General features: G+C 59.7%; 54 protein-coding genes and 1 pseudogene (2 of these 55 running past the window's edge). 32 read left to right on the forward strand and 23 right to left on the reverse strand.

Translation table 11 applies throughout. The features are described 5' to 3' along the window. Together GR183_RS06365 and GR183_RS06370 are read right to left on the reverse strand one after the other, a co-directional pair. Nucleotides 1-181 carry the beginning of a TRAP transporter large permease gene (locus GR183_RS06365; RefSeq protein ID WP_160774735.1) on the reverse strand. The gene continues 1,103 nt to the left of window position 1, outside the view, so the window shows 181 of its 1,284 coding nt (coding positions 1-181); it begins with the start codon at nt 179-181; its stop codon lies off the left edge, out of view. Next, nucleotides 181-714, reverse strand: a complete 534-nt coding sequence (locus tag GR183_RS06370; RefSeq protein ID WP_160774736.1) for a TRAP transporter small permease — start codon at nt 712-714, stop codon at nt 181-183. Before GR183_RS06370 ends, GR183_RS06365 begins: the two co-directional genes overlap by 1 nt. A gap of 126 nt (nt 715-840) precedes the next feature. Here GR183_RS06370 and GR183_RS06375 point away from each other — a divergent pair, with 126 nt between their 5' ends. After that, on the forward strand, nt 841-1,710 hold the full coding sequence (locus tag GR183_RS06375; RefSeq protein ID WP_160774737.1) for a MurR/RpiR family transcriptional regulator: 870 nt from the start codon (nt 841-843) through the stop codon (nt 1,708-1,710). A 185-nt stretch (nt 1,711-1,895) separates the two neighbouring features. On the opposite strand, the gene GR183_RS06380 is transcribed toward GR183_RS06375, so the two are convergent. From GR183_RS06380 to GR183_RS06420, 9 genes and pseudogenes are all read right to left on the reverse strand, one after another. Then, on the reverse strand, nt 1,896-3,497 hold the full coding sequence (locus GR183_RS06380; protein WP_160774738.1) for a sensor histidine kinase: 1,602 nt from the start codon (nt 3,495-3,497) through the stop codon (nt 1,896-1,898). A gap of 21 nt (nt 3,498-3,518) precedes the next feature. Then, nucleotides 3,519-4,235 (reverse strand): response regulator transcription factor, encoded by a 717-nt coding sequence (locus GR183_RS06385; RefSeq protein WP_160774874.1) that lies wholly within the window; start codon nt 4,233-4,235, stop codon nt 3,519-3,521. A 120-nt stretch (nt 4,236-4,355) separates the two neighbouring features. Continuing rightward, on the reverse strand, nt 4,356-6,587 hold the full coding sequence (locus GR183_RS06390; protein ID WP_160774739.1) for a VIT and vWA domain-containing protein: 2,232 nt from the start codon (nt 6,585-6,587) through the stop codon (nt 4,356-4,358). 5 nt (nt 6,588-6,592) lie between these two features. Next, complete coding sequence (xrtT, locus tag GR183_RS06395) at nt 6,593-8,035, reverse strand: exosortase T (protein WP_208999764.1); 1,443 nt, start codon at nt 8,033-8,035, stop codon at nt 6,593-6,595. Between the two features lie 433 nt (nt 8,036-8,468). Continuing rightward, nucleotides 8,469-8,849, reverse strand: a complete 381-nt coding sequence (locus tag GR183_RS06400) for a hypothetical protein (RefSeq protein ID WP_160774741.1) — start codon at nt 8,847-8,849, stop codon at nt 8,469-8,471. A 237-nt stretch (nt 8,850-9,086) separates the two neighbouring features. Beyond that, nucleotides 9,087-9,482, reverse strand: a complete 396-nt coding sequence (locus GR183_RS06405; protein WP_160774742.1) for a (R)-mandelonitrile lyase — start codon at nt 9,480-9,482, stop codon at nt 9,087-9,089. Further along, nucleotides 9,479-9,703, reverse strand: a complete 225-nt coding sequence (locus tag GR183_RS06410) for an NAD(P)-binding domain-containing protein (protein WP_160774743.1) — start codon at nt 9,701-9,703, stop codon at nt 9,479-9,481. Before GR183_RS06410 ends, GR183_RS06405 begins: the two co-directional genes overlap by 4 nt. Nucleotides 9,704-9,814: 111 nt before the next feature. After that, a pseudogene (locus GR183_RS06415) lies at nt 9,815-9,933 on the reverse strand (transposase); the annotation flags it as partial. A gap of 419 nt (nt 9,934-10,352) precedes the next feature. Next, complete coding sequence (locus GR183_RS06420; protein WP_160774744.1) at nt 10,353-14,048, reverse strand: vitamin B12-dependent ribonucleotide reductase; 3,696 nt, start codon at nt 14,046-14,048, stop codon at nt 10,353-10,355. 725 nt (nt 14,049-14,773) lie between these two features. On the opposite strand from GR183_RS06420, the gene GR183_RS06425 reads away from it, so the two are divergent. Both GR183_RS06425 and GR183_RS06430 read left to right on the forward strand, forming a co-directional pair. Then, complete coding sequence (locus GR183_RS06425) at nt 14,774-15,418, forward strand: response regulator (protein WP_202395858.1); 645 nt, start codon at nt 14,774-14,776, stop codon at nt 15,416-15,418. A gap of 141 nt (nt 15,419-15,559) precedes the next feature. Beyond that, nucleotides 15,560-15,946, forward strand: coding sequence for an NADH:ubiquinone oxidoreductase subunit NDUFA12 (locus GR183_RS06430; RefSeq protein ID WP_160774745.1), 387 nt, complete (start codon nt 15,560-15,562; stop codon nt 15,944-15,946). Between the two features lie 97 nt (nt 15,947-16,043). On the opposite strand, the gene GR183_RS06435 is transcribed toward GR183_RS06430, so the two are convergent. After that, the gene (locus GR183_RS06435; protein WP_160774746.1) at nt 16,044-16,700 is read right to left on the reverse strand and encodes an alpha/beta hydrolase; all 657 of its coding nucleotides are present in this window, start codon (nt 16,698-16,700) and stop codon (nt 16,044-16,046) included. 319 nt (nt 16,701-17,019) lie between these two features. On the opposite strand from GR183_RS06435, the gene GR183_RS06440 reads away from it, so the two are divergent. The 8 genes from GR183_RS06440 (at nt 17,020) to GR183_RS06475 (ending at nt 24,486) form a co-directional block, all read left to right on the forward strand. Then, nucleotides 17,020-18,201 carry a cysteine desulfurase family protein gene (locus tag GR183_RS06440; protein WP_160774876.1) on the forward strand — a complete coding sequence of 394 codons (1,182 nt, stop codon included), beginning with the start codon at nt 17,020-17,022 and terminating at the stop codon, nt 18,199-18,201. Between the two features lie 106 nt (nt 18,202-18,307). Then, nucleotides 18,308-19,780, forward strand: coding sequence for a Fe-S cluster assembly protein SufB (sufB, locus tag GR183_RS06445; protein ID WP_160774747.1), 1,473 nt, complete (start codon nt 18,308-18,310; stop codon nt 19,778-19,780). Nucleotides 19,781-19,828: 48 nt separating this feature from the next. Continuing rightward, entirely contained in the window at nt 19,829-20,584 is a 756-nt protein-coding gene (gene sufC, locus GR183_RS06450; RefSeq protein ID WP_160774748.1) for a Fe-S cluster assembly ATPase SufC, read from the forward strand. Between the two features lie 16 nt (nt 20,585-20,600). Then, nucleotides 20,601-21,911 (forward strand): Fe-S cluster assembly protein SufD, encoded by a 1,311-nt coding sequence (sufD, locus tag GR183_RS06455; protein ID WP_160774749.1) that lies wholly within the window; start codon nt 20,601-20,603, stop codon nt 21,909-21,911. Between the two features lie 2 nt (nt 21,912-21,913). Beyond that, nucleotides 21,914-23,170: a cysteine desulfurase gene (locus GR183_RS06460; protein WP_160774750.1), complete on the forward strand. Its 1,257-nt coding sequence runs from the start codon at nt 21,914-21,916 to the stop codon at nt 23,168-23,170. Nucleotides 23,171-23,178: 8 nt separating this feature from the next. Then, a complete protein-coding gene (locus tag GR183_RS06465; protein WP_202395860.1) occupies nt 23,179-23,574 on the forward strand; it encodes an SUF system Fe-S cluster assembly protein in 396 nt (131 codons plus the stop codon). Between the two features lie 82 nt (nt 23,575-23,656). Further along, nucleotides 23,657-24,007, forward strand: coding sequence for a Fe-S cluster assembly scaffold SufA (gene sufA, locus GR183_RS06470; RefSeq protein WP_202395861.1), 351 nt, complete (start codon nt 23,657-23,659; stop codon nt 24,005-24,007). 179 nt (nt 24,008-24,186) lie between these two features. Continuing rightward, nucleotides 24,187-24,486 carry a TfoX/Sxy family protein gene (locus GR183_RS06475; protein WP_202395862.1) on the forward strand — a complete coding sequence of 100 codons (300 nt, stop codon included), beginning with the start codon at nt 24,187-24,189 and terminating at the stop codon, nt 24,484-24,486. Nucleotides 24,487-24,606: 120 nt separating this feature from the next. On the opposite strand, the gene GR183_RS06480 is transcribed toward GR183_RS06475, so the two are convergent. From GR183_RS06480 to GR183_RS06495, 4 genes are all read right to left on the reverse strand, one after another. Beyond that, the gene (locus tag GR183_RS06480) at nt 24,607-25,635 is read right to left on the reverse strand and encodes a hypothetical protein (protein WP_160774753.1); all 1,029 of its coding nucleotides are present in this window, start codon (nt 25,633-25,635) and stop codon (nt 24,607-24,609) included. A 602-nt stretch (nt 25,636-26,237) separates the two neighbouring features. Beyond that, nucleotides 26,238-27,335, reverse strand: coding sequence for a diguanylate cyclase (locus GR183_RS06485; protein WP_208999765.1), 1,098 nt, complete (start codon nt 27,333-27,335; stop codon nt 26,238-26,240). Between the two features lie 123 nt (nt 27,336-27,458). Continuing rightward, nucleotides 27,459-28,871, reverse strand: coding sequence for a DEAD/DEAH box helicase (locus tag GR183_RS06490; protein ID WP_160774754.1), 1,413 nt, complete (start codon nt 28,869-28,871; stop codon nt 27,459-27,461). A 181-nt stretch (nt 28,872-29,052) separates the two neighbouring features. After that, on the reverse strand, nt 29,053-29,349 hold the full coding sequence (locus tag GR183_RS06495; protein WP_160774755.1) for a hypothetical protein: 297 nt from the start codon (nt 29,347-29,349) through the stop codon (nt 29,053-29,055). On the opposite strand from GR183_RS06495, the gene GR183_RS06500 reads away from it, so the two are divergent. Continuing rightward, entirely contained in the window at nt 29,350-29,535 is a 186-nt protein-coding gene (locus tag GR183_RS06500) for a hypothetical protein (RefSeq protein WP_160774756.1), read from the forward strand. Between the two features lie 122 nt (nt 29,536-29,657). Here GR183_RS06500 and GR183_RS06505 read toward each other — a convergent pair whose 3' ends face one another. Next, on the reverse strand, nt 29,658-30,419 hold the full coding sequence (locus GR183_RS06505) for a sulfotransferase family 2 domain-containing protein (RefSeq protein ID WP_160774757.1): 762 nt from the start codon (nt 30,417-30,419) through the stop codon (nt 29,658-29,660). A gap of 259 nt (nt 30,420-30,678) precedes the next feature. Further along, nucleotides 30,679-32,745: a DNA topoisomerase IV subunit B gene (gene parE / locus GR183_RS06510; RefSeq protein ID WP_202395863.1), complete on the reverse strand. Its 2,067-nt coding sequence runs from the start codon at nt 32,743-32,745 to the stop codon at nt 30,679-30,681. A gap of 876 nt (nt 32,746-33,621) precedes the next feature. Between parE and GR183_RS06515 the strand changes: the two genes are divergently transcribed. After that, entirely contained in the window at nt 33,622-34,425 is an 804-nt protein-coding gene (locus GR183_RS06515) for a tetratricopeptide repeat protein (RefSeq protein ID WP_202395864.1), read from the forward strand. Nucleotides 34,426-34,478: 53 nt separating this feature from the next. Here the strand turns inward: GR183_RS06515 and GR183_RS06520 are convergent, their stop codons facing one another. From GR183_RS06520 to erpA, 4 genes are all read right to left on the reverse strand, one after another. Beyond that, on the reverse strand, nt 34,479-34,760 hold the full coding sequence (locus tag GR183_RS06520) for a hypothetical protein (protein WP_160774759.1): 282 nt from the start codon (nt 34,758-34,760) through the stop codon (nt 34,479-34,481). A gap of 67 nt (nt 34,761-34,827) precedes the next feature. Continuing rightward, nucleotides 34,828-35,976 carry an alanine racemase gene (locus tag GR183_RS06525; protein ID WP_160774760.1) on the reverse strand — a complete coding sequence of 383 codons (1,149 nt, stop codon included), beginning with the start codon at nt 35,974-35,976 and terminating at the stop codon, nt 34,828-34,830. Nucleotides 35,977-36,008: 32 nt separating this feature from the next. Further along, complete coding sequence (xth, locus tag GR183_RS06530) at nt 36,009-36,797, reverse strand: exodeoxyribonuclease III (RefSeq protein ID WP_160774761.1); 789 nt, start codon at nt 36,795-36,797, stop codon at nt 36,009-36,011. 46 nt (nt 36,798-36,843) lie between these two features. Then, nucleotides 36,844-37,188, reverse strand: a complete 345-nt coding sequence (erpA, locus tag GR183_RS06535; RefSeq protein ID WP_160774762.1) for an iron-sulfur cluster insertion protein ErpA — start codon at nt 37,186-37,188, stop codon at nt 36,844-36,846. 181 nt (nt 37,189-37,369) lie between these two features. On the opposite strand from erpA, the gene GR183_RS06540 reads away from it, so the two are divergent. The 14 genes from GR183_RS06540 to GR183_RS06605 all read left to right on the forward strand — a co-directional run bounded on the left by GR183_RS06540 (nt 37,370) and on the right by GR183_RS06605 (nt 52,744). Continuing rightward, entirely contained in the window at nt 37,370-38,587 is a 1,218-nt protein-coding gene (locus GR183_RS06540; RefSeq protein ID WP_160774763.1) for a deoxyguanosinetriphosphate triphosphohydrolase, read from the forward strand. Nucleotides 38,588-38,665: 78 nt separating this feature from the next. Next, nucleotides 38,666-40,432 (forward strand): arginine--tRNA ligase, encoded by a 1,767-nt coding sequence (gene argS, locus GR183_RS06545; protein ID WP_160774764.1) that lies wholly within the window; start codon nt 38,666-38,668, stop codon nt 40,430-40,432. 104 nt (nt 40,433-40,536) lie between these two features. Beyond that, nucleotides 40,537-42,669, forward strand: coding sequence for an SPOR domain-containing protein (locus GR183_RS06550; RefSeq protein WP_160774765.1), 2,133 nt, complete (start codon nt 40,537-40,539; stop codon nt 42,667-42,669). Nucleotides 42,670-42,734: 65 nt separating this feature from the next. After that, nucleotides 42,735-43,745 carry a beta-N-acetylhexosaminidase gene (nagZ, locus tag GR183_RS06555; RefSeq protein ID WP_160774766.1) on the forward strand — a complete coding sequence of 337 codons (1,011 nt, stop codon included), beginning with the start codon at nt 42,735-42,737 and terminating at the stop codon, nt 43,743-43,745. Between the two features lie 43 nt (nt 43,746-43,788). Then, entirely contained in the window at nt 43,789-44,673 is an 885-nt protein-coding gene (locus tag GR183_RS06560; RefSeq protein ID WP_160774767.1) for a segregation and condensation protein A, read from the forward strand. A gap of 25 nt (nt 44,674-44,698) precedes the next feature. Next, nucleotides 44,699-45,385 (forward strand): SMC-Scp complex subunit ScpB, encoded by a 687-nt coding sequence (gene scpB / locus GR183_RS06565; RefSeq protein ID WP_202395895.1) that lies wholly within the window; start codon nt 44,699-44,701, stop codon nt 45,383-45,385. Further along, on the forward strand, nt 45,382-46,503 hold the full coding sequence (locus tag GR183_RS06570; protein WP_160774768.1) for an ABC transporter ATP-binding protein: 1,122 nt from the start codon (nt 45,382-45,384) through the stop codon (nt 46,501-46,503). The genes scpB and GR183_RS06570 overlap by 4 nt, the downstream gene beginning before the upstream one ends. A gap of 233 nt (nt 46,504-46,736) precedes the next feature. Further along, nucleotides 46,737-46,973: a twin-arginine translocase TatA/TatE family subunit gene (locus GR183_RS06575; protein WP_160774769.1), complete on the forward strand. Its 237-nt coding sequence runs from the start codon at nt 46,737-46,739 to the stop codon at nt 46,971-46,973. 39 nt (nt 46,974-47,012) lie between these two features. Next, complete coding sequence (gene tatB / locus GR183_RS06580; RefSeq protein WP_160774770.1) at nt 47,013-47,483, forward strand: Sec-independent protein translocase protein TatB; 471 nt, start codon at nt 47,013-47,015, stop codon at nt 47,481-47,483. Further along, entirely contained in the window at nt 47,480-48,271 is a 792-nt protein-coding gene (gene tatC / locus GR183_RS06585; RefSeq protein ID WP_160774771.1) for a twin-arginine translocase subunit TatC, read from the forward strand. The genes tatB and tatC overlap by 4 nt, the downstream gene beginning before the upstream one ends. Before the next feature lie 82 nt (nt 48,272-48,353). Beyond that, on the forward strand, nt 48,354-49,628 hold the full coding sequence (serS, locus tag GR183_RS06590; protein ID WP_160774772.1) for a serine--tRNA ligase: 1,275 nt from the start codon (nt 48,354-48,356) through the stop codon (nt 49,626-49,628). A 6-nt stretch (nt 49,629-49,634) separates the two neighbouring features. Beyond that, nucleotides 49,635-50,393, forward strand: coding sequence for a 5'/3'-nucleotidase SurE (gene surE, locus GR183_RS06595; RefSeq protein ID WP_160774773.1), 759 nt, complete (start codon nt 49,635-49,637; stop codon nt 50,391-50,393). A 38-nt stretch (nt 50,394-50,431) separates the two neighbouring features. Continuing rightward, nucleotides 50,432-51,118: a protein-L-isoaspartate(D-aspartate) O-methyltransferase gene (locus GR183_RS06600; protein ID WP_376765751.1), complete on the forward strand. Its 687-nt coding sequence runs from the start codon at nt 50,432-50,434 to the stop codon at nt 51,116-51,118. Between the two features lie 282 nt (nt 51,119-51,400). Continuing rightward, the gene (locus GR183_RS06605) at nt 51,401-52,744 is read left to right on the forward strand and encodes a peptidoglycan DD-metalloendopeptidase family protein (protein ID WP_160774774.1); all 1,344 of its coding nucleotides are present in this window, start codon (nt 51,401-51,403) and stop codon (nt 52,742-52,744) included. Nucleotides 52,745-52,775: 31 nt separating this feature from the next. On the opposite strand, the gene GR183_RS06610 is transcribed toward GR183_RS06605, so the two are convergent. Next, nucleotides 52,776-53,663: an ATP-binding protein gene (locus tag GR183_RS06610; protein WP_160774775.1), complete on the reverse strand. Its 888-nt coding sequence runs from the start codon at nt 53,661-53,663 to the stop codon at nt 52,776-52,778. Nucleotides 53,664-53,902: 239 nt separating this feature from the next. Between GR183_RS06610 and yajC the strand changes: the two genes are divergently transcribed. From yajC to GR183_RS06635, 5 genes are all read left to right on the forward strand, one after another. Next, complete coding sequence (gene yajC, locus GR183_RS06615; protein ID WP_160774776.1) at nt 53,903-54,238, forward strand: preprotein translocase subunit YajC; 336 nt, start codon at nt 53,903-53,905, stop codon at nt 54,236-54,238. A gap of 66 nt (nt 54,239-54,304) precedes the next feature. Continuing rightward, nucleotides 54,305-55,915 carry a protein translocase subunit SecD gene (secD, locus tag GR183_RS21925; RefSeq protein WP_160774777.1) on the forward strand — a complete coding sequence of 537 codons (1,611 nt, stop codon included), beginning with the start codon at nt 54,305-54,307 and terminating at the stop codon, nt 55,913-55,915. Between the two features lie 10 nt (nt 55,916-55,925). Beyond that, nucleotides 55,926-56,882, forward strand: a complete 957-nt coding sequence (gene secF / locus GR183_RS21930) for a protein translocase subunit SecF (protein WP_202395867.1) — start codon at nt 55,926-55,928, stop codon at nt 56,880-56,882. Nucleotides 56,883-56,904: 22 nt separating this feature from the next. Then, nucleotides 56,905-57,303 carry an Mth938-like domain-containing protein gene (locus tag GR183_RS06630; RefSeq protein ID WP_160774778.1) on the forward strand — a complete coding sequence of 133 codons (399 nt, stop codon included), beginning with the start codon at nt 56,905-56,907 and terminating at the stop codon, nt 57,301-57,303. Nucleotides 57,304-57,330: 27 nt separating this feature from the next. Then, nucleotides 57,331-57,671 carry the 5' end (the start) of a phytoene/squalene synthase family protein gene (locus tag GR183_RS06635; protein ID WP_160774779.1) on the forward strand. Its footprint extends 526 nt past the window's final position, so 341 of the gene's 867 nt are visible here — the first part of the coding sequence; the start codon lies at nt 57,331-57,333; its stop codon lies beyond the right edge, outside the window.

Genomic DNA, 57,671 nt, shown 5'->3' on the forward strand with positions numbered 1-57,671 from the left:
AAGGCATGGCGAGGAAGGGGAACAGGTCGAGCCCGGCGAATACGCGATCGGGTGCCATCTGCATGAAGCGCGGGCCCATGTCGAAAATGCCGACCATTCCCGCTACACCGATTGCAATGCCGACCGGCATGCCAAGAGCCAGGAACCCGAAGAAAGCGAGCGGAACCAGCCAGACGCCCATTATTCGGACCCTCCCTGAGCCACACGAGCGGCAACCGCTTCGGGCGCACGTGCCGCGAAAAAGTCATGAAGGCCCATAAGTGCGAGCTGGATGCAGGCGACAAGGGCTGCAAGCGGCACGCCTGAGAATGCGTAGCCCTTGGGCATGGCGTAGATCATCGTGACGCGGCCGAAGCCTTTTTCGGCGAAGCCGAGCCCGTACCAGAAGAGTGCGCCGAAAAATGCGAAACCTATTACGTCGAAAGCGACCGCAAGCCACCGGCGAAGAGGAGCCGGCAGACGCTCGAAAAGGAACTCGACACCGATATGTTCGCGGTAGGCAATGCCTGAAGAGACCGCGAGAAGCGCCATCCAGATCATCAGGTAGCGCGCGAGTTCCTCAGTGAAGGTTAGTGGCAGAGGGATGATATAGCGCACCAGTACGCCTAGCCAGACATCGATCACCAGCAGCAGCAGGAGAAGGACACAGACGCGTTCGACGAGCCAGTTTACCCGCAGGCTCCAACGCTTGGCAGAGAGGGCGACATCGCTCATTCATCATCCCCGAGATACGGCGACAAGTTCGCGCCTTGACCTCGACGATGAAACAGGTTTTTCATTAAGTCAACTGAGATAAAAAAAACGTTTCGGGTCGCGAGCGATGCACGATAGGAGACGGCCATGGAAACGAAGGCGAACCATCGCCAGGCGGAATCGCCCACGCAGCGTATCCACCGCGCCTATGGCGATCTGCCGGAAGGCGAGCGCAAGGCCGCCGACCTTGTCCTCGACATGCCGGGAGAGCTTGCGATCTGGTCGGCATCCGAACTTGCGGATAGGGCCAAGGTGTCCAATGCGACGGTTTCGCGTCTTTTTCGCCGGCTCGGTTACAGTTCCTACGAAGAGGCGAGGCGGGCGGCGAGGTCCTTGAGAGCTGTCGGCTCGCCACTCTATCTTGCCGAAAGTGCGAAGGGGGCAGTGCAGGAACGAGACTTCCTCGCCCGCCATATTTCAGTCGAGACGAAGATCGTCGAGGCAACCCTTGCGATGGTGAATCCCCTGACGCTGGACGCGGTATCCGAGCTTCTCGCCAAGCGTCGCCGGCTCAGGGTCGCGGGTTTTCGTAACAGCTATTTCGCGGCGGAATACGCAAGGACCATGCTTGCCCAGTTCCGACCTGGGATAGAGCTTTTGAATGCCCCGGGCCAAACGCTTGCCGAGGGTATCGCAGGCGTCGGATCCGGCGATGTCGTGCTGGTGATCGGGCTCCGGCGGCGCCCATCGGGATTTACCGAGTTCGTCCGGGCGGTTGCGGAGACCGGAGCCGATGTCGTGCTGATTGCAGATCGCTCGATCCGCGAAGCTCCGGCTGAGGCGCACTATAACCTGAGCTGCATCGTGGAGACGCCTCAGGCAGTCGATTCCTATGCCGGCGTCCTGGCGCTCCTGCGCCTCCTTGCGCTCTCGGTGCTCGCTAAGCTCGACGCTCAGGGGCGACGGCACCTCGAGCGTATCGAGACATTCCACGAAAAGCTGTCCGAGCTTGAGTGAGATCTTTTCATCGAAGCGTGTAGTCGTCGGGACGAAAACCGTTGGCGGGCATTCGCTGTCCTTCTTTCGCAGGGGCTCTGGCGCTAATGCATGTTCGTCGCCATCCCTGAGGCAGATATTGCATGGACCTGCATGCTCGCCAACGGCCTCTGGAATGTTCTTGATAAGTTTGAAGTTGTAAATCGTCACCGCTGCCGCTGGCGGTTTCTGAACGTCAATACGAAACAGGCCCCCGCGAAATTTCGATGCGCGTACCGGATTGTCGCATCGTGGGATTTCAACAGCGCCCGAATGATGCCGAGACCCATGCCGGTTCCGCCGTGTTCCCGCCGGGTGGTGAAGAACAGATCGAAAATCTGATCCTGATTACCCGGCGAAATTCCCTCGCCATCATCGACGATGGCAACGGTCAGCGCGTCATCCGATCCAGAGACCTCGAACGAAACCCTTGTGGCTCCATGTTGTGCGGCGTTGTCGACGAGATTCTCGATAACGATCTTTGCGTTTTCCGCGGAAAGAGGAAGAGTGCAATCGGACGTCCAGGTAAGGTCGATTGTCTCGAAGCGAGGTTGAAGGTCTCTCAGGACCGCGGAAAGTTGGCTCGCTCCGCCAATATCGACGCTGTCGGCGCGGGCGAGCGCCCTTAATCGATCGAGAAGAAGCGAAGCGCGCTCGGTGTCTTGGAGAATGTTTTCCAGGAAAGCGGATCGTTCGGCAAGGCTGAGATCGTCGCCGCCATCCAGCAGCAATTCCGCGGCGCCTTGAATGGACGTCAGTGGCGATTTGAGTTCGTGCGTGACGTGATTTGCAAAGGTGTTGATGTAATCATTGCGCTCAAACAACTTCCGGGACATGTCCAGCATACTGGTCGATAGCGCATGAACTTCCCGGCTGCCATGAGTGGTGAGCGGCTTGATGGCATCACGGTCGCCATCGCCGATCTTGAGCGATCGCTCCGTGAGCGCGCGGATTGGCCTTGAGATGGCGCGTGCGAAGATAAACCCGACCAGCAGTGTGGAGGCAAATACGAATGCTAGAAAACCCAGCACCGTCTGGCGTTTGAGATACATCTCTTTCAGGATGTTGCTGGGTGTCCGGGAGGCATAGACCACGCCTGCGACTTTACGGTCTATGATAATGGGAAGCGCGAGGAAGACCCTGACGGAGCTACCTCGGCTGATCGAGTAGATCGGCTGGGGATTCCGGATGACGCGCTCGCGCAAGACGCTCTTGTATCGCCCGCCAAGAGCGGCTTTGACCTCTTCGATATGGGAGAAGGACAAGCCAATGTCATTGCGCCCCGCGATAACGGTGCCGTTGAAATCCAGGATCCGAAAGCCGGCCAATGTCAGCTTTTGAGTGTCTTGAAGGACCGGATCGATCCAGTCCCCCAAGGCCTTGTAGACCGGATCGACGGTCATGGATGTTTCCCTGGCGTCCGGCCGTTCCGGAAGAACGGGAGTGTGGTTCAGATCCAGTTCCGGTTGCTGAGGCGACCAGGGATTGTCGTTCAGGTTTTCGTTGCCGGTGCGCCTTGACGAGGATTTTGGAGCTTCGGCCCATCTTTGAAATCCGTTGTCACCCAGTTCCAGGAGATGCTTTGAGGTAATGGCCGCGATTGCTGCCGATTGAGAGATCAGCTCGGCCTCCGTCGCCTGGATCAACTGGTTCTCATAGACCCGGAAAAACACGATGCCGGCCAGAGGCACGAGCAACATGATGGCGAGCACCAGCGCTACGATCATGCCCAGGGGCGGGCGCCATTTTTCGCCAAAGGTGCGAACCATCCGACGGGGTGCCTCTCGGCTCTATTGATCCGTGCGGGAACGGCAGGCTCCAAGACGGAAGCCGACGCCGTGAACGGTCTCGATTGCTTCAAAGCAGCCTGCGGTCCCCAGCTTGCCCCGGACATTGCGGATATGGCTGTCTATGGTCCGGTCGGAAACATGGACGTTGTTCTTGTATGCGCCTTGCAGGATTTGCCCACGGGTAAACACCATCTTCGGACGAGTGAGGAAGATCGCCAGAATATCGAACTCGATGGCCGTGAGAGAAACGCGCAATCCATCCACCATCACAATGCGGCCGGTCCTTTCAAGTTCGAGGCTGCCATGTCGCAAAACGGGTTCTTCGGACGGATCGTTTGAAGGGGGGCGGGTGCCGTACCGCTTGAGTATGACGCCGACCCGCGCAATCAATTCTCGCGGACTGAATGGTTTGGTGACGTAGTCGTCGGCGCCGAGTTCAAGGCCGATGATGCGGTCGACTTCATCGTCGCGCGCGGAGAGAAACAGGATCGGCACTTCGGATGTCTTGCGTATCTGGCGGCAAACATCAAGGCCGTCCATCTCGGGCAAACCAACGTCGAGCACGATCAGTGCGGGATTGCATTCACCGACTTTGCGGATTGCCTCCTGGCCGTCCGTTGCGGTTTCGAATGGATAAAACGCCTTTTTCAATGCAAAGCAAATCACGTCGCGGATATGCGGATCATCGTCGACGACAAGGATGGTCTTGTTCTGCAAATGGAGTGGCCCCGAATTAAGTTCGTTCTTTTGGTTTGATAGCAAATTTTCCGGCAACCCTGCATCAATCGTGCAACCAAGGCTGCCGGAGGTACTTTTTCATCAATACCGGAACGGATTCTAGTCTTCCAACCACCAGCCGTCGCGTGTGAGACTTCGCGGTAAAGACGTATCAAGCTTCCCTGTGTTGCGACGCTGCGAAGCTGCAAGTTTCGGCCGGGAGATGAGATTACGCATTGCACGATGCAGGCGGCGGCGGAAACGGGCGGCGACAGCCAATAATATCAGCATTACGCCCAGAATACCTTCAGGCTCGGGAGCGGAACTGCCACTGAGGTTCAGGGATGGATATGCGTTTCTGGAAACGCCCGATACCTGCGGCAAGGGAACGCTCGCTGCTTTAACGGATGCCGGTTCGCTATTCACGATATTTTCGGAGACTGCGACAAAGGAGGTGAACCGAGATTGCAGCGAATATGTTAGCGCCAGTTGCGTGATTTCCTGCTTGATACGGTCGTCTTTGCTGCCTCCAATCGTATACTGACGGTTCTTGTCGAAGATCATCTCGCGCGCCCAGTTCAATGGCAGCGGATTGGCGACTTGTCCGGCTTCCTTGCCTTCGCTCTTCAGGTCTACCGCAAGCGGCAATTGGGCTTTGCGACCGTTGATGAGGCCATTGATATAGATCTTGTGCTTACCTCCTTTGGAGTATCGGCCTAGAACGCGCACGGCTCTACCTTCAAACAGATCCGGAATTGCCGAAGGTGTCTGGTCTTTGACCGCTAGGTTGGCCCAGTCGATCGAAATGTCGGTAAGCAAGGGGGTTTCAAGGTTCGCGGCAAAGCTTTCCGCAGCCTCGTGAGTGCTTTCTCCGATCTCTACGTAACGAGCGTATCCGCGACCTTCCCGGGCCATGGCGTCCAGCAGAAACCTGTTCACGCTGTTGCCGATACCAAAGGCATAAATCCGTGCGTGGCCGATCCGGCGCGAAATGGTGGCAATCACGTCGCGCTCGTCACCGATATACCCATCCGTCAGAAAGACGACGATCCTTGTCGTGTTTGCGGGCTGGATAGTGTCGAATGCCGCATTGATGGCTCGATTTATTTCGGTGCCGCCTTTCGCACTCAATCCGGACACGTAGTCAAGAGCCGCCCGCTTGTTGGCTTCAGTTGCCAGGACGGCATCCCCGGCGAATTGGGAAGTGTTGTTCGAAAACCGTAATATCCGGAAGTAGTCGTCTGGGCGCAGTTCCTTGAGGGCCGTGCGCATGAAGGTCTTGGTGGTTTCCACGGGCTTTCCGGACATGGAGCCGGAGGTGTCCAGCACGAACACGAGCTCGCGGCGGGCGATCATCTCATCGGCCGGCAGCGACGGGGGCTCGATCAACAAGGAATAATAACCCCCGCGTCCGGCTGCGAAATGGGACGACAGACCTGCGGAAATATGGTGCTCCGCCGAAAGTTCGTACCTTAGAACCAGATCCCGATTGTCGATGGCACGGCCTGCCTTGAAGCGTGCGGATTTACTGGCATCATTGCCAGAAATCGCGAGATCATGCGTGTCGCTCCATAACCGGGAAATGGGGACGGGAGCGTTCAGGGACAAATTGAGCCCAACGCGGTGAGCGTCGATGCCAGCCGGCGCGTCCTGGCCGATAACCTCCGGATAGGCCGGCAGTTTGTCGATTTTCCAGCCGTCGGCTACCGAGGCATGGACCGGATTGTTAGCCTCCGGTGCGAATTCATCTCCGGGCGCTGGGTGTTTTGTTGCCGCCGATGAAGTTGGGGCATGAACGGCAGCCTTCTCGTAGCGCGGGCCAACGACTATCGGCACGACCAGTTCGTAGGCGCCGTCGATTTTTGGTACGGTTTGTACGTATTCGATCGTGATCTTGACCGGCCGCCCCGGCATCAGGTGGGCCACTTTCTGGGTAAACATATTGGGCCGATGCTGTGTCAGCAGTGACGCGGCTTTTCCTTCGGCCTTTGCTTTCCTGAAAGTCGCTTCGGCTTTCTCCTTCAGCTGAATTTGCGCCACGATTGTCGTCCCATCGAACTCCATGCGCATGGCATGTACGGCGGCTTTTTGGTTCAGGGGGAACAAATACGTCCCGTGAAGCGGCTGCGATGTCGGGTTCAGGAAGCTCTGCGTCAGTGCGACATGCGCAGCGTCTCCTTCGATGTCGATGTCATAGTCGGCCTCTAGAAGGGGAAGCTGGATTTTCTCGCCGTCAATTTCGGCAACGACGGTCCCGGAAAGTCCGGCCGGGTCGGGTGTGGCAGCCTCCGACAAGTCAGGGAAGGACAGCAAAACGATATTCGCAAAGATGAGGCCTAAAATGAATTTCATGACATTCATCCTTCTTCGGAGCGATTTTTTGTAAGGTCGAGGGCCGCGATAACGGCGCTTTCGAAGGCGGTTTGTTGGTGAGCCTCAATATTCCAGGGCGTAATGCGCTGGATGCTTGTCCAGGTGGTGTGAGGTTTTTGCATCCACAGCCAGATCGCCTGGGCGATGTTGTGGGTCGTATTGCCATCGCTGGAGGTGAAGGTGACCGCGACCCGCCAGGCCTTTCCTGCTTCTGAAGTCGCGCGGTAGAGCGCTGTGGGCAATGGTGAGAACCGTGTGCCAAGGAACTCGACCCGGTAGCCGAGGCCTCTGAGACAATCTTCAGGCGAGTGGAGATGGCGAAGCGGAGAGCTTGTGTGGACGAGTGTCAATGCCAACTCGCCGTAACGCCGCTTTTGGGCGTGTCCGCCATATTGTGCGAAGTAGGAACGCTCGATCGGCAGCAGGTCTTCATCTTGTCCGAATTCGCCATTGAGCGAGAAAGGCAATGGAGGCGGAGAAATAGCTTTGGAAACGTCCATTGCCCGATGCGGCAGTTTCACGATGAGAAACGCGAAAGCGAGGAACGTGAGGGCGATAAGATTGCGAAGCGTTACGGATGCCGGTAGCCGGATCATGGCTGGCTCAGCCGGGCGTCGGTGAGCCGCGCTCGGTTTGTAAAACATCAGAACGGGAGCCATGGACAAGGCGAGCGTCGTATAGCCTATGAGGTCGTGCAACGGCTCCGACATGACGCTTATGCCGTTCAGACGGTCTTCAAACGCGATGCCGGCGGCCAGCAAGCTGATGCGAAAGGAGTTGCCGAAGATGCTCAGGCAGAAGGCAATTCCAACCCAGATGGATGCGATAATCAGACGAGGGCGGTAGAGTGCGTTCAGGATCGTCAGCAAAGCGATCGCCAGCATCAGGCCGTTCGTCCCGGAACAGGGCAGATCGACCAACACATCTTGTCCGGAAAGGCGTAGCCGGACGCCCTCGCAGGCCATGTCGTCGAAAAACGTTCCAAGCAATTTGCAGGAAATTCGTGCGGAAATTTCCTGCAGGGGATAACCGATCAAGCGTTGCACAATGCGCTCGACCGGAAGCGTGAACACGAAGAGAACGGCTAGCCAGAAAGGTGAAACAGGACGGGCTCTTTCATCGGTACGCAGTAAAGCGGCCAAGGCAAATACATCGAGCGCGAGCGCGAAGCCTCCGACGACATTGATCGCAAGGGCCTGGCTTGTCAGGCGAATGAATGCGGATGCTGACAGAAGCAGCAGTGCCCGCTGCCTGCTCCGGGAAGGAGCCTGCCGGAGGGGGCTCGTCAGCGACCAGACCAGAAGCGCGGCGATAGGGACAAGGTAAAGGGTGCCTGAGGATGAATAGGATGGATCGAGCCAGCTACCCATAAGCCAGGCGAGCGGAGCATATGCCAGGATCGCGGAGGCGAGGGCGAATCCCAACATCGCTGGGTCGTATGCAAGCAAGCGGTTCATTGAACCACTTGTGCATGGTCCGTGCGCAGTGGGCGGGGAGGATTCTTGCAGATTTTGCGTAATTACTCAGCAAAGTTTGCGGGGACCGACGGCGCCTCAAAGCGCCAAACAAAAAACGTCCGGCGGGTGAGGTGATCTTTTGCGATCACAATGGTCAAGCAATGACGCCATGCGCTCATCTTTCGGGGCGCATCAGGCGGCCGGCAACGTTTACGGTGTCCACAGCACCGCATATTCGAGCCTTTACTCATGGCCAATGTCGCCGACGACAACTTCGCCATAGTGAAGACCAATACCGATTTTGACTGGAAAGTCGCCACGAGCGCAGCGTTCTTCGTTCCGGTGATCGATTCCCCGATCACGGCCGAGGCGCAGGTAAGTGCGCTCGGATCGTCGCCGGGCGTCACCGGATGGCCTGCACGGGGCTCGCTCCGGAATCCATCGCCGTGCGGGAGTTTTCGATTTTGGTGTCGGGAAGGCCCAGGACCCACAAAACGCCGACACTCCAGGCTGCCGCAACAACAGTTGCCGTCCAGATGACAACGCCTGGAGAGTAGCTGAATGCCATGCTTGTAAGGAAGATGCCCAGCGGCAGGAAATGGAGGAAGCGAAGTTTGAGTTGAGGAGTCCAGCCCTCGACAAAGAATGGCGCCGGTCCGATCAGTAGATAGGCGAGAAGCGCGGCGTCGAAGACCACGAACAGGGCCACGTTCCATTTGCCGCCGATGCCGCGACGAACAAGCCGGTAGGATATGGCGCTCAAAACGGCAAGAGCGAAGATCACGGCGAGATAGACGCTCGTTCAGGTGGGGATGCAAGACCTCACGGATCCTCGCCCTTGAAAAGCGCGCGGAATGGGTCGCTCATTCCGTCTCCGGTTCCTGACTGTTTCGGAAATTCGCTGCCGACTGCACGCCGAACGCGGTGGATGACGAAAGCCGTTCCCAGGCCGCATATGATTTCACGCTCACACGCGACAACATGAAATAGTCGAAGGCCTTTTGGCCCGGCAAACGAGCGGTTAGCCGCTGTAGTCTTCGTCCGAGACCTTCTCCATCCAGGTGACAGCCGAACCATCGATGCTTTCCTGAATGGCGATGTGGCTCATGGCCGTTTCCGGCGACGCGCCGTGCCAGTGTTTTTCGCCGGCCGGAAACCATACGATATCGCCTTGCGAAATCTCTTCCACGGGGCTGCCCTCACGCTGGACCCTGCCTCGACCGAAGGTAACGATCAACGTCTGGCCGGCCGGGTGGGTGTGCCAGGCCGTCCGTGCCCCTGGTTCGAAGGTGACATGGGCTCCAACGGTCCGGCCTGGCTCCTCGGCGGCGAACAGCGGATCGATGCGCACGGTGCCCGTGAACCATTCCTGTGGGCCCTGGTTGGATGGAGCGGTGCCGGAACGAGTTATCTTCATGACTTACTCCCTTTTACTTGATGCGCGGCCAGCGATGATCCGCTCGATGTCTCGAAACGATAGATGAGCGCCGGGCTACTGGACTGGCGATAAGCCAGCTCCGGGGTGACAATCGCGACGGGCTCGATGAAACGCGCCGTACGAAGCGGACCGGCTTCAAGCGGCTCAAAACCGATCTCACGAATGCGACCTCCGGCAACGGCTTTCGCGCCCGCGTTCACTGGGCTCGTTTCCGGCCGCCGCGCTTGCGGACCGTGAGACGCTCGGCAGAGCCGCTAGACCTTCAGCCGCTTGGCATCCGTCAGTTCCATGCCTCCATACTTCTTACATCAGGTATGGAATCTCGCATCCGAGATGCCGTACTTGCGGCACAACATGGAAGACGACATACCCGCCTGATGCTCCTTCAAAATGCCGATATCTGTTCTTCCGGGAAATGTGATCCTTTCATCGCCCATCTCCTCATTTATGGAACAGGCTAACCCAAAAACGAGGATCGTTCAGGGCATCTGGTCAGATTGCTTGCGCGGCTCGGCGACTGCCACGTACCCCTTCGTACGGTTGCTATTGGGCAGTATTTCTGTGGGATTAAGCGTCCAACTGGGGGGCGCAAAACGGCCGTTTATTGAAACACACTCCACGTCAGCTTGGGCCGCATGCGGACGCGTCATCGTCTCCCCATGACAGCGCAAGTTCCCAAATCAATGCGTCCGTTCGCCCCGTCGTCGGCTCGCAAGTATACCTGAGAGCGCCAAACGAAAAATCGCCCCACCCGGAGGGTGAGGCGATCTGATGCTTTCACTGCGGTCGAACTATGGGTTCCTGTGCCCATACTCCGTGATCGTTTTCATCACCGGCAAAGAACCCGGATCAACTGCAGCCGCTGGTGGCGCCGCAGGTGTCGCACTTCAGGCAGGTGCCGTTTCGCACCATCGTGAAGTTGCCGCATTCCGAGCAGCTTTCGCCTTCGTAGCCTTTCATCCGCGCCTGGGCGACCTGTTCGGCAACTGAAGGCGCAGCTTCCGTTTGCCCGACCGAAGTCTGTGGTTCGCCAGCCGGAGCTGCATCCCGCTGGAACGCGGTTGCGACCGCGACGGTCTGCGCCCGCACGCCGCTGCCGGTTGTGCGTGCCGTCGTCGTGCCGCCCATTTCGCCTGCCGGCTCGTTGCCGTTGCTGATCAGGCGGAAGCGCTCCGTCTGGCCGCGGATAAGGCCGTGCGAAACCACCGGGTGCTGCGAATCTTCCGACCGCCCCTCGTTCGGTCCGCTGGACAACACCGTGTTGCCGATCGCTTCCGGCGGAACATGGGCAAGGTCATGCCGGCCAAGGTAGGAGATCGCGAGTTCGCGAAAGATGTAGTCGAGGATCGAGGTTGCGTTCTTGATCGCCTCATTACCCTGAACCATACCCGCAGGCTCGAAGCGGGTGAAGGTAAAGGCGTCGACATATTCCTCCAGCGGCACGCCGTACTGCAGCCCAAGAGAAATTGCGATGGCGAAATTGTTCATCAGCGAGCGGAAGGCGGCACCTTCCTTGTGCATGTCGATGAAGATTTCGCCAAGACGCCCGTCCGCATATTCGCCGGTCGTGAGGTACACTTTGTGCCCGCCGACGCGCGCTTTCTGGGTGTAGCCCTTGCGCCTGTCGGGCAGCTTCTCGCGCTCGCGGATGGCGCGCTCCACGATCCGTTCGACGATGCGCTCGGCAACCACTTCCGCGCGGCCCGTCTGAGACTGGGCGACGATGGTCTCTGCCGCGTCTTCTTCGTCTTCGTCCGCGTCCGCCAGAAGCTGCGCGTTCAGCGGTTGGGACAGTTTCGAACCGTCGCGGTAAAGCGCATTGGCCTTCAGGCCCAGCCTCCAGGACAGCATATATGCGTCCTTGCAGTCCTCGACGGTGGCGGCGTTCGGCATATTGATCGTCTTGGAAATGGCGCCGGAAATGAACGGCTGGGCCGCCGCCATCATGCGGATGTGGCTATCCACAGAAAGGTAGCGCTTTCCGATACGCCCGCACGGGTTGGCGCAGTCGAATACCGGATAGTGCTCTTCCTTCAAATGCGGCGCGCCTTCCAGCGTCATCGCACCGCAGACATGGGTGTTTGCGGCCTCGATGTCGGCCTTCGAGAATCCGAGGAACGACAAAAGGTCGAATTCCGGATCGTCCAGCTTGTCGGCCGGCACCTGCAGCGCGTTGATCAGGAAGCTGTCGCTGAGCGTCCAGCGGTTGAAGACGAACTTGATGTCGAACGCCGTCTTGAGGGAACCCTCGATCTTGTCGATCGCTTCGTCGGTGAAGCCGCGTGCCTTCAGCGATGTCGGGTTGATCGCCGGGGCTTGCTTCAGCGAACCATGGCCGACCGCATAGGCTTCGATCTCGGCAATCTCGTTTTCGGCATATCCCAGCGCCCGCAGCGCTTCCGGCACGGCGCGATTTATGATCTTGAAATAACCGCCACCGGCCAGCTTCTTGAACTTCACGAGCGCGAAGTCGGGCTCGATCCCGGTCGTGTCGCAGTCCATGACTAGGCCGATCGTGCCGGTCGGCGCGATAACGGTCGATTGGGCGTTGCGATATCCGTGCTTTTCGCCGAGTTCCAGAGCCCGGTCCCAGGCCGCCTTTGCCCGCTTGATGAGCGTCTGGTCGGGGCAGGCGGCGTGGTCGAGCGGCACAGGCGCTGTCTCGACCTTTTCATATCCCGCCGCCTCGCCATAGGCCGCGCGGCGATGATTGCGGATCACGCGCAGCATGTGCTCGGCATTTTTCTTGTAGCCGGGGAAGGCGCCCAGTTCGCCCGCCATTTCCGCGGACGTCGCGTAGGCAACGCCGGTCATGATCGCCGTGATCGCGCCACAGATCGCGCGGCCTTCCTCGCTGTCGTAGGGAATGCCGGAGGTCATCAAGAGCCCGCCGATATTGGCGTAGCCGAGGCCAAGCGTCCGGTATTCGTAGGAAAGCTGGGCGATTTCCTTGGACGGGAACTGCGCCATAAGAACGGAGATTTCGAGCACGACGGTCCAAAGCCGCACGCCATGCTCGAAGGACTGCGCGTCGAACGAACGGTCTTCCTTGCGGAACTGCAACAGGTTCAGCGAGGCGAGATTGCAGGCCGTGTCGTCAAGGAACATGTACTCGGAGCACGGGTTCGAAGCGCGGATCTCGCCGGAAGCCGGGCAGGTGTGCCAGTCGTTGATCGTCGAGTGGTACTGGATGCCGGGATCGGCGGAGGCCCACGCCGCGTAGCCGATCTGCTCCCACAGGTCCCTGGCCTTGACGGTCTTGATCGTCCTGCCGTCCCTGCGCGCGGTCAGTTCCCAGTCGCTATCTTCCGTCACGGCTTTGAGGAAGCCGTCCGTGACACGCACGGAATTGTTCGAGTTCTGGCCGGATACCGTGAGATAGGCCTCCGAATCCCAGTCGGTATTGTAGGTCGGGAATTCGATGGAGGTGTAGCCCTGCCGCGCGAACTGGATAACGCGGTAGATATAGTTCTCCGGCACCAGCATCTTCTTGGCCGCGCGGATTTCGCGCTTAAGCGCCGGGTTCTTGGCCGGGTCGTAGCAGTCGTCGCCAGGGCCTTCGCAATTGACGCAAGCGCGCATGATCGCGCCGAGGTGCTTCTGGCAGATCTTGGAACCGGTGACGAGGGCGGCGACCTTCTGCTCTTCCTTCACCTTCCAGTTGATGTAGTCCTCGATATCGGGATGGTCGATGTCGACGACAACCATCTTTGCCGCGCGCCGCGTCGTGCCTCCGGACTTGATGGCACCGGCCGCGCGGTCGCCGATCTTCAGGAAGCTCATGAGGCCGGACGATTTCCCGCCGCCGGAAAGCTTCTCGCCTTCGGAGCGCACGCGCGAGAAGTTGGAGCCGGTTCCGGAGCCGTATTTGAAAAGCCGTGCTTCGCGCACCCAAAGGTCCATGATGCCGTTGTCGTTGACGAGGTCGTCCTCGACCGACTGGATGAAGCAGGCATGCGGCTGCGGGTGTTCGTAGGCGGAAGCGGAGCGCACGAGCTTGCCCGTCTGGAAGTCGACGTAGTGGTGGCCCTGGCTTGGGCCGTCGATGCCATAGGCCCAGTGCAGGCCGGTGTTGAACCACTGCGGCGAATTGGGCGCGACCTTCTGCGTGGCCAACATGTAGCGCAATTCGTCGAAGAACGCCCGGGCGTCGTCTTCCTTGTCGAAATAGCCGCCTTTCCAACCCCAGTAGGTCCAGGTTCCCGCCAGCCGGTCGAATACCTGCCGCGCGTCGATTTCCGAGCCGAAGCGCTCTTCCTCTGGCAGCTTGGCGAGTTTCTTTTCATCGGGCACCTGGCGCCATAGCCAGGAAGGGACGGTATTTTCCTCTACGGGCTTCAGGTGCTTCGGCACACCCGCCTTGCGGAAATACTTCTGGGCCAGAATGTCGGCGGCGACTTGCGAGAACTGCGCCGGCACCTGAATATCGGCGAGTTGGAATACGATCGATCCGTCGGGATTGCGGATTTCGCTGGTCGCAATCCGGAATTCGATGTCCGCATATGGCGATTGGCCTGCTTTCGTGTACCGCCGCTCGATCCGCATCGTTATAGCCCTTCCTCTCGTCCCCGGGCGGGGATAGCTGACGTAGCGACAATCAGAAATTTGCCGCATCTGAGCCGACGCCTTCGAGAAAAAGCGCCGGTACGGATTGTCGCCACCTGTTAATCGGCCGCCGCGTACTTAGCGCCGCGTCTGGTTGGAATGGCCCTGTGGCACTATATATAGCATCCAGAGCCTTGCTCGTCACGAGATACGGTATTAGGAAGGCCGCAAAAAACCGTGCGGCAAATCCGGTGACTTGCCGTTCAATTTCCTGGCTGGTCGTCATTTTTAAAAGGACGCGAGGTGCTTGAGCCCCAACCCCGCAACGCGCACTGTGACTGTCCTCAAGGTAAGGTGAATCATCCGTGAGCGTCAAGCGCCTGAAACAATCTATTGTGGGTGAAGTTGGGATGCCCACCAAATGTTGTGCCAATCTGTGGATAGCGGTAATTGCGCCGACGCACAGCGAAGATGCGCTTGCGGAAAGGGAAATCCCGCGTTCTCGCGCCTTCGGGCGCTTTTGTCCCGCTCCACCTGCGGGGAGGCGGGGGTAGGCCGAATCGGCTGCCGACCCGAAGTTTCAGGGAGGCTAGCATCCCTGCCTGGCCAATTTAATGAAAATTAGACGAAAATTAGGATCGCCGACTGAACCCGGCTGAAATTCCGACGTGGTTGGATCGCCTCAACAGCTTGCGAATCGCGGGCGGCGAGGGGTGAACTCAATAATGGCCAGGCATATTGCGTACGGGCGGCAGATCGAAGACTTGGATGTCGTCGTCATTGACGATGCCCGCCCAATGCAGACCATCCTCAGGTCGACACTGCAAAGCTTCCGTGTCCAGCGCATCCGCACCTTCGACGGTGCGGAAGAGGCGCTTGACGCCATGCAGATCGATCCGCCGAATTTGGTATTGACCGACTGGTATATGAAACCGATGAGCGGATTGCATCTCTTGCAACGTATCAGGCGCAGGAAAATGGCGCCGCTATGCTTCCTCCCAATCCTGTTCGTCACCGCTCATGGCACCCGTACGGTGGTGGAAAAGGCGTTGAGGGGCGGGGCCCAGAACGTCCTGATCAAGCCCGTCGCGCCATCGACGCTTTATCAGAGGCTTCAGTGGACGCTTCGCGATCATCGCGAGTTCGAACTGCTTGACGACGGTCGTTACGTGATTGGCGGCATGGCGGACAGGCTGGACCGTCATGCGCGCAAGGTCGCGCATATCGCCAATGTTTTGCACCGGGGCGCATCGCCGAGCATGACGCGCAAGATAGAGATGCTGGCTGCAAGGCGGGCGGAAGACGAACGAAGGAAAGCCGCCTTGTCGGGAGACTCCTCCGACGATTTTGCTGTCGTTCGCACCAATTGATCGCTGCAGTCATCTGAAAGCTTGATTTTCCACTCGCAAATAGGCCTTAGCGGTCTGGACACCGGATTGCGCACGCGTCATATTCGCCCGCGAATTTCAACGGCGGGTGCCCGCCAACAGCTTCGGGAGCGGCTTGTCTCTATGAAGACCCTGATCCTGCAGTTCTTCACGTGGTGGAACAGCGCCACCTGGGGAACGCGTTTGTTTACGTGGAGAAAAGGCGAATTCGTCGGCGAGGATGAGTTCGGCAACAAATACTACCGCGAACGGAGCGGCACCAAGCGCTGGGTCATCTACAAGGACCTGGCCGAAGCTTCCATGATTCCGCCAGGCTGGCACGGCTGGATGCATCACCGCGTCGACACCCCGCCCACCGACGAGAGCTACAGGGCGCGCGAATGGCAAAAGCCCCATAGGCCGAACCAGACCGGGACGCCGGGAGCGTACCGCCCGCATGGGTCGATCCTGACGCCGGAAAGCCGGCCCCAGGTGAGCGGTGACTATGACGCCTGGACGCCGGGCGCCTGAGGTGACGGTGGTCAGCGCTTAACGGATCGCTGAAAATAAAAAAACGCCGGCCTTTCGTGAGGCCGGCGTTTTTATTGTGCGGCTGAAGGCGGGCTGGTCAGGCGACTTCAGTATTCAGGCCAAGACGTTTGTCGAGGTAGTTGCCGCACACGCCCATAAGTTCGTCCGTGTGGTTTTCGAAGAAATGGTTGGCCCCGCTGATCGTTGTATGGTCGATCACGATTCCTTTTTGCGTCTTGAGCTTGTCTACAAGCACCTGGACATCCTTGGCGGGGACCACCTTGTCGGCATCGCCGTGCACGATGAGGCCGGATGAAGGGCAGGGTGCAAGGAACGAAAAATCGTGCAGGTTCGCCGGCGGTGCCACAGATATGAACCCTTCGACTTCCGGCCGGCGCATGAGAAGCTGCATGCCGATCCACGCGCCGAAGGAAAAGCCAGCGATCCAGCATGAGCGTGCGTCCGGGTGCACGGTCTGCACCCAGTCGAGTGCGGCCGCCGCATCCGACAGTTCGCCCTGTCCATGGTCGAAGGAGCCCTGGCTGCGCCCCACGCCGCGGAAATTGAAGCGAAGTACCGCGAAGCCGCGCTTGGCGAACATGTAGTGAAGCTGATAGACAATCTGATTGTTCATCGTTCCGCCGAATTGCGGGTGCAGATGCAGCACCAGCGCGATTGGGGCGGTCCGGGATTTTGCCGGGTGGAACCGGCCCTCGATTCGTCCGGCCGGGCCGTTGAAGATCACCTCTGGCATCGGGGCTGCCTGTCCTTCCTGTCTGCGGGCGCCTGCCGTGGGATTGCCACGCGCGCTCCGGGCATGTTTGGACTAAGGGTATTTGCTTAACTCGCCTTGACTTGGCGAACCCTTGTTCCTAGAACCTAGTTTAGAATCGTTCGAAAAACGAACGTAGCGCCTGCGGCCGTGCGAAACACCTGAAGGTGCTGCAGGCGGCCGCCGGCACCAACGGTCACGTTATCCTCATCTCGCTCGCGAAATGCAAGGATTGCGTGCTCCGCCAGACCTTTAATTTAAGAACCGGACGGTCTTTTGCCACCGGGGGCGAGTGTTGTTCGTGAGTACAGGCGGCGACCATATCTATCTGGACTATAACGCAAGCGCGCCGCTGCGCCCGGCCGTGCGCGATCTCATGGTCGAGGTGCTTGCCCGAGCCGGCAATGCTTCTTCGGTTCACGGGGCAGGACGGAGCGCGCGCGGACACATAGAGACCGCGCGCGAGCAGGTCGGTGCGCTTGCCGGCGTGCCGGCCAGGAATGTGATGTTCACGAGCGGTGGTACGGAAGCCAATGTGACCGGACTTTCGCCTGCTTGGCTGTTTGAGGGAAATCCGCTGCATCTGGACCGCGTGTTCGTATCCGCGACCGAGCATCCCTCGGTACTCTCGGGGGGCAGGTTCGACAAGAAAATGGTCGAACAAATCCCTGTTGCCCCCGATGGCGTCGTCGATGTGGATTTTCTTGAGGAGCGGACAAAGGCGGCCCTTTCGGAGGGAGAGCGCGTTCTCGTTTCTGTCATGGCCGCGAACAGCGAGACCGGCGTGATCAATCCGGTGGCGGAAATCGGCCGCCGCATTGCTGATACGGGTGCCGTTTATCATGTGGATGCCGTCCAGGCGGCGGGTCGGATGCCGCTGGATGTTTCCAGATGGAAGGCGGATGCGGTTTCGCTCTCTGCTCACAAGCTTGGCGGCCCGCAGGGCGCAGGTGCGCTGGTGCTCGGGGCGGAGGATATGCGTCCCGTCGCGCTGCTGACGGGCGGCGCGCAGGAAAACCGCCGCCGCGCGGGAACGGAAAATGTTGCTGCGATCGCCGGTTTTGGCAAGGCCGCTGAACTAATCGCCGCCTCTGCCGAAGAGTGGGCGGAAATATCCCGTCTTCGGGCCTTTATGGAAGAAGGCCTGAGGCATATATGGGCGGATACGGTCGTTTTCGGCATTGGCGCCGAGCGGCTTTGCAATACGACGTGCTTCGCCGTACCGGGCGTTACGTCGGAAATGGCGTTGATCGGGCTAGATCTTGACGGTATCGCCATTTCTTCCGGGTCTGCATGCTCATCGGGAAAGGTTTCGGTGTCGCATGTGCTGACGGCGATGGGGGTTGAGGAGGATGTTGCCCGTTGCGCGCTTCGCGCGAGTATCGGCTGGGCGACGAAAAGACAGGACATCGAGAGGTTTCTCGAGGTCTGGGAAAAGGTTTCCGGGCGTATACGGCCCGGCAAGGCCGGGGCCGCCGCATGAAGCTGGGGCTTCGCCGATTGAGTTAGCCGCCCGGGGCGCGTATGGTCCCGAGCGATCATAGTGCGACCACCCGCGGTCCTTGAAACCGTGTTGGAAGGAGACACGCATGCCTGCTGTTCAAGAGACTATCGACCGGGTCCGGTCGATAGATGTCGATCAGTACAAGTACGGCTTCGTTACGGAAATTGAATCCGACAAGGCGCCGAAAGGCCTGAACGAAGACGTTATCCGTTTCATTTCCGAAAAGAAGGGCGAGCCCGAGTGGATGCTCGAGTGGCGGCTGGAGGCGTATCGCCGCTGGCTCACCATGACCGAGCCGACCTGGGCACGCGTTTCCTACCCGAAGATCGAGTTCAACGAGCTTTATTACTATTCGGCTCCGAAGAACACGCCGGGCCCCAAGAGCCTCGACGAGGTCGATCCGGAATTGCTGGAGACCTATGAAAAGCTCGGCATTCCGCTTCGCGAGCAGGAAATCCTGGCCGGTGTCGCGCCTGAAAATCGCGTCGCGGTCGATGCCGTATTCGACAGCGTTTCGGTGGTCACCACCTTCAAGGAGGAGCTGAAGAAGGCGGGCGTCATCTTCTGCTCGATCTCCGAGGCTCTTCGCGAATATCCAGACCTCGTGCGCAAGTATCTCGGCTCCGTGGTCCCGGTGTCGGATAATTTCTATGCCACCCTCAATTCGGCGGTGTTCTCCGACGGCTCGTTCGTTTACGTACCGGAGGGCGTTCGCTGCCCGATGGAGTTGTCGACCTATTTCCGCATTAACGAGCAGAACACGGGCCAGTTCGAACGCACGCTCATCATCGCCGACAAGGGCGCGTATGTGAGCTACCTCGAAGGCTGCACCGCGCCGCAACGCGACGAGAACCAGCTCCACGCGGCCGTGGTTGAGCTGATCGCCCACGACGATGCCGAGATCAAGTACTCCACGGTCCAGAACTGGTATCCGGGCGATAAGAACGGCAAGGGCGGCATCTACAACTTCGTCACCAAGCGCGGCGACTGCCGGGGCAAGAATTCCAAGATCTCCTGGACGCAGGTCGAAACCGGCTCGGCGATCACTTGGAAGTATCCGTCCTGCATCCTGCGTGGCGACAATTCGCGTGGCGAGTTCTACTCGATCGCCGTCTCCAACGGTCACCAGCAGATCGACAGCGGCACGAAGATGATCCATCTCGGCAAGAACACGTCGAGCAGGATCATTTCCAAGGGCATTTCCGCCGGCAAGTCGGAAAACACCTATCGCGGTCTGGTGTCGGCCCATCGCAAGGCGACGAATGCGCGCAATTTCACCCAGTGCGATTCTCTCCTGATCGGTCAGGACTGCGGCGCGCACACTGTGCCTTACATGGAATCGAAGAACTCGACGGCCGTCTTCGAACACGAGGCGACGACGTCGAAGATCTCCGACGACCAGATGTTTTATTGCCAGCAGCGGGGACTTTCCGAAGAGGAGGCCGTGGCGCTCATCGTCAATGGCTTCGTCAAGGACGTCATCCAGCAGCTGCCGATGGAATTCGCGGTCGAGGCACAAAAGCTCATCAGCATCTCGCTGGAAGGTTCCGTCGGCTGACGTTGAACTTCCAGCACGGTAGAATCAAAAGGTTACGGATAAGAACGAATGCTTGAGATCAAGAACCTGCACGCCCATGTCGGCGACGATGAAACGGAAATCCTGCGCGGTGTGAACCTGACGGTGAAGCCGGGTGAAGTGCACGCCATCATGGGGCCGAACGGCTCCGGCAAGTCGACGCTGTCCTACATTCTCGCCGGCAAGGACGATTACGAGGTCACGGAGGGCGATATCCTCTTCAACGGCGAAAGCATGTTGGAGATGGAGCCGGACGAGCGTGCCGCCGCCGGGCTGTTCCTCGCGTTCCAGTACCCGATCGAGATTCCGGGTGTTGCCACGATGACCTTCCTGAAGACGGCGCTCAATGCGCAGCGCAAGGCGCGGGGCGAGGGTGAGTTGTCGACGCCTGAGTTCATGAAGAAGGTCAAGGAAAAGGCCGCCGAGCTCAACATCACGATGGATATGCTGAAGCGCCCGCTGAACGTCGGTTTTTCCGGTGGCGAAAAGAAGCGTTCGGAGATCCTGCAGATGTCTCTGCTTGAGCCGAAGCTCTGCATCATGGACGAAACGGACTCTGGCCTCGACATCGACGCGCTGAAGATCGTCGCCGATGGCGTGAACCGCCTCCGCTCGCCGGACCGCGCAATGGTCGTCATCACGCATTACCAGCGCCTGCTCGATCATATCGTGCCGGATGTCGTCCATGTCCTTTCGCGGGGCCGGATCGTGAAGACGGGCGGCAAGGAACTGGCGCTCGAGCTGGAGAAGAACGGGTACGCCGATTACGTCGGACAGGCCGCGTGACACGAAGGGACGAGCGATGAACATGGAAACGCGCAGTCTCAAGACGAGCGCCGAAACGGAACTCGCCAGCCTCTTCGATGGCGCGCGCGGGGATTTCGCCGGCTCGGACGCCGTCCGCAAGCGTCGCGAGGAAGCTTTTTCTGCTTTCGACAAACGCGGTCTGCCGCATCGCCGGGTGGAGGAATACAAGTATTCCGATATCCGGGCGAAGCTGAAGTCGGCCTCCGCGCTCGTTGCAGCCGGAACCGATGGGGACGCGAAAGCCGCACTCGATGCCGTTGCCACATATGGCGATCTTGAGCGCTACCGCATCGTGATCGACAACGGCCGGCTGGTTACGGGACTTTCCGATATCGGCGCGTTGAAAGGCGAGGGCGTAACGGTATCGGATCTGAACGCCGCGCTCGGCGAAACAGACGGGCTTCTGGACGTTTCGACCATTGCCGCCGCCGATCCGATGATCATGCTGAACACCGCGCTTGTTCTTGGCGGTGCGGTCGTTCGCGTCGGTGACGGTGTGGAGGTCTCCAGGCCGATCGAGATCGTCTATACGGCAAGTGCGACGGGGGCCCGCTATACCCGATGCCGCATCGAACTCGGCAAGGGCGCGAAGGCAACCATCCTCGAAAGTTTCGAGGACGATGTGGCCGAAGCGGAAGGCAATGCCGTCTCCGATTTTGTCATCGGTGACGAAGCGAAGCTGACGCTCGCCCGCGTGGTGACCGGCGAAGCGACGCATGTCTCATCCGTGCTGATGGATATCGGTGCTTCGGCGGAGGTGAAGGCGATCGGCTTCAACATGGGGACGGACTTTGCCCGCACCCAGTCTTTCGTCACCTTCTCCGGAGAGCATTCGAATGCATCGCTCTACGGCATCACGATGGTGCGTGAGAAGCAGCATTCCGATCACACGCTTGTGGTGGACCACAAGGTGCCGAACTGCGAGAGCCGCGAACGTTTCAAGGCGGTGATCGACGATTTCGCCGAAGGCGTCTTCCAGGGCAAGATCATCGTGCGCCCGCATGCGCAGAAAACCGATGGCCGGATGATGACCCAGGCGCTTCTCCTGTCGGAGGATGCGTCGATGGCGAACAAGCCGGAGCTTGAAATTTTCGCCGACGATGTCCAGTGCGCCCATGGTGCCACAAGCGGGCAAATCGACGAGGACCTTCTGTTCTATCTCCGCGCGCGCGGCATTCCCGAGGCTCAGGCCAGGATGTTGCTCGTGCTGGCCTTCCTGGCGGAGGCGGTCGAGGAGATGGAAGACGAGGGTATTGTGTCCGCGCTTGAGGGCCGTATTCGCGACTGGCTCTCGGTTGAGGAGTAGGAATGGTGACTGAGGCCGGCGTAATCCAGACGAAAAGCGCGCCCTATGACGTGGAAGAAGTGCGCAAGGATTTCCCGATCCTGTCGCGCGAGGTCTACGGCAAGCCACTCGTCTATCTCGACAATGGTGCGTCGGCCCAGAAGCCACAGGCGGTTATAGATGCCGTGACGAAGGCCTATTCTGAGGAATATGCCAATGTCCACCGCGGCCTGCATTTCCTGTCGAACCTTGCCACGGAAAACTACGAGGCGGCGCGCGAAACCGTGCGCCGGTTCCTCAACGCTCCGTCGGTGGATGAGGTGATCTTTACCCGCTCCACGACCGAGGCCATAAACCTCGTTTCCTATGGCTTCGGCACGGACCTGATCGGCGAGGGCGACGAAATCGTGCTCTCCATCATGGAACATCATTCCAACATCGTACCCTGGCATTTCCATCGCGAGCGCAAGGGCGCCGTCCTGAAGTGGGTCTATGTCCGCGAAGACGGTTCCTTCGATCTCGAGGCCTTCGAGAATGCGTTGACCGAGCGCACGAAGCTGGTTGCGATTACGCATATGTCGAACGTGCTCGGCACCGTGGTGCCGATCAAGGAGGTTTGCCGGATCGCGCGCGAGCGTGGCATTCCGGTTCTGGTGGATGGCAGCCAGGCCGCCGTTCACATGCCGGTCGACGTTCAGGACCTCGGTTGCGACTTTTACGTCTTCACCGGCCACAAGGTTTACGGCCCGACGGGCATTGGTGCGTTGTGGGGCAGGGCGGAGCTTCTGGAGCGTATGCGTCCCTTTAACGGTGGCGGAGAAATGATTGAGACCGTTACGGAAGATAACGTTACCTACAATCATCCCCCGCATCGCTTCGAGGCCGGCACGCCGCCGATCGTGCAGGCGATCGGGCTAGGGGCCGCCCTTGACTATATGGATGCGCTCGGACGGGACAGGATCGCGGCACATGAGGCCGAACTGAAGGATTATGCCCACAGGCGCCTTGCGGAGATTAATTCACTGCGCATCTTTGGCGAGGCTCCGGGCAAGGGCGCGATCATTTCCTTCGAGATGCAAGGCGTTCATGCCCATGATGTGTCGATGATAATCGATCGCAGCGGGGTCGCGGTACGTGCGGGTACTCATTGCGCCCAACCGCTTCTGGAGCGTTACGGCGTGACATCGACCTGCCGGGCGAGCTTCGGCCTCTACAACACGCTTGATGAAGTCGACCGCCTTGCCGAGGCGCTGCAAAAGGCGCACGCTTTCTTTTCATGAGTGATGAGATGACCGAAACGACCAACACGACGATCGAACAGGAAGGCCCCAACGAGGCGCGCATCGAAACTTCGTCGAGTGCGATCCCGGCCGAAGAACTGGATCGGCTGACGCATGACATCGTAGATGCGCTGAAGACGGTCTACGATCCTGAAATCCCGGTCGACATCTACGAGCTTGGCCTCATTTACAAGGTCGATATCGAGGATGACCGCTCGGTTGCGATCGACATGACGCTGACCGCCCCTGGCTGTCCCGTTGCGGGCGAAATGCCGGGCTGGGTGGAAGATGCTGTCGGGGCGGTTGCAGGGGTGGGACCCGTGACGGCGACCATAGTGTTCGATCCGCCATGGACGCCTGAGCGTATGTCGGAAGAAGCGAAAGTGGCGTTGAACTGGTTTTAAAATGCCCATTCCTTACCTATATTTAGGGTAATCGCTAAGCGAACGGATGTGATCGACGATGGCCAAGACGAAATTCCCGGTGATGAAGCTGACCGATGCGGCGGCTGGCCGTGTTCGGGAAATTCTGGAAAACGCTGACAAGCCCGCCGCCGGCCTCAGGGTCGGCGTGAAGAAGGGTGGCTGCGCCGGCATGGAATACAGCATGGACCTTGTCGGGGAAGCGGCCGCCGGCGATGACGTGGTCGAGGACAAGGGTGTGACGCTTTTTGTCGACCCGTCGGCGATTCTTTTCCTGCTCGGCACGGAAATGGACTATGAGGTCACCAAATTCCGCTCTGGTTTTGTGTTCCGCAATCCGAACGAGGTTTCTGCTTGCGGCTGCGGCGAGTCGGTCGAACTGAAGCAGGCCGATCCGTCGATGCTGGCTTCCTGATCGGGATTAGGCACCTTTTGCGCGGACGACGGGGAACCGTGCCTGCGGAGGTGCGCCTTCGCATTTCTTTATGGAAAATCCATTTGGATACAGTGCGTTAATATCGTTTCATAAAGCCTGCATTGCCGGAGGGGGCAGCTTTGGCCGTTGGTTCAGCACTTCATTATATCGCAGACGTGGTGGACGATCTGGGCGACATCCGGATCAAGCGCATGTTCGGTGGCGCGGGGCTTTTCTGTGATGATTTGATGTTTGCGCTGGAGGCGGACGGCACTGTTTATTTCAAGGCCGATGACGTCAATCGCCCGGCATTCGAGGATGCGGGCAGTTCTCCCTTCAGCTACGAGATGTCGGGCAAGCTGCGGTCGATGTCCTATTGGCAGATGCCGGAGGATTTGGCAGATGACCCTGACGAACTGAAGAACCTTGCCTCAGGAGCATTGGAAGCCGCACGCCGTGCCGCCCGTGGGAAGCGCTAAGGAAGTTTCCTAGGTTAGAATGGCCTTGTTTGGGTGGGCATTTGTTTACTTTACAGTCATCGGCCAGGCTCGTTGCGCAATAAAACACGGAAGCCTTGAGTGCTGTATTCTGCAGCGTTTTTAAGCTTCGCCTTGCGGCGGATCACCATCTTCAGCATCGTGGTGTCGCGATTGTCCGCCATCCCTGCGTGGTCGTTTCCTGCCGTAAAACAAGTACCACAGGCCGCCAATGCCGGTTACGCCAAATAGCGCCGAAATCGCCTTGCCAACGTTTTCGGTGGTTTCCGCCGCAGTGTTTACACCGACGGCAAAGCGACCGACGTAGGTCCAGAAGTCAACGGTGACGGTGACGGTTTTTGGGAACTTGTCGACCTCCAGAATCAGCGTTTCGGTGTCGAAGTCGACACGGGTGAGAAGGTCGACCGTCAGTTGGAGCGTACCTTCGGCCTCCGGCTTCACGACCCAGGTGAACGTCTTTTTTTCCCCATCCGGTATGGTTTTCCAATCAATTCCCCGCTCATCGGCGTCATCGGAGTGTATTTCGAAGTTTGCACCGAGCAGGCGAGCGCCGACTTCGCTCCAAGTACTCGTGGTTACCGTTATCGCCTTAGGTTCGATTGTTTGCTTTGCATTTGTATCCGCCGGATCCGGAACGGTCTCTGCTGTCTCATGCTTTCGACCACGCTGTACCACGACGAATACATTGTATTCGCGATTAAGCTGCATATTCGGAAAGAGTTCGCCAACAACCTTGGTGACTCTTTGATCGCGACGTTTTAGTTCCTCTGTAACAGCGGCCCGAACATTGCCGTCAGCGGTACGATAGCGCTGTGCAAGTTCTTCGCGGCTCATATCCTCGATTTTCGGATTGTCTGCGGTTGGAGTGTCTGCACCTTCAAGGTGATATTCCGCCGCTTGGGTCATCGTTTCGGAAGCAATTGCCACTTCTCGACCTGGCCGCAAGGATGCCAGCGGTTCAAGAACAGGCAAATCAATTTCGCCGTTCTTGTCGACAACGATCAGCTTTTTGGCGTTCGTTTCGACCTCCTGGACCGGAGGTCTGGCTTTGGCGAAATAAGTTGAGTAGTAGAAAGACCCATACAGAAGCGAAAGTACGATGATGCTGGCAATGCCCATGCTTCCGATCATGAAATATCTCATAGCACTAGCCCTTCAAAAAAATTTATAATTGACTGCAAAAATACAAAGCCGATATCTAAGTATACAACTATTTGTACTTATATAAAATAATCATGTTTCTACGTTAGGTAGCATGATCTCAAAGTGGCCGAACTTATGAAAATAGCCGTAGTTCGGGCCAATATCGTGCTTGAGTGGATATGAGCGGGCTGCGATTATCTAGGGTCTGGACCCATAAAATTGATGCAAATGGCACCTGAAACGGCAAAGAAGTGCAAGGAGAAGGGCGCGGAGCGGGTCGGGCACCCGGTCAAGCCCTTCGACGCGGCAGATCGAAGCCGTTTCGGTGTCTCGAAGATATGGCCGATTTGGCCGGCTACTTTGTCGCAAGATCTTGAAAACCGGCCTGGTTTCCTGCGCTTTTGCTCCTCGTATCCAACCAAATCGGCTCATACCATTTCCGTCAATTTTATGGGTCCAGACCCTAGAGCGTTTTCCACGAAAGCGGGATCGCTTTCGTGACAAGAATTCGCTCCAGGATCAATGTCTTGAGCATATCCTTGTCGGCAAATCCGTTTCAGATTTGGCGAGATATATGCAAGGTCGGTTACTCAGGCGACTTGCGGAGCGCCCTTCGCCCCTTCGAGATCGCTCTCGCTGCGCACTTGATTCCGGCCGCCATGTTTTCCGGCGTAAAGCGCTTTGTCTGCTCTGGCAATGAAGGAATGTGCCGTATCGTCGGCGCGCATGGTGGCAGCACCAATCGTGATCGTGATGCGACCGAGATTTTCGCCGGTGGACCGCTTGACCAGTTCCTTCGACATCACCGCGCGCCGGATCTGTTCGGCAACCGAAACCGCTTGTTGCAGCGTTGTATGAGGCATGAGAATGGCGAATTCCTCGCCACCATAGCGGCAGGGAACATCTTTGCCCTTGACGTTCTGCTTTGAAGCGACGGCCACCAGGCGAAGAACCTGGTCGCCCGTCTGGTGCCCGTAATTGTCGTTGAACTGTTTGAAATGGTCGATGTCGGTGATCAGCAGCGAAAGCGGTTCTTTCGTATCCGCGGCGTGGCGCATCATCCGCTCGATCGACTGATCGAAATGCTTGCGGTTGAAGAGCGTCGTCAAGTCGTCGGTTACGGATTCATGACGGATCGCTTCCAGGCTTTCCTGAAGCGCCTCGATCTGCTCGCGGGATTCGATCAGCTGCTCTTCGAGTGAGGAATTCGCTGCTGCGGTGTCGGCCGTAGCCTTCAGGAGCTTTGCCACCAGCGCATTCAGCTGTGCAGGGGATTTCAGGTTTTCAAGCTCGTTGCGAGCCCCTTCGAGCGAGTTTCCGTACTCCGAAACGATATCGGCATTTTGCGAAAGCCGGTCGATCATGTCGCGGATCTCGGCGGAGAGCTTCGTCCCGACCTTGTCGATCCTGTCGCCCAGGCGGTTCGGCGAAAGAAACTGGTTATAGATATCCTGGACGTTTTCGGAGGACAGATGCTCGGCGGAATCCGATGCGTCGTTCACCGCCTTGTTGAGTGCGTGATTGAAGCCGGCTGCGTAGGTGTACCAAACTTCGTAGAAACGCGGGTAGGCGGGAAGCGCATACTGACGAAGGCAGTCGAGTGCGCGTTCCGCATAGACGATTGTCCGCTTGTGATCGTCTTCCTGAGCCATGCCCCGTCCCGTGCAGGTGATCGTGAACTCAGCCACGATGCGCTTGCTTCTTGAAGTGCATCCAGAATGGCGTCGAAGGCTTAAGGCAGGGTTAAACGGGACGGTTTTTAGGTGTTTCTATTTATGAAGAATTCCAGACGCCGGAAGGTTTCACAGGTTTTAACTCGCGCGCTTTGGGCGAATTTCTCGCAACAGGAAAGCTGGAACCTGGTCGCTCAAGCCAAATACAACGTTGTCGCCGTTGCGAGCTGGCCTGTTATTATTTGTTTTAGATGAGCTGCTCGAAGAATTTTCCCCACGGCTTCTTCGTTGTGACGAAGGGTTCGCGGTCTTGTGACCGTTTGATTTCGCCTTTTTTTCGGCTGGAAGCTGTTGGTCGCGACCCTGCTTGCCGCTGTCCTTTCTGGTTCGGCGCGCCTTCCTGTCGGCGGCGGTCGCTTCGAAGTCGATCGGATCGCCGAGCCATTCTATCTTCCGGTCAGTCAATTTCTCGATTGCATCTAGATATTTCCGGTCTTCGGGCGTGACGATCGTCAGGGCCACGCCGGTACGTCCGGCTCGCCCCGTGCGGCCGATGCGATGCACGTAGTCCTCGGCATGGGTCGGGATGTCGTAGTTGAATACGTGGCTCACCTCGGGGATGTCGAGGCCGCGGGCTGCCACGTCGCTAGCCACGAGGATCGAAATCGTACCCTTGCGGAAATTGTCGAGCATCGCCATCCGCGAGCGCTGGTCCATATCCCCATGAAGCGCGCCCACCGAGTAGCCGTGCCGGTCGAGCGAGCGGAAAACCGTCTGAACGTCGCGTTTGCGATTGCAGAACACGATGGCGTTCTTCAGGTCTTCCGCGTGGTCGATCAGTTCGCGCAATGCGGCGCGTTTTTCGAAGTCCTTCACGCCCGCTGCATGAATCTGCTGCGTAATCGTATCGACAGTGGAAGACGTCCTTGCAACTTCCACCCGCGCCGGATTGTGAAGGAAAGTTTCCGTCAGGCGCTGGATTTCGGGGGGCATGGTGGCGGAGAAGAACAGCGTCTGCCGGGTGAATGGGATCAGCTTGCAAATGCGTTCGATATCGGGGATGAAGCCCATGTCCAGCATGCGGTCGGCTTCGTCGATTACGAGGATCTCCACACCCTGCAAAAGCAGCTTGCCGCGCTCGAAGTGATCGAGCAGGCGGCCTGGCGTGGCAATCAGCACGTCCGCACCCCGGTCGATTACCTTGTCCTGATCGCCGAAGGATGTTCCACCGATCAATAGCGCTACATTGAGCTTGTGGTTCGTACCGTATTTCTTGAAATTTTCCTCGACCTGGGCGGCCAGTTCGCGCGTCGGCTCCAGGATGAGCGTGCGTGGCATCCGCGCTCGTGCGCGCCCCTTTTCCAGGAGCGTCAGCATCGGCAGCGTGAAGGAGGCCGTTTTACCCGTTCCCGTTTGCGCGAGGCCCAGCACGTCTCGCCTTTGCAGGACGTGGGGAATTGCACCGGACTGGATCGGCGTTGGTTCTTTGTAGCCGGCAGATTCTACCGCCGAGAGGACTTTATCGCTCAGCCCAAGAGAGGTGAAGGACATATTACCTTGATATCACTCGATGATTTTATGTTTCGCTGGATGGTAGGCCGCCGGAAGCTGCCTTGTTCGGTCATGCCGCGATCTGCGCGCACACTAACGTTAGACTTTGAAATGTCAATGATCGCTCATGAATATAATGTACGGATAAGATTTATCGGTTTCCGGCTGCGCGGGTCCGGCGTTAGTTACTTGCTGGTTGATAAATGTAGGCATCCAATTTGTCTATTTCCAGAAAGAGTTCATAAGTCAATTCACTACCGTCGGGAGCGAGCGTGTCGACGAAGGCCGTCGTGCCTGTCGCTTCGCTTTCGCTTCGGATTTCCAGGATGCGTTCGCCGGAGGTCTCGATTTCGCTCGCCTCGACATTCGATTGCGTCTTTCCGTCGCGGCGAATTTGAACGAACAGGCGATCCCGGTCGGCAAGCCGCGTGACTACGAAACGCAAGTCGCTTTCTGCCGGACCGGGAATCGCTGCCATTTGCGCTGTACCGTCGGGAAACATCCGCGCTGCGTCTGCGATTTCGTCTGCGCCTGCGGCTTCATTTATCCCGATGGTCAAGACAAGCGCCAGGGCGGCGGTTTGATTGCGCAGAATTCTGGATTTGGCCGTCATCAGATCCCGAAACAAACGTTTTTGCACTCGGATAATATCGTCATCGCGTGAGCTAGTGGCAAGCGGCGGCTGGTCCCCGAAATCTGAAGTTCGTCTTTGATTTCAGCACGCACTGCACGAGCTTCGAATTCAAAAGGCCGACGGCCGAATTCACCGCGCTAAGGGCCGTTAAGCTATTGCACTCCGAAATATGCCGGAGCAAGGTCCTCACGTTTATCCTCGCCCGTGGCCGCGTCCTTGTAGAACCGCTGGAAATCGTCGAAATAGCGGGTGCCGATGCGGTGTTTTTCGACCTGCGGAAGAGCGTCGTACAGGCTTGCATCCTCGAAGGCCTTCTCCTCGTCGATATCGGGGCATGGGCCGACGTCGCTAAAACGTGATCTTGAAAGTGCGGCTCGCAGGTTTTCCCAGTCGTCGGCAAGATGCTCGGCGCGAAGCAATTTCGCGGAAAGCATATTTCCCTTGTGGGACAGCAGGGATGTCTGGCTGCGCGTGTGGTTATCGGCGCGCGTATCGCCAATTATACACGCACGCCGCACGAATTCATGGAAGCTCATATCGATGCGAAAACCCCGCAGCATCCATGCGTCGGAAATTGTGTCGCGTTCCAGAATCTGTCGGCGGTAGCACGCCGCGAGCCTGTGGCCGGGATGCCGGATTATCGCGAATGCCAAGGCAGGGTTTCGGCGGTTTATCAGTTCCCTTGGCGAAACCAGTTGGGTGCCGTCTATCCAGCCGTTTTTACTTCTCGTTGAAGCAGGAGGTGATCGATCGTCGTTTCCATTGACGAGATACTCAAGCGGATGCCTCTGCAGCATGCTGGCGGCATGGGGTATCCTTATGAGAGCGATGTCCTTTTCCGCCACAAGTGCGCAATACCTGTCACGAAGCGGGCGGCGGCTTCTGTCGAGCGCGATGTAAATCGATTTCAGCATTCCATTCACCTTCGCCCGTCCGGGGAGCTGGTGCATCTGGTTGGCCATTCCGCGTTTGCGCACCGCAGCGTCGTTACGGAAACTAAAATGAAATCAAATCGTCGGGCCGCCCCGGATCACGGACTTTTTCAAGGTTCGATCGGAAATTTTGTACGGTTTGCCGATTCGTGGCAATACACGAATACGCTATATAGACGAGGATTGTAATCATGCAATCACAATCGCACTCATGTGCATCGCCCGTACCTGGGAGCGCCTGTCATACGTCAAGGTCCTCCGCAAATTCAGCGTTGTCCTGGATGAATTGAAAGCGGGCTTCGGGCTTGTTGCCCATCAGCCTGTCGATGGTCTCTTTCGTCGAAAGCTGGTCGACATCCTGGATGCGCACCTGCAGGAGCGTACGGTTTGCGGGAGCCATCGTGGTTTCCTTGAGCTGGGCCGGCAGCATCTCTCCCAGACCCTTGAACCGGCCTATCTCGATCTTGCCTCTTCCCTTGAATTCGCTGGCGATGAGCTCGTCCTTGTGGCGGTCGTCGCGGGCATAGACCGTCTTTCCGCCCTGGCTCAGGCGGTAAAGCGGGGGAACCGCCAGGTAAAGGTGGCCATTCGTGATGAGCTCCGGCATCTCCCGGTAGAAAAAGGTGATCAGAAGCGAGGCGATATGTGCGCCGTCCACATCCGCATCGGTCATGATGACGACCTTTTCATACCGAAGGTCGCTGTCGCGGTAGGAGCCGCGCGTTCCGCAGCCGAGCGCCTGGATCAGGTCGGAAAGCTGCTGGTTGGCGGCCAGCTTGTCCCGGCCCGCATTCGCCACGTTCAGGATCTTGCCGCGCAGTGGCAGCACGGCCTGCGTCGCGCGCGCGCGCGCCTGCTTGGCCGACCCGCCGGCGGAATCGCCCTCGACGATGAACAGCTCCGTCCCGGCTGCCTGGCTGGTCGCGCAGTCGGCCAGCTTGCCGGGCAGGCGCAATTTGCGCACGGCCGTCTTGCGGGCGACATCCTTTTCCTGGCGTCGGCGAAGGCGTTCCTCCGCGCGGTCTATCACCCACTCCAGCAGCTTGTTGGCCTGGTTGGGCGAAGCCGTGAGCCAATGGTCGAACTGGTCGCGCACCGCGTTTTCGACGACCCGCGTTGCCTCGTTCGTCGCGAGCTTGTCCTTCGTCTGGCCGACGAATTCCGGTTCGCGGATGAAAACGGAAAGCATGGCCCCGGCTGAGGTCAGTACGTCGTCGCCCGTTATCAGCGAGGCCTTCTTGTTGCCCGTCAGTTCGCCATACGCCTTCAGGCCGCGAAGGAGCGCATATCTGAGGCCGGCCTCATGCGTGCCGCCTTCGGGCGTCGGCACTGTGTTGCAATAGGAATTGATGAAGCCGTCGCCGGCAAACCACGTCACGGCCCATTCCACGGCGCCGTGCTTGCCGTTGTTGTGCGTACGTCCGGCGAAAACGTCGTCTATGACGCGCCGCTCCTTGCCGAGCGCATCCGTCAGATAATCCTTCAGGCCGCCGGGGAAATGGAACGTCGCTTCGCCGGGCGTCTGGTCCTTTTCTTCGATCAGTTCCTGCGCGCAGCGCCAGCGGATCTCCACGCCCGAGAACAGATAGGCCTTCGACCGGGCCATCTTGAACAGGCGGGCCGGCTGGAAGTGTGCCGATCGTCCGAAGATCTCCGTATCCGGCTTGAACCTGATCACGGTTCCGCGCCGGTTATGTACGTCGCCCACGTTGGCGAGCGGGGATTGCGCGAGGCCGCGCTTGAATACCTGCCGATAGAGTTTGCGCGAACGCGCCACCTCGACGATCAGCTCCTCGGACAGGGCATTCACGACGGATATGCCGACGCCGTGCAGTCCGCCCGAGGTCTCGTAGACCTTGCTGTCGAACTTGCCGCCGGCATGCAGTGTCGTCATGATCACTTCGAGAGCCGATTTGCCGGGAAACTTCGGATGCGGATCGATCGGAATGCCCCGTCCGTTGTCCGTCACCGTCAGATAGCCGTCGGCATCGAGCACCACTTCGATCCAGCTCGCATGGCCGGCCACAGCCTCGTCCATCGAATTGTCGATGACTTCCGCGAAAAGATGATGAAGCGCCTTTTCGTCGGTGCCGCCGATGTACATGCCAGGCCTGCGGCGAACCGGTTCGAGGCCTTCCAGAACTTCGATGTGATCGGCCGTATAGTCGCTGTCGGCTGACGGCGCCCCGCGCGGCCGCGTGGGAACTTCCTTCAGGTTTTCGCGGCGCTTGTTCGCCATCGCCTTTGCATCGCCCGTTTCCGGGTCGGTCGCATCGGCTTTTGCGAACAGGTCGTTTTTTGCGCTCATGTGGCTTTACCGTTTCGAAGTGCGCTTCACGTTGATCCCCGTCCTCTTGCCGTCAGGCACCGTTTGCACGGGTGGAAAAAGGGTGTGAAGCGAATCACCGGTCATTGTGGCAGTTGCGCGACAGCGGGACAAAGTATCGATTTACCTTATGCCCCGAATTGTGAGCGTTTAGCGCATAAGGGAGCCATGATCCATCGGTTTGGAAGGTCGCGACAACCAATTCTAAACCTCGTCATGTTCAAATGATTTCAATACCGAATGAAATACAGGGCGGAACGTGGGGGCGTTTTCTTGTCCATGCTTGAGCGGGTAAAGCGCGATACGGCGGACTTCGGCTCTGGAGGCGTGCATGCCTTTATGCGCTCGACTTGCGGTTTCAGTCGTTCCTTCCGTCATCAAGGGATTGCCCGATCTGTTGTCTCGCTGCAACAGCTGAATCGGGATGCTTCGGGTATCGTAGGTCATGCCGTCGTTAGGCCACGATTGGTGGGCTTGTCGGGCCACGCCGATCTGACGTGCGCCGGCTCGCGGTTGAATTCGGTGCGCTGGTTCCGGCGCCGCGAAATCCGGTGTCGAATATGTGGTGAGGTTGGGTCGATATCCTGCCGCATGGAACGCGGAGGGAATTTGGCCCTGGACGATGAGAGGTTGCGGATCGGCAAATGATCTGAATTACGCCGTAGTATTGCCGAAAAAGACCTGCACAGTGGTGGAAATTCAGCCCCGCACGCAGGATCCCAAGGTCGAAGGCGGCAGTTGAGTGCGAATGGGCAGTGCCGGGCAAACCGGCCGACAACAGAGAGGCGTCTTCGCTGTCCCGGCGAATGACGAACGGATGTCATGCGATCGACGAGATCGAGGGTTTTACTTGCCTTGATGGCAGCGGCATCGATTCTTGCCGCGCCTGCGCAGGCGCTTGACGAGAAGAAAGCGACCGAGGGTGGCGTCGTTAAGCCTTCGGACCTTTCTCCCGGTGAAGCCCTGCGTGTGGGAACCCGCTTCTATTATTCCGGCGAAAAGGCGCGGGCGGTGGATTCGCTTCGGTTCGCCGCGGAAAACGGCCATCCGCTCGCCGCATGGAAGCTCGGCAAGATGTACGCCGCCGGTGACGGCGTGCAAGAGGACGATCTCAAGGCATTCGAATATTTCCGTCAGGTCGCCAGCCAGTATGGCGACGATAGTCCGACGTCGCCCCGCGCTCCCTTTGTTGCAAGCGCCTTCGTTGCGCTCGGCAGCTATTATTTGACGGGTATCGGTGACAGTGCGATTGAGCCGAACGTGGCGCGGGCGCGCGAGATTTTCACCTATGCAGCGTCTTATTTCGGCGATGCGGACGCCCAGTTCCAGCTTGGCAAGCTTTATCTTGAGGACAGCAAACCGAACGAGCAGATGGCGGCTCGCTGGCTGAAGCTTGCCGCGCGCAAAGGCCATGTCGAAGCGCAGGGCCGGCTTGGCGATCTACTGTTTTCCTCAAGCTTCCACGGTGATGCCAAGGTTCGTGGGCTCATGTGGCTGAATATCGCCCGCGCCAGCGCCAGCGGTCCTGAAGAGCAGTGGATCGTCGATGCCCAGGAACGCTGTTACGCGCTGGCGGATGAAAGCGTGCGCCGCAGGGCTGAACGCCTTTCGAATGCGTGGCTTGAGAAGAACGCGCCAGTACTTGCCGACAGTGGGCAGTAACGGACCTGCCGGCTGAGATCATCCCTGCCGTTTACCCTGAAAAGCCGCTCTTTTCAGCTTTTCGAAGCGTTTTGCGGCGCGTCGTTTGGTATGGGCGTAAAGGTATTTTCCAGATCTTGCTCATTGACCGAGCTGAGCGGGCACTGTGTCTCCAGCCGTTCCCATGAGGTATTGTTCAATACGATCTGGCATTGTGCCAGGCGCGGGCCCTTAGGCCCGTTGAGGCATACCACGTCGCCCAGTTGATAGTCGGCACCCCGATAGCGGCAGGTGCAATCGATATTGCCGCCGGCCAGGCTCTTCGCGGTGGTCGCGGGAAAAATGGCAAGCGCCATCAGAAGCGCACTGATGACTTTCCCTCTCATGCGAACATAATAGCACGATCCGGCGGATCTGCGCAGTTCAATTGCGATAGGTGTCCCAGCCGTTGACGCGCGGCCAGACCCGCAGATTTCCGCCTTGCCCGTCGACAGTGAGGTAGGCGTCATAGGCGGCTGCGGTCATGCATGCGTGGTTAGGCAGGATCTGAAGCCGGCTTCCGACCGGAAATCTCGTGAAATCGATCTCTTGCCCGTCGCGGGTCGTGACGTATCCGTGTTCCTGGCTCACACCTTCGATTGTGAGGTTCGCAATCGCAGTGCCGTCTTCGTCCGCCAGAAACCCGTAGCCGCAGTCGTTTTCCTGGGTCGCGCAGGAGCGATCTTTCGAAAGGGCGAGGCCGCCCGCGTCCAGGATAAGCCGGTTCAGGTGCGGCGCATGGCTGACGACGCTTGCGAGCACGGTTACCGCGATGTCGTCGAGCGGCGCTATAGCAAGGTTCGACTGAAAGACATCCTGAAACATGTAGACGCCGGCCCGCACTTCCGAAACGCCGTCGAATGAGCGTCCGAACCGCGCTGTCGGCGTCGATCCGACGCTGACGATCGGGCGGGGCATCCCAGCTTCGCGGACAGCATCCGCCGCTGCCACCGTGATGCTGCGCTCCTGTTCTGCCATCGCCTCCAACTCGGTGAGCGATCTGGCGGCATAGCTTTCCCCGCCATGTGCCATGACACCGTAAAGCTGAAGCCTCTCCGCATCATGGATCGTCTGTGCGATCTCGATCAGCCGGGCTTCCTCGGGCCGCAATCCGGTGCGGTGGCGGTCGACATCGATTTCAAGGAAAACCCGCAACGGCGGTCCGTCGATCGATGCGCGGGCCAACGCCTGTGCCGTATCCAGCGTGTCGAGACAAACGGCCACATCCGCCCCCTTGCGGTTGAGCGCGGAGACCCGCTCGAGCTTTGCCGGAATGATGGAGACTGCATACAGGATATCCGTCAGCCCGTGAGCGGCGAAATATTCCGCTTCCCGCAGTGTCGATACGGTCCACCTGTCGGCCCCGTATTCGGCGCAGATGCGTGCGACGTCGATCGACTTTGCGGTTTTCAGATGCGGGCGCAGCGGCACACCGATCTCGCGGAAGCGATCCGCCATCGCCTTGACGTTACGTTCCAGGCGGTCGCGGTGAAGGATCAGGCAGGGTGTCTCGAGATCGGGGGGAAGGGGCATCTTCGGATTTCTCAGGCTATTGAATCAACCATTCAGGCGGCGAGGTTCACCCAGACGGGAACATGATCGGACGGCTTTTCCCAGCCGCGCACGTGCTTGTCGATCCCGCAATCCTTGAAGAGGTCGGTCGCTTGCGGCGACAGGAGGATATGATCGATGCGGATGCCGTTGTTCTTCTGCCAGGCGCCGGCCTGGTAGTCCCAGAAGGTGTAGACCTCCGCGCCGTCGGTCGTTGCCCGCACCGCCTCGGTAAAGCCAAGGTTCGCAAGCTCGCGGAAAGCCTGCCGGCTTTCGGGCTGAAACAGCGCGTCGTCCTTCCAGTTGTCCGGGTTTTTGGCGTCGATTGGATCGGGGATCACATTGTAGTCGCCGAGCAGCAGGAACGCTTCTTCTGCGGCCAGATGCTCCAGCGCCAGCTTTTGCAGGCGTTCCATCCAGGAAAGCTTGTAGGTGAATTTTTCGCCCCCGATGGGATTGCCGTTCGGGAGGTAAAGGCATCCGACGCGCACGCTGCGTGCGCTGTCCTGCAAAGAGATGACCCCCTCGATATAGCGGGCCTGTTCGTCGCCGTCGTCTCCGGGAAGCCTGCGGATCACCTCGTCGAAGGGAGATTTGGAGAGGAGGGCAACTCCGTTGAAGCCTTTTTGTCCATGCGTTTCAACATTATAACCGAGGTCTTCAAAGGCTTCGCGCGGAAAATTCTCGTCGACCGACTTGATCTCCTGCAGGCAGGCGATATCGGGTGAGGCTTCCTTCAGCCAGTCGAGAACGGTATCGATACGCGCTTTCACGCCGTTGATATTCCAGGTGGCGATTTTCACGCGCGGATCCCTTGGCTGGTTTTATTTTCTTCGGATGGTTATCGCGTCAGAATACCGAAAAGCTAGTGCCGCAGCCGCAGCCCGCCGTGGCATTCGGGTTGTTGATCTGAAACGCCTGGCCGATCAGGTCGTCGACGAAATCGATCTCCGAGCCTTCCATATACTGCAGAGATACCGGATCGATAAGCACGGTCGCGCCGTCGCGCTCCAGGACGAGGTCGTCGGCTTCGCGTTCCTTCACGAAATCGTATTTATACTGGAATCCGGAACAACCGCCGCCTTCCACGCTGACGCGCAGGACTGTGCCGGGCGCTTCCTTGGACAGGATCTTGGCAATCCGCCGCGCGGCGCGTTCGGTTACTGCGACGGGCGTATTGATCGTTTCGGTCATGGTCGGTCATCTCGGTTCTTGAGGCGGGATTGAGCGAAAATCGGTGTCGTGATCGCTCTGCCCCTTGTTTGTAAGCTTATCAAATAGGTATGAACGGGCGAAGTGTCCGTCAATAAGCTTTCCTTTGCTGGAAGTTCGTAAGGGCCTGCACGCATAGACAAGACCCTGAGCAGGAGCAGGTATGGTCGCTACACTGGGATACGGGGCGCAGCCGCGCGCCGAATATGCGGTCAACCCCGATGAAAGCCGCGGTCGGCTCTATCCGGAACCGGCAAGCCCTACGCGCACGCCCTTCCAGCGCGATCGTGACCGGATCATCCATTCCGCTGCGTTTCGCCGCCTGAAGCACAAGACGCAGGTGTTCGTCTATCATGAGGGCGACCACTATCGTACGCGGCTCACGCATACGATCGAGGTTTCGCAGATTGCGCGTTCGCTCGCCCGTGCCCTGCGGCTCGATGAAGACCTGGCGGAGTGCCTGGCGCTTGCGCATGATCTTGGCCATACGCCCTTCGGTCATGAGGGCGAGGATGTCATGCACGAATGCATGGCGCCTTACGGCGGCTTTGACCATAACGCGCAGTCGCTCCGCGTCGTGACGAGATTGGAGAGACGCTATGCGGACTTCGACGGCCTGAACCTTTCGTGGGAAACACTCGAAGGGCTCGTAAAGCACAACGGGCCGCTGATGACGCGCGATGGAGAGGCGCTTGGCAAGTTCGCAGGCTCCGGGTTGCCTTTCGCCATTCGCAGTTTCGCAAAGGAATACGATCTCTGGCTCTGGTCGTGGCCGAGCGCGGAGGCGCAAGCTGCGGCAATTGCCGACGATATCGCCTACGACGCACATGACCTGGATGACGGCCTTCGAGCGGGACTGTTCGAAATCGAGGAAATGCGCGAGGTCCCATTCCTCGCCAGTATCCTTGAAGAGGTGGACGACCGCTATCCGGTCCTTGAGCTTCCACGCAGGATCCATGAGATCGTGCGCCGCTGTATCACGCGGATGGTCGAGGACGTGATTTCGGAAGGAATCGTGCGGCTGGAGAGGCTGAAGCCGCGCTCTGCGGATGATGTGCGCAATGCCCAGGGAGCCATGGTCGACTTCTCGCCCGGCATGCAACTTGCCGAAAAGGAGGTGAAGGCTTTCCTCTTCGCGCATGTTTATCGCCACGAGGAGGTTCTTGCCGTCAGGAGGCAGGTCTCCAAGGTTGTGCGGGATTTGTTCGGCCGCTACATGGATGAGCCTGCGGCAATGCCGAAAGAATGGCATGAAGGTCTTGACGGCGCGGAGGAAACCCGTGTCGCCCGCCGCGTATGCGACTATATCGCCGGGATGACGGACCGTTATGCCGTCGACGAGCACCGGCGGTTGTTTGACGATACCCCTGATTTGGGCTAGTTCCGCGCCAAGTTCCCCATATGGAAAACGAAGCGCTGCCGGCGATTGGCGCCCGAGCGCATCACGTCGAGTGCATAAATGAACCTCTTTGCCGATTTTTCCGCCCGCGTTCGTAACGCCGTCGAAGGCCTGAAGCTTAACGGGGACGGTGCAGCGCTCGATCTGTCGCGCATCGTCGTCGAGCCGCCGCGCGATCCCGCGCATGGCGATCTTGCGACCAACGCGGCGATGGTGCTTGCCAAGCCGCTAAAGACGAACCCACGCGAGCTTGCGGGCAGGATCTGCGAAGCGCTTTTGCAGGATGAGGACATCGTTTCCGCCGATGTCGCTGGCCCCGGCTTCATCAATCTGCGCCTTTCGGATGCCGTCTGGCATGGGGTTCTCGGCTCGGTGCTGGACGAGGCGGGGAATTTCGGGCGATCCGACTTCGGCGCTGGCAAGAAGGTCAACGTCGAATACGTTTCGGCGAATCCGACCGGGCCGATGCATGTGGGCCATTGCCGTGGTGCGGTGGTTGGCGATGCGCTTGCCAATCTCCTTGCTTTTGCCGGCTACGACGTGACGCGGGAATATTACATCAACGACGCGGGCGTTCAGATCGATGTGCTCGCGCGGTCGGCTTTCCTGCGGTACCGCGAGGCCTTGGGACAGGATATCGGCAAGATCCCGGAGGGGCTTTATCCGGGCGACTATCTGGTGCCCGTCGGCAAGGAGCTTGCGGAAAAATACGGCGATACGCTCTTGGCGATGGAAGAGGGCGAGTGGCTTGCCATCGTGCGCGATTTCTCGATCGAGGCGATGATGGAGTTGATCCGTGAGGATCTGGCGCTCCTCAATGTCCATCACGAAGAATTCTTCTCCGAACGCTCGCTGCATGATCGCTCAAATGGCGGCAAATCGGAGATCGACGAGATGCTGGCCGATCTTCGTACCCGCAATCTCGTCTATGAGGGAACATTGCCGCCGCCCAAGGGCCAGTTGCCCGAAGATTGGGAAGATCGCGAGCAAACGCTCTTCCGGGCGACCGACTATGGCGACGATATCGACCGGCCTCTCAAGAAATCGGATGGTTCCTACACCTATTTTGCTGCGGATGTCGCTTATTTTCGCTCCAAGTACCTGCGCGGTTACAAGGAGATGATCTACATTCTCGGCGCCGATCATGGCGGCTACGTCAAGCGGCTTGAGGCCGTCGGCCGTGCCGTTTCGGGCGGCGAGGCGGAAGTGATCGTGCGCCTCTGCCAGCTCGTGAAGCTGTTCCGCGCCGGGGAACCCGTGCGCATGTCAAAGCGTTCCGGCGACTTCATCACCCTGCGCGACGTGGTGGAGGAAGTCGGGCGCGATCCGGTGCGCTTCATGATGCTTTACCGAAAGAACGATGCGCCGCTCGATTTCGATTTTCAAAAGGTGACGGATCAGTCCAAGGACAATCCGGTCTTCTACGTTCAGTACGGTCATGCCCGCTGCTGTTCTGTCATGCGCCAGGCGCGCGAGGAGATGGGCGATGCCGATCTTTCGCCGGCGGCGCTACGGGCCGCCGACTTCTCCGAATTAAGTGATTCGGGTGAAAGGGAACTGATTGCGCGTCTTGCGGTCTGGCCGCGGGTCGTCGAAGCGGCTGCAGAGGCGCATGAGCCGCACCGTATAGCGTTTTACCTGCATGATTTAGCTAGTGCGCTGCATTCACACTGGAATAGAGGCAAGGATATGCCTCAATTACGCTTTATTAACTCTAAAGAACCACAAACGACAATGGCACGCCTAGCATTGGTGCAGGCTATCTCGTTTGTGCTTGCGTCGGGACTTGATATTCTTGGCGTAGACGCTCCTGAGGAGATGCGGTAACCGCATGGCGCGTCCGGTTCGATTTGCGGGTACTGTCTCACCCGCGACGAACGCAACGAAGCGGAGAAACCGGATAAGACATGTCCAGTCGCTCGAATTTTCCGATGCCCGATAACAACCGTCCTGCCGGCAGGCAGGCGTCGGGCGATAGTGCTCCGGAGTTCGAGGAGGATCCGCTCGTCGAACTGGCCCGCATCGTCAGCGAAGGCAGCGGTGGCTATCACCGCGGCGAGGAAGCTGTGCCTGAGGAACCGGAACCGCTTGAGTTGACGCGGCCGCAGCATCAGCAAGAGACGCAGCATTGGCCGGATGAGCCGCTGCGCGGCTCTTTTGAAGACGCGCAACATGACGAATTCGCGGCCGAAGACGAGTTCCATCAGGAAGAGGGCGGGACGGCGCCGCCGGCCGAATATTCGCCCCATACCGATTCCGAACCGGCCTACGAGGAGCAGGTTTACGAGGACCCGGCCTATGAGGAACCCGCTTATGAGCCCGCGCCGGAGGCTTATGAGGAGCCATATCGGGTTGAAGAGCCGGCCCCTTACGAAGAGCAAGCCTATTCAGAGCCGCATTATGCCGGTCCCGATGCCGGTATCGATGAGCAATACCACGCGGAACCGGAAGAGGCTCATGCCGCCGGTTACGACGACGGCTACGGTGATGAGGCCGCGCAGGGTGATACCACGGCGGGCTTTGAAGATGAGTTGCGCTCCGCGTTCGACATCAGTATCGGCGGCCGGGCGAGAATAGAACCGGCGGCGCCCGAGGTTGGGGCGCCAGCCGCTGCCGAGGGTGAGCCTGCGGCCATTGAGGATGATTTCGACGATTTGTTCGAAGATGAATCTCGGCCTCCCGTCCAGGCTGCCGCCGTTCAGCCAGTCGAAGCACATGCTCCAGGCTATGATTCGGATCGGGGACAGGCGCCCGGCGTTGATCGATATGCGCAAGGCACGGAGGAAGAGGGCGACTACCTCGATGAGGATGAGCCGCCGGAGGGTGGCTACGACCTCGATGCTGTGGCCCGTGCCATGAAGGAGAGCGACCCGGCTCTTACCGGTCATGGTGTGTTGCCGCCGCATCCGGAAGCGGAGACCCGCGCAGCACCCGAGGGGCGTGGCAAGCGCCGGGGGTTGGCGGTCGCCGCAGCCATCGTGGGCCTTGCCGTCGTCGGCGGAGCGGCGTTTGCGCTGATCGATTTTGGCGATTCGGGCGTCGATATCGGTCCGCCACCGGTCATCGCGGCTCAGGAAGGGGATTTGAAGATCTATCCGGCCACCGAAGAGCCCAAGGCGCAGGCGCAGAGCAAGCTAATCTACGATCGGGTTCGCGGTGTGGAAAGCACGGGGGAAGAGCGTCTGGTCCTGCCGGATGACACGCCCGTCGCCTCCCTTCCGCCGGCTCCCGCAACGAACGAACCTGCCTCAACGGGAGGTACGACGCGCACCGTCGCGCCGAAGCGCGTTCGCACGGTGATCGTGCGTCCGGACGGAACGGTCATTTCCGGAAATGACGGCGCCGAAGATACGACGGAAACGGCCGCCTTGTCTGAGCCGAACCTGCCATCGACGGTCGGGGAAGTGTCCGCGCCGACCCTTCCGGATACGACGACGCCTTCCTCATCCGCTCCGGATGTCGTATCGCCGGCAGGCGGACAGAATGCCTCTCCCTCTAGCACTGGCCTGCCTGATGTGACGCCGCAACAGCCGCAGGAAGAAGCGGCAACGGACGATGCCGCTGCCGGGCAGGAGCCGGAAGCGCCTGAACAAGCCCAGGGCGAAACCGTGTTTCCGCGTGCGAAGCCGGAGGCGCCTCGCACGGTTGTCGCAGCCGCGCCAACCGCCAGCCAACAGGCTCCCGCGCGCCAGTCGGACAGCGGACCGCTCGACCTGACCTCGCAGCAGCAGGCGGCCGCGCCCGCGACGACGCCGCAACCCGACACCGAGCCGCGGCCTTCCCAACCTGCTGCTTCGTCCAGCGGCAGCATACCGGCTGGAGCCTATATCGTGCAGGTTTCCTCGCAGCGGACGGAGGATCAGGCGCGTCAGGCGTTTGCCGGCCTGCAGAACAGGTTTCCTTCGGTGCTGGGGTCCGTCACGCCGGTTATTCAACGTGCGGACCTCGGCGACCGGGGTGTGTTCTATCGCGTACGAATCCCCGCGTCCTCGCGCGATGAGGCAATCGGCCTTTGCGAGAATCTGAAAGCTGCCGGCGGTGACTGTTTCGTGCGGCGGAACTGATTTTCGGTTTGTGGAGGGCTGCATCCTCCCATCATTCGGCACTCCGCCGCTTCCCGGACAGGTAATTGATGGCAAAGGCATTTATCTGTGGCGCATCGTCGACGAGCCTGTCTGTCGACGAGCGCGCCTTCGTCGCGACGGAACGGCCCTGGGGGTTGATCCTTTTCGCCAGGAACTGTCATGAGCCGGAGCAGATTCGCGACCTCGTTGCCGAGTTTCGCGAATGCGTCGCCGATATCGACGCGCCTGTGCTGATCGATCAGGAGGGAGGGCGTGTTCGCCGGCTTCGCCCGCCGATCGTGGCCGACTATCCGCCGGGCGATGTCTACGGGCGGATTTTCGCGCGAGACAGGCAGGCGGGCGTTCGCGCCGCGTGGGCGGGGGCGCGTCTCATCGGCGCGGACCTTCATGATCTCGGCATCAATGTCGATTGCTTGCCGATCGTGGATGTGCGTTTTCCCGAAACGGACGATGTGATTGGCGACAGGGCCTATGGCGATACGCCGGACCAGGTTGCCGAAATCGGCCGGGCCGTTGCGTCGGGTCTGGAAGCGGCGGGTGTTCTGCCGGTTCTCAAGCATATTCCCGGGCATGGCCGGGCAACCGTCGATAGTCATCACGAACTGCCGGTTGTTGACGCTGCGAAATCGGAGCTTTGCGACGTTGACTTCGCGCCATTTCGCAAGTTGAACGATCTGCCGCTCGCCATGACGGCGCATATCGTCTACGGCGCGATAGATCCGCAAAACTGCGCCACGCAGTCGCCGAAGATGATCGGGGATATCATTCGGGGTGAGATCGGTTTTGACGGATGCCTGATGAGCGACGACGTTTCAATGCGCGCGCTCGGCGGCGAAATGAGAGAGCGTGTTGCTAGCCTCTTTGCCGCCGGCTGCGATCTCGCCTTGCATTGCAACGGCGATTTTGCGGAAATGCGGGATGTCGCGGCGGCATCGCCTGAATTGCGCGGAAAGGCGCTGGCGCGGGCGAATGCCGCGAAAGCCCGGCTTCGCGCTCCCGAGCCGGTCGACCGGAAAGCTCTTCGCGAGGAGTTCGAGCGGTTGATCGGCGCTTGAGTGCGAGCTGATCGTGAATGGCCGTTCGTGAAGGAGACCGCTCATGTCCGCCTCGGGTGAGGGGCCGTCGGTACAGGACGATTTTCTGGAGGGCGCGGAAAGGTCCACGGCCGTCGGGGAAGAACGCGCTGCGAGCGATCCTGCATTCGTTGTCGATGTCGACGGTTTCGAAGGCCCGCTCGACCTGCTGTTGACGCTGTCGCGCAATCAGAAGGTCGATCTCACCCGCATCTCCATTCTGGCTCTTGTCGAGCAATACCTCCAGTTCGTCGCCGAAGCGCGGCGGCTTCGGCTGGAGCTTGCCGCCGATTATCTCGTCATGGCGGCCTGGCTTGCCTATCTGAAGTCGCGCCTTCTCATTCCCGAAACGAAGAACGACGACGAACCGACGGGCGAAGAGCTTGCCGCCGCGCTTGCGTTCCGGCTGCGCCGCCTTGAGGCCATGCGGGAAGCTTCCGCCAGGCTTCTTGCGCGAAATCGCCTGGGGCGAGACATTTTCGCGCGCGGCATGCCGGAGACGATATCGATCGAGCGTGTGGGAAATTACACCGCTTCGCTCTACGATCTCCTGTCGGCTTATGCCTCGCAGCGCCAGCGCCAGTCGGTGACGTCGGTGCATGTTCGCCGTCGTACGGTCTGGTCGCTTCAGGAAGCTCGCGATCTTCTTGTTCGCCTGATCGGCCAGACGCTGGACTGGACGCCGATCGATTCCTATCTCTTGCGGTATATCGCTGACCCCGGGCAACGCTCCACGGTGCTTGCCAGTTCTTTTTCCGCCAGTTTGGAACTTGTCCGGGAAGGGGAAATCGAGCTAAGGCAGTCCGGTCCCTTCGAGCGGCTTTACCTGCGCAAGCGTTCCGGGGACGAAAACCCGCAAGAGGCTGAAAGCCCGTCAGGTGATGGAGAACAGACAGATCGCGATGAATGAAGCGGAAGGCTCCGAGGCCCAGGGCATGGAGACGGATGAGGCGGTTGGCGCGCGCGGAGCTGACGGCCATTCCGGCATTCGCATGCTGGAAGCGCTGCTCTTCGCCTCGGGCGAGCCGCTGGGAGTGGAAGAACTCAAGAAGCGCCTGCCTGGAGATCACGACATCGAAGCGCTCCTGATCGAACTTCAGCGCCAATACGCAACGCGCGGCGTGAATGTCGTGAAGGTCGCGGGCAAATGGGCACTGCGCACCGCGGAGGATCTTTCGTATCTCTTGCGCCGTGAACAGATCGAAGAGCGCAAGCTGTCGCGGGCAGCCTTGGAGACGCTTGCGATCATCGCCTATCACCAGCCGGTCACGCGGGCGGAGGTGGAGGAAATTCGTGGCGTTTCGACTTCCAAGGGAACGCTGGATGTGTTGATGGAAACGGGCTGGGTGCGCATGCGCGGGCGCCGGCGTACGCCGGGCCGCCCGGTAACCTATGGAACGACCGAAGCCTTTCTGGAGCATTTTTCGATCGCCACGATCGGCGATCTGCCGGGCCTTGAGGAACTGAAAGGCGCGGGCCTTCTCGACAGCGCCATTCCGGCGAGCTTCCAGGTGCCGATGCCCGATGATTCAAGCGATCTTCAGGAAGACGAAGATCCGCTCGAACAGACGCTGCTCTTTGATACCGCCGACGAGGACGACGGCGAGACGGATTCCAGATGACATTGATTGATCCGAAGTTGGCGGCTGAAAGGGCTGGCCGCTGGGGCGTGCGCGGCACGGCCGCCGCGACTATCGCCGCCCGGCTGGCGTTTGAGCGCGTGAGCCACGATTATGACGGCGTTCCTTCCGTGCTCGATGTCTCGCTCACCGTGGAGCCGGGCGAGGTGCTTTGTCTGCTTGGCCATTCCGGCTGCGGCAAGACGACGCTTCTGCGCCTTGCCGCCGGGATCGAGCGGCAATCGGCGGGCCGTGTTCTGATCAACGAGCGCGAGGTCGGCGGGCCGTCCCGCTTCCTTCCGCCGGAAAAGCGCGGCATTGGGTTGATGTTCCAGGATTATGCGCTTTTTCCGCATCTTTCCATCATCGACAATGTCATGTTTGGCCTGCGCGCGATGGCAAGGGATGATGCGCGCCGCGAGGCGCTGAGCGCGCTGTCCCGCGTTGGTCTGGGCGGATATGCGGAAGATTATCCGCATGCGCTTTCGGGAGGCGAACAGCAGCGTGTCGCGCTTGCAAGGGCGATTGCCCCGCGCCCCGGCGTTTTGCTCATGGACGAGCCGTTTTCCGGGCTCGATCGGCGGCTTCGCGACAGTGTTCGCGACGAGACGCTCTCGGTGCTGCGCGAGACGCGCGCGACCTGCATTCTCGTGACCCATGACCCGGAAGAAGCCATGCGCATGGGCGACCGTATAGCCTTGATGCGCAAGGGCGCGATCACGCAGCTTGGCACGGCCGATGAGCTCTACAATCGTCCGGCGGATCTTTTCGTTGCCCGGTTTTTCTCCGAACTCAACGAGATCGAGGGTGTGGCGGGCGAGGGGGATGTGGAAACCGTGTTCGGCAGGTACTCCGCGCCCGGTGTGAAGGCTGGCGACAAGATCGATGTGTCGCTGCGCCCGCAGGGAATAATTCTGGGAGAACCGGGAGAAGGCCGAGCCGGACGTGTCGTGCGCCGCCGTTTTGTGGGCGAGGTGGACTTGATCGATCTTGCGGTGGAAGGTCTCGATCACGAAATAAAGGCCAGGATTCGCGATGGAGGCCGCTTTGCGGTCGGCATGGATGTCGGAATCCGCGTCGACGAAAGGGACGTACTGGTCTTCAAACGCGACGAAAGTTGAATGACAGGCAGGCAAATGAGCGGTGCAACTTCCAAATCCTTCGGTTGCGAAAGCTTCGCCTTTCCTGCAATAGTGCCGCGCCGGTCGCAGGGCCGGCCCAGGGCATGGTCCCGCGAAATGGACCCGTTTCGCGGAGGAAGCCATCCCGCGGCTGCGTGAATGAGGGTCGGGCTCTTGATGCTTCGGACAAGACAGTCCGGAGGGAGGCCGGCCGACGACAAGGAGTTTGACGTATGGGTATCAGCTTTTGGCAGATCCTGATCATCGCGGTGATCATCGTTCTGCTGTTCGGCCGCGGCAAGATTTCCGAGCTGATGGGCGACGTCGCCAAGGGTATCAAGAGCTTCAAGAAGGGTCTGAACGAGGACGAGGCCGCGGAAGCCGAAAAGGACGATCCGAAGACGATCGATCACAATCCGACCGAAAGCGCATCCGCTCAGCAATCCGAGGACAAGTCCAAGGCCAGCTGACGCCTTACGGCGCGTTTAGGCTGAAGGTGGCGACGGCTCATGTTCGATATCGGCTGGACGGAACTTCTCGTGGTCGCGATGGTCGCGGTCATCGTCGTGGGTCCGAAAGACCTGCCGCGGATGCTTCGCACGTTCGGGCAGACGGTAGGAAAGCTGCGGCGCATGGCCGGCGAGTTCCAGTCGACCTTCAACGAAGCGCTGCGGGAGGCGGAACAGCAGGCCGACATCGCGGACATGAAGAAGCAGGTCGAAAAGGCCGGCAATTTCGATCCGCTCTCCGACCTGAAAAAGTCCATTGAGGCCGGGCCGGAAAAGTCGAAGCCTGCCGGTAAACCGAAGCAGGACAATGTTTCGGTCTCGCCGGCCGGCAAGCAGGACGAGGCGCCTGAGAAGGTGGAAAGCGCCGCCGAGCCCTCCGATGGGAAAGAAGGCGGCGTCGGCGATAAGGCTGCCGCCGAGGCGGATGGCGACTCCGGCAAGAAGAAGGCCGCTGAAGGCTCCAAGGCATGACGCAAGACGATATTGATGCCAGCAAGGCGCCGCTCATCGAGCATTTGATCGAGTTGCGTCAGCGGCTCATGAAATCGGTGATCGCGATCATCATCGCCTTCATCGCCTGCTTCTACTTCGCAACCGATATCTTCAACATCCTGATCGTGCCGTATGAGCAGGCGGCGGGCACCGAACGCTCGATCGAGCTGATCTACACGGCGCCGCAGGAATATTTCTTCACGCAGTTGAAGCTGGCGCTTTTCGGTGCGTTGTTCCTCGCCTTTCCGGTGATCGCCTCGCAAATCTACATGTTCGTCGCGCCCGGCCTCTACAAGCATGAACGCGGCGCGTTCCTGCCGTTCCTAGTGGCGACGCCGATCCTCTTTCTGATCGGCGCGGCACTTGTCTATTTCCTCGTCATGCCGCTTGCCATGGGCTTTTTTCTGTCGATGGAGCAGGCGGGCGATGCCGGCAAGGCCAGCATTCACCTTCTGCCGCGCGTGAGCGAATATCTGGGCCTGATCATGATCCTGATATTTGCCTTTGGCCTCGTATTCCAGCTTCCGGTGCTGTTGACGCTTCTTGGCCGCGTCGGGCTGGTTACGGCCGAAGGGCTCAAGCAGAAGCGCAAATACGCGGTGGTGATCGCCTTCGTCGCAGCGGCCGTGTTGACGCCGCCCGATCCCATCAGCCAGATCGGTCTTGCGCTGCCGACGTTGCTTCTCTACGAAGTCTCCATTCTTTCCGTCCGGCTCGTCGAGAAGAAGCGCGAAGAGCGGGAAGCGGAAGCGGCGGAAAGCGACTGACGTCGTTTTGGTCCCTTCGGCTTGCCGGCTTTCCGTATCGCGGTTTCCTTGGCAGCCGTGACAATGTCAGCCGGGGTTTTTCATGCACGACATCAAGTGGATCCGCGAGAATCCTGAGAGCTTCGACGCCGCGATCGCGCGGCGTGGTGTGGAGCCTCAGTCTGCGCGTCTGATCGAACTGGACGAAGCGCGCCGCGCGCATGTGGCGAAGCTGCAGGACGCGCAGGAGCGCCGCAACGCTGCATCGAAGGAAATCGGCAAGGCCAAGGGTACCGGCGACGAGACGCGGGCTCAGGAGCTTATCGACGAAGTTGCCAAGCTGAAATCCTTCGTTCAGGAGGGCGAGGAGGAGGAGCGAAAACTCGCCACCGCCCTCAACGAGGCGCTTTCCACGATTCCGAACCTGCCGCTCGACGATATTCCGGACGGCGTTGACGAAGCCGATAACGTGGAATTGCATGTCGTCGGCGAAAAGCCGCCCTTCGCGTTTGAGCCCAAGGAGCATTTCGAGCTTGGCGAGGGCCTGGGCGGCATGGATTTCGAGACGGCGGCAAAGCTTGCCGGCTCGCGATTCGTCATGCTCAAGGGCCAGGTGGCGCGTCTCGAACGTGCGCTTGGCCAGTTTATGATCGATTTGCATACCGGCGAGCACGGCTATACGGAAGTTTCGCCGCCGCTGTTGGTGCGTGACGAGATCCTTTATGGAACCGGGCAATTGCCCAAGTTCGCCGAGGATCAGTTCCGCACCACCGACGATCGTTGGCTGATTCCCACGGCCGAGGTGCCGCTCACCAATATCGTTAACGGAGAGATCCTGGACGAAGGCGCGCTGCCCATGCGGGTGACGGCGCTGACTTATTGTTTCCGTTCCGAGGCCGGGTCTGCCGGGCGTGACGTACGCGGCATGCTGCGTCAGCACCAGTTCCAGAAGTGCGAACTCGTGTCGATCACGCGCCCGGAGGAATCGCTCGACGAGCTGGAGCGTATGCGCGAATCCGCCGAAGCCGTTTTGAAGAAGCTCGGCCTTCATTATCGTGTCGTAACGCTATGTGCGGGCGACATGGGCTTCGGCGCGCGCAAGACTTATGACCTTGAGGTCTGGCTGCCGGGGCAGGGCGCCTATCGCGAGATTTCCAGTTGTTCGGTCTGCGGGGATTTTCAGGCACGGCGCATGAACGGGCGCTATCGTCCGGCTGGCGAAAAGGGCGTTCGTTTCGTTCACACGCTGAACGGTTCCGGCGTTGCCGTCGGGCGTGCGCTCATCGCCGTTCTTGAGAATTATCAGAACGAGGACGGATCCGTCACGGTTCCGGAAGCGCTCAAGCCCTATATGGGTGGGCTGGAACGGATCGGCTGAGGGCTCATGCGTATTCTTCTGACCAACGACGACGGTATCAACGCGGAGGGTTTCGCCGCGCTTCGCACCATCGCGGGCGAACTTTCCGACGATGTCTGGTGTGTAGCGCCCGAGACCGACCAGAGCGGAACCGCTCATTCGCTCACGCTGCATGATCCCTTGCGCGTAAGGAAGCTTGACGAGCGCCGCTTTGCCGTGCGCGGCACGCCGACCGACTGCGTCATCATGGGTGTTCGCGAATTGATGGACGGCCCGCCGGATCTTGTGCTTTCCGGCGTCAATCGCGGACAGAACGTTGCGGATGACGTCACCTATTCCGGCACCATCGCAGGCGCCATGGAAGGCATCTTGATGGGCGTGCGCTCCATAGCGTTGTCGCAGGCTTATTCCTGGAGGGCGGGACAGAAGCCGGATTTCGGGACTGCGATCGCGCATGCGCCGGACCTTATCCGCAAGCTTCTCGATATCGACCTGCCGTCCGACACGTTGCTCAACGTGAATTTCCCCGCCGTTTCCGCTGAAGAGGTCGCCGGGGTCGATGTGACTCGGCAGGGGAAACGGGAAGTCGGTGCCCTGTACGTGGATGCGCGCGTGGACGGGCGCGGCGTACCTTACTATTGGCTTGCCTTCAGGGGCGAGGAGGAAACCCCTGCGGAACATACGGATCTCGGCGCCCTTCGCGCGGGTTATATCTCCGTCACGCCGATGAAACTCGACCTTACGGCCGAATCGCTTAGGGATACGCTCGTGACCGCGCTAAAATAGGCGCAGGTAAGGTCATGAGCTCATGACCTGAGGGGGGCGTGAACTTGAACGACGATTTTGACCACGACAGTCCAGAGCCGACGCCCCAGGAGGTGGAGGCCAGGGCCGGCTTGATCCTGGATCTCAGGAGGCAGGGTATTCGCGACACGCGGGTGCTGTCGGCGATAGAGCGTGTTCCGCGCCGTTTTTTCCTCACCGCCAAGCTGCAGAAACACGCTTACGACAATACGGCTTTGCCGATCGAATGCGGCCAGACGATTTCCCAGCCCACCGTCGTCGGCATGATGACGGAAGCGCTTGATGTGAAGCCGGAGCATCGCGTGCTTGAGATCGGTACCGGATCCGGTTTTCAGGCCGCGGTCCTCGGGCATTTGGCCAAGGAGGTCTATTCGGTGGAGCGCTACCGCACGCTTGCCGATCTTGCGCGCGACAGGCTGTCGGCCTTGAAGCTGAAGAACGTCTTCGTGCACTTCGGAGACGGCATGCTGGGTCTGCCCGAACATGCCCCGTATGACCGCATAATCGTGACGGCGGCTGCGGATCCTATCCCCCAGGCATTGATGGATCAGCTTGCCGATGATGGGAAGCTGGTGGCGCCGGTTGGCCATTCCGGCGGCATTCAGGAGCTTGTCCTTTACGAAAAAACGTCGAATGGCCTCGTGAAGCGTAATCTTGGCGCCGTGCGTTTCGTTCCGCTTCTGCCGGGTGCCGCCAGCAGCCTTTAACCATCAAGCCTGCGGTTTGGCCGGCTAGCTGTCTAATAGTTGCAAAATGTGAAGGTCCGCTCCCGCGGTGTGTTCGCGCTGGCGTCGCCTGGCCGCAAGTTCCTGAAATAACCGGAAAAACGCGAAAATTCCTTTAGGGAAAATTCCTTGCGGAAAAGACGCAGCGGCAGAGCAAAACGCCGCTCATCCGTACGTTTTTCGCGCTCTTTAAGCCTTTATCAACGTTACCGCGATTTACTTGTGAAGAACATTTCTTCCGGTGTCTTGAGTCCGAGTAGCGCCATGATCACGCATTTCACCAGACGGCAAGCCCACTATCTTTCCCGCACTGCAATTGTGGTTGTTATTGCGGCAATGGCAGCAGGGTGCAGCTCCCACGTCGACCGGTTCGAGGGGCCGATCTACACCGGCAGTACCGGCAACCAGAAGAAGATCCTCAACCAGGGCTTCGAGCAGCCGAGTTTCGATGATATCGCGGCCGGGCCGACGGCGTCGACGGTGAAGCGAAACAAGGTCGAATCGGCGGATCTTCCGCCGGCGAACGGTTATTCGCCGCCTTCCACCACCGGATCGATATCCAAGTCTTCCAGGCTCTCGCCGACGTTGAAGCCGATCCCGACAAGTGGTGGACAGAGCACTCTTCAGGCGCAAGCGCAGGCCGAAAGCGGGGCCCAGGCGCCCCGCACCTCGCGCGGCTGGTCGACCGCGGGCGGCACGCACGTCACGGTAACGAGCGGTGACACGCTCTATTCGATGTCGCGGCGCTATGGAGTGCCTCAGAAAGTGCTGGCGGATGTGAACGGGCTCGATTCGGCTGCCTCCCTTCAGGCCGGTCAGAAGATCGTCATCCCGACCTACAGTGCTTCGCCAGGCAGGTCTGCTACGAATTCCGCCCCGGTGCGTCTGCCGCCTGCAAATGGCGAGCCGAGCGTGACGGGCACCGTGCCGAAATCCGCGGCACGCCTGAATACCACGCTGCCAAGGCCGGAGCCGAAGCCCGAGAGCGTGCGCGTCGCGTCGGTTCCGGCGACGACGGTGACGGATGCTTCCGTCGGTACGCCAAGCAGGAAGCCGGAAGATACGGCTGCCGGCGCGGGGCGTCCCACCGCGAAAGTCGGCAGGGCGGAGAAAGCAGCTGGCGAGCCGTCGCGCGTCGTCACGACGGAGCGTGTTGGTTCGAAGAAAGAGGAAAAGCCGGAGAAGGTGGAGGTTGCCGCGCTGGCATCCAATGCGGCCGATCCGAATGAAGGCCGCTTTCGCTGGCCGGTGCGCGGGCGCATTATTTCCGAGTTCGGCTCCAAGCCGGGCGGCACGCGAAACGACGGCATCAATCTCGCCGTGCCGGAAGGAACCGAGGTCAAGGCCGCCGATGACGGTGTCGTCATCTACTCCGGCAACGAGCTCAAGGGCTATGGCAACTTGATCCTTGTCCGCCATAGCGAGGGTTGGGTGTCTGCCTATGCCCACAACAGCAAGCTGTCGGTCTCGCGTGGTGACAGTGTGCGTCGCGGCGATACCATCGGATATGCCGGGGCGACCGGCTCGGTAAGCCAGCCGCAGGTCCATTTCGAGCTTCGAAAGGGCAATAAGCCCGTCGATCCGATGCGTTACATGTCGCGGGGCTGATAGCCGCGCGGCGCTTCACCCCGGAAGCTTTTCACTCGCCGAGCGTCCTCCCGAGACGCCCGGCGAGATCCTGTATGTATTGGAAGGCGACGCGCCCGGAGCGGCTGCCGCGTGTCTGGGCCCATTCGATCGCCTCGGCCTTTAGCACCACAGGCGCGACATCCAGTCCGTAGTGATCGACATAGCCTTCGATCATCTTCAGGAATTCGTCCTGGCTGCAATTGTGGAAGCCGAGCCAGAGGCCGAAGCGGTCCGACAGCGAAACCTTTTCTTCCACGGCTTCGCTTGGGTTGATGGCCGTTGAGCGCTCGTTTTCGATCATGTCGCGCGGCATCAGGTGGCGGCGGTTTGAGGTCGCGTAGAAAAGCACGTTCGCCGGACGCCCTTCGATCCCGCCTTCCAGCACGGCCTTGAGTGATTTGTACGACGTGTCGCCGCCATCGAAGCTCAGGTCGTCGCAAAAGACGATGAAGCGGTGCCGGCTTTCTTTCAGGTGCGCCATCAGGCGCGGCAGGCTTTCGATATCCTCGCGGTGGATTTCGATGAGCTTCAGGCGGCGGTCCGCGCCGTCCTTTTCCAGGGTCGCGTTCACCGTCGCGTGCGAGGCTTTCACCAGCGACGATTTGCCCATGCCGCGCGCACCCCACAACAGAACGTTGTTGGCGGCGTATCCTTTCGCAAACCGCTCCGTGTTTTCAACAAGTTGGTCTCGCATCCGGTCGATGCCGTGCAACAGGTCGATTTCCACACGGTTGACCTTTGTCACCCCCTCCAGCCGCTCCGGGTGAAGATGCCACACGAAGGCATCCGCCGCCTCGAAGTCCGGCTTTGCCGGCTCGGCGGGGACCGCGCGTTCGATCAAACCGATCAGGCGGTCCAGTTTCGCGGCGATCAGGCTTGCATCGGTATCTTGCGGCATCTTCGCGTTCCCGGTGTTTGTTGTTGCGCGGCCCGCGGGCTGTCGTTAATTCAGGCTCCATTATCACGACGGCGCCAAACGCCAAAGTGGTCGTGCGGATGGGTTACGGCGTGCCTTGCATTAGCGGGCATGGTCGCTATAGTCCGCGCACCATTGATCAATGTACGGTCTTGTGGGATTCCGGGTCGGTTTGACAAGCTCTGCCAGCCGGATCGCCACAGTTTCCCGAGGAGATGTTCATGCTGATTACTCCTGCGTTCGCGCAAGGCGCTCCTGCGGCGGGCGGCGCGGATTTCCTGATCTCGATCCTGCCCTTCATCCTCATCTTCGTGATCATGTATTTCCTGATCATTCGCCCGCAGCGGCAGAGGATGAAGCAGCATCAGGAAATGGTGTCGAACCTGCGGCGCGGCGATACGGTCGTGACGACCGGCGGGCTGATCGGCAAGGTCTCCAAGGTTATCGACGACGGCGAGGTTCAGCTTGAACTCGGCGAAGGCGTCAAGGTTCGTGCGGTGCGCAGCATGATCCAGGAAGTGCGCTCCAAGTCGGAACCTGTGAAGGAAAACGGCTGAGCGTCGGCCAACTGACGCCGGGCTGGGAAAAATGCCCCGGTCCGGCAATCGAACGGGTTCCCTGTCATGCTTTATTTCGCACGCTGGAAGATCGCGCTGATCGTCCTCGTAGTCCTAGCCGGCCTCGTTTCCACGCTGCCGAACTTCTTTTCCACCGAAACCTTGAGGCAGATGCCGGATTGGCTGCCGAAGCGCCAGATCGTGCTCGGGCTGGACCTGCAGGGCGGCGCCTATCTGCTTTATGAGGTGGACAAGCAGGATTACATCCAGAAACGCCTGAAAACCCTGGTTGGCGATATCCGCCAGACACTGCGTGAGGAGCCGCGCATCGGCTATACGGGCCTTGGCGTGCAGGGGCAGGGCGTACAGGTGCGCATTCGCGACGTGCAGCGCATCGATGAGGCGCGCAACCGCCTGTCGGAGCTTGCAAACCCGCTGGTATCTTCGCTCTTCGGCGGCCAGCAGGTAAATGAATTCACACTGGATGTGTCGGAAGACGGGCTGGTTCGCTTTACCTTCACCGAGGAAGGCCTTGCGCAGCGCGTGCGTTCCATCGTCCAGCAGTCGATCGAGGTTATCCGCCGCCGCGTGGACGAACTCGGCACGACCGAGCCGAACATCCAGCGCCAGGGCGAGGATCGTATCCTTGTCGAGGCGCCGGGCGAAAACGATCCCCAGCGCCTGAAGGCGCTTGTCGGCCAGACCGCGCAGTTGACCTTCCACATGGTGGACGTCTCCATGTCGGCGGAGCAGGCGCTGCAGACGCGCCCGCCGGCCGGCACCGTGGTCATGGACTCCATCGACGAGCCGCCGATCCCCTATCTTCTGGAGGAAGCGCCGCTCCTGTCGGGTGAGGATCTCGTCGATGCACAAGTCTCCTTCGATCAGCGCACCAACGAGCCGGTGGTGAACTTCCGCTTCAACACTTCTGGCGCGCGCAAGTTTGCCATCGTCACGCAGCAGAATGTCGGCCGCCCCTTCGCGATCGTGCTCGACAGCGAGGTGATCTCGGCTCCCGTCATTCGCGAGCCGATCACCGGCGGTTCGGGACAGATTTCGGGCAGTTTCGACGTCGAATCGGCCAATGATCTTGCCGTGCTCCTGCGCGCCGGAGCGCTTCCCGCCAAGCTTACGGTGGTGGAGGAACGTTCGATCGGCCCGGGTCTTGGCCAGGATTCGATCGATGCCGGGCGCCTCGCATCGCTGATTGGTGCGGCAGCGGTCGTCATCTTCATGGTGCTGGCCTATGGCCGCTTCGGCGTCATGGCCGACATCGCGTTGACGGCGAATATCCTTCTGATCTTCGGCGCGCTGACCTTCCTTCAGGCAACGCTCACGTTGCCGGGCATCGCTGGCATCGTGCTGACGATCGGCATGGCGGTGGACGCCAACGTGCTCATCTTCGAGCGTATTCGCGAGGAATCGCGCGCCGGCAGATCGGCGATAAGCGCGATCGACGCCGGGTATTCCCGTGCGCTCGGTACGATCCTTGATGCTAACATCACGACGCTGATCGCCGCGGTCATTCTTTTCCAGCTTGGTTCCGGCCCGATCCGCGGTTTCGCAGTCACGCTTGCCATCGGCATTTTCACCACGGTCTTCTCCGCCTTCACCTTCTCGCGTCTGCTTGTCGCGCTGTGGGTGCGCTGGCGCCGGCCGAGCCATTTGCCGATCTGAGGGACAAGTCATGCTTTTGAAACTGGTTCCCGAAAACACCCATTACCGCTTCATGTGGCTGCGCCGGTACAGCTTCCCGCTGTCGGCCCTCATCGCGGTCGCCTCCATCGTGCTGTTCTTCACCGTCGGGCTGAATTTCGGCATCGACTTCAAGGGCGGCACGGTCATCGAAATGAAGACCAACGAGAGCCCGGCGGATATTGCACAGATCCGCGCGGACCTCGGAACGCTGGACCTGGGCGACGTTCAGGTCCAGAGCTTTGGTGGGCCGGACGAAGTCCTGGTCCGTATCCAGCAGCAGGACGGTGGCGAGCCCGCCCAGCAGGCGGCCGTTGCCAAGGTTCGAAGCAGTTTCGAGAACAGGGTGGAGTTCCGCCGGATCGAGGTGGTCGGCCCGCGCGTTTCGGGCGAGCTTGCCCAGGCAGGCACGATTGCCGTGATCTCGGCGCTGGTCGTGATCCTCTTCTACATCTGGTTCCGGTTCGAGTGGCAATTCGCGATCGGCGCCATAGTCACGACGATCAACGACATCATCGTCACCGTCGGCCTCTTCGTCGTCCTGCAGCTTGAATTCTCGCTGTCCAGTATCGCCGCGATCCTGACGATCATCGGTTATTCCTTGAACGATACCGTCGTCGTCTACGACCGGATTCGCGAAAACCTGCGCCGGTACAAGAAGATGGCGCTTCCCGAACTTCTCGACCGGTCGATCAACGAGATGCTGTCGCGCACGGTGATGACCTCCGTCACGACGCTTCTTGCGCTCATCGCCCTATATATCTTCGGTGGAGAGGTTATTCGCACGTTCACGCTGGCGATGATCTTCGGCATCGTGATCGGCACCTATTCGTCGATCTTCCTTGCCGCTCCCATGTTGATCTTCCTGAACCTGCGGCCGGGCGGCGGACAGGCAAAGGCCGACAAGGAGGACAAGGAAGAAGACGACAGCGCGGCTGCGCCGGCATAAGAGGGCGCGGGAAGGTTCCGGGATGGCCCAGAGAGGACAGGGCATCGTCATTCGCGACGCGCATTTTCCAGGGCGCGCGCCTGTCGATGCCTATGGCAACGGCGGCTTCCGCTTCGCGAAGATGTCCCATCGCGGCTCGATATTGAGCGTGCCCAGCGGGATCTACGGCTGGTTGCCGGCGACTGTCGAGGAATTGACCATTGAGGCTTTCGAGCGGGTCTTTGAAGAAGCCGGCGAGATCGAGGTGCTTTTGATCGGCACCGGGCCCGATATTCGCCGTGTCCCGCCTGCGCTTCGCGAGGAGTTTCGCGCCCGCGGCATTCGCGCCGATTCCATGGCGACCGGGGCGGCTGTCAGAACCTACAATGTGTTGCTTTCCGAAGACAGGGCCGTCGCCGCTGCACTTCTCGCCGTGGACTGATCCGTGCGGCGTTCTACTTCAATCACAATGAAGAGTGCCGCCGACCATTGCCAGTCGTTCGTTCGCGAATCCGACAGAGACCGTTATCTCGCTTCGCTGTTCGCGGGCGACGAGACCAGGCGCGGGCTCTTTGCGCTTTATGCCTTCAACACCGAGGTCTCGCGGGTGCGCGAGATCGTGTCGGACCCGCTTCCCGGCGAAATCAGGCTCCAGTGGTGGCGCGATGCGCTGGAGGGCGAAGACCATGGCGATGTTGAAAGCCATCCCGTATTGGCGGAGCTTCGCTGGGCAATCGAGCGTTTCAATCTGCCGACAGCGCCGCTCGTCAACCTGATCGAGGCGCGCACCTTCGATCTTTATGACGATCC

It is taken from the genome of Stappia sediminis (genome assembly GCF_009826895.1).
GTDB classification, from domain to species: Bacteria; Pseudomonadota; Alphaproteobacteria; order Rhizobiales; family Stappiaceae; genus Hongsoonwoonella; species Hongsoonwoonella sediminis.

Bases quoted from the DNA above. Each gene is read 5' to 3' on its own strand.
- parE (WP_202395863.1), bottom strand. From the start codon at position 32,745: ATGAGCGCAAAAAACGACCTGTTCGCAAAAGCCGATGCGACCGACCCG.
- tatC (WP_160774771.1), top strand. From the start codon at position 47,480: ATGACGCAAGACGATATTGATGCCAGCAAGGCGCCGCTCATCGAGCAT.
- GR183_RS06525 (WP_160774760.1), bottom strand. From the start codon at position 35,976: ATGCCCCTTCCCCCCGATCTCGAGACACCCTGCCTGATCCTTCACCGC.
- GR183_RS06495 (WP_160774755.1), bottom strand. From the start codon at position 29,349: ATGGCAGCGATTCCCGGTCCGGCAGAAAGCGACTTGCGTTTCGTAGTC.
- GR183_RS06560 (WP_160774767.1), top strand. From the start codon at position 43,789: ATGTCCGCCTCGGGTGAGGGGCCGTCGGTACAGGACGATTTTCTGGAG.
- erpA (WP_160774762.1), bottom strand. From the start codon at position 37,188: ATGACCGAAACGATCAATACGCCCGTCGCAGTAACCGAACGCGCCGCG.
- sufB (WP_160774747.1), top strand. From the start codon at position 18,308: ATGCCTGCTGTTCAAGAGACTATCGACCGGGTCCGGTCGATAGATGTC.
- GR183_RS06380 (WP_160774738.1), bottom strand. From the start codon at position 3,497: ATGGTTCGCACCTTTGGCGAAAAATGGCGCCCGCCCCTGGGCATGATC.
- secF (WP_202395867.1), top strand. From the start codon at position 55,926: ATGCTTTTGAAACTGGTTCCCGAAAACACCCATTACCGCTTCATGTGG.
- GR183_RS06425 (WP_202395858.1), top strand. From the start codon at position 14,774: ATGGCCAGGCATATTGCGTACGGGCGGCAGATCGAAGACTTGGATGTC.
- GR183_RS06605 (WP_160774774.1), top strand. From the start codon at position 51,401: ATGATCACGCATTTCACCAGACGGCAAGCCCACTATCTTTCCCGCACT.
- yajC (WP_160774776.1), top strand. From the start codon at position 53,903: ATGCTGATTACTCCTGCGTTCGCGCAAGGCGCTCCTGCGGCGGGCGGC.
- GR183_RS06390 (WP_160774739.1), bottom strand. From the start codon at position 6,587: ATGAAATTCATTTTAGGCCTCATCTTTGCGAATATCGTTTTGCTGTCC.
- GR183_RS06610 (WP_160774775.1), bottom strand. From the start codon at position 53,663: ATGCCGCAAGATACCGATGCAAGCCTGATCGCCGCGAAACTGGACCGC.
- GR183_RS06540 (WP_160774763.1), top strand. From the start codon at position 37,370: ATGGTCGCTACACTGGGATACGGGGCGCAGCCGCGCGCCGAATATGCG.
- GR183_RS06420 (WP_160774744.1), bottom strand. From the start codon at position 14,048: ATGCGGATCGAGCGGCGGTACACGAAAGCAGGCCAATCGCCATATGCG.
- GR183_RS06550 (WP_160774765.1), top strand. From the start codon at position 40,537: ATGCCCGATAACAACCGTCCTGCCGGCAGGCAGGCGTCGGGCGATAGT.
- argS (WP_160774764.1), top strand. From the start codon at position 38,666: ATGAACCTCTTTGCCGATTTTTCCGCCCGCGTTCGTAACGCCGTCGAA.
- sufA (WP_202395861.1), top strand. From the start codon at position 23,657: ATGAAGCTGACCGATGCGGCGGCTGGCCGTGTTCGGGAAATTCTGGAA.
- GR183_RS06435 (WP_160774746.1), bottom strand. From the start codon at position 16,700: ATGCCAGAGGTGATCTTCAACGGCCCGGCCGGACGAATCGAGGGCCGG.
- GR183_RS06405 (WP_160774742.1), bottom strand. From the start codon at position 9,482: ATGAAGATAACTCGTTCCGGCACCGCTCCATCCAACCAGGGCCCACAG.
- GR183_RS06570 (WP_160774768.1), top strand. From the start codon at position 45,382: ATGACATTGATTGATCCGAAGTTGGCGGCTGAAAGGGCTGGCCGCTGG.
- serS (WP_160774772.1), top strand. From the start codon at position 48,354: ATGCACGACATCAAGTGGATCCGCGAGAATCCTGAGAGCTTCGACGCC.
- GR183_RS06480 (WP_160774753.1), bottom strand. From the start codon at position 25,635: ATGATCGGAAGCATGGGCATTGCCAGCATCATCGTACTTTCGCTTCTG.
- GR183_RS06430 (WP_160774745.1), top strand. From the start codon at position 15,560: ATGAAGACCCTGATCCTGCAGTTCTTCACGTGGTGGAACAGCGCCACC.
- GR183_RS06490 (WP_160774754.1), bottom strand. From the start codon at position 28,871: ATGTCCTTCACCTCTCTTGGGCTGAGCGATAAAGTCCTCTCGGCGGTA.
- GR183_RS06505 (WP_160774757.1), bottom strand. From the start codon at position 30,419: ATGCTGAAATCGATTTACATCGCGCTCGACAGAAGCCGCCGCCCGCTT.
- sufD (WP_160774749.1), top strand. From the start codon at position 20,601: ATGAACATGGAAACGCGCAGTCTCAAGACGAGCGCCGAAACGGAACTC.
- secD (WP_160774777.1), top strand. From the start codon at position 54,305: ATGCTTTATTTCGCACGCTGGAAGATCGCGCTGATCGTCCTCGTAGTC.
- sufC (WP_160774748.1), top strand. From the start codon at position 19,829: ATGCTTGAGATCAAGAACCTGCACGCCCATGTCGGCGACGATGAAACG.
- GR183_RS06515 (WP_202395864.1), top strand. From the start codon at position 33,622: ATGGCAGCGGCATCGATTCTTGCCGCGCCTGCGCAGGCGCTTGACGAG.
- GR183_RS06575 (WP_160774769.1), top strand. From the start codon at position 46,737: ATGGGTATCAGCTTTTGGCAGATCCTGATCATCGCGGTGATCATCGTT.
- GR183_RS06465 (WP_202395860.1), top strand. From the start codon at position 23,179: ATGACCGAAACGACCAACACGACGATCGAACAGGAAGGCCCCAACGAG.
- xrtT (WP_208999764.1), bottom strand. From the start codon at position 8,035: ATGTTGGGATTCGCCCTCGCCTCCGCGATCCTGGCATATGCTCCGCTC.
- GR183_RS06375 (WP_160774737.1), top strand. From the start codon at position 841: ATGGAAACGAAGGCGAACCATCGCCAGGCGGAATCGCCCACGCAGCGT.
- GR183_RS06630 (WP_160774778.1), top strand. From the start codon at position 56,905: ATGGCCCAGAGAGGACAGGGCATCGTCATTCGCGACGCGCATTTTCCA.
- scpB (WP_202395895.1), top strand. From the start codon at position 44,699: ATGGAGACGGATGAGGCGGTTGGCGCGCGCGGAGCTGACGGCCATTCC.
- GR183_RS06520 (WP_160774759.1), bottom strand. From the start codon at position 34,760: ATGGCGCTTGCCATTTTTCCCGCGACCACCGCGAAGAGCCTGGCCGGC.
- GR183_RS06370 (WP_160774736.1), bottom strand. From the start codon at position 714: ATGAGCGATGTCGCCCTCTCTGCCAAGCGTTGGAGCCTGCGGGTAAAC.
- tatB (WP_160774770.1), top strand. From the start codon at position 47,013: ATGTTCGATATCGGCTGGACGGAACTTCTCGTGGTCGCGATGGTCGCG.
- GR183_RS06460 (WP_160774750.1), top strand. From the start codon at position 21,914: ATGGTGACTGAGGCCGGCGTAATCCAGACGAAAAGCGCGCCCTATGAC.
- surE (WP_160774773.1), top strand. From the start codon at position 49,635: ATGCGTATTCTTCTGACCAACGACGACGGTATCAACGCGGAGGGTTTC.